Here is a 54916-nt window from a genome sequence, read left to right as displayed (position 1 = left end):
CTGCCGGACCCGGACACCCCGGTTCTGGGTCGACTCTATTCGAGTGAGTTCTATGCCCTTGTCGCGCAGGCGCTTTCGCCGAATGGGCTCGTTGTGGTCCAGGCGGGCAGCCCGTTCTCCACGCCGACCGCATTCTGGCGCACGGTGTCGACGATGCGTTCGGCGGGATACGCCGTCACGCCCTACCACGTGCATGTGCCGACGTTCGGTGACTGGGGTTTCGCGTTGGCACATCCCGCGCAGGCCGGCACGGCCGCCCCGGTACCCACCATGCCCGCCGACGCACCGCCGCTGCGCTACCTCAGTCCGCAAGTGCTGCAAGCCGCGACGGTGTTCTCCGACGACATCGCGCCGCGTCCGCTGGAACCGTCCACGCTGGACAACCCGCGCATCGTCGAAGACATGCGGCACGGATACGACTAATCAGTCCTCGTCGAGGGCGGCCATTACCTCGTCGGACAGATCGACGTTGGTCCAGACGTTCTGCACGTCGTCGCTGTCCTCGAGGGCGTCGACCAACTTGAACACCTTGCGGGCGCCGTCGACGTCGACCGGCACACTGACCGACGGCTGGAAGCTGGCCTCGGCCGAGTCGTAGTCGATGCCGGCGTCCTGCAGTGCGGTGCGCACCGCGACCAGGTCGGTCGGCTCGGAGATGATCTCGAAGCTCTCGCCCAGGTCGTTGACGTCCTCGGCGCCCGCCTCCAGCACGGCCGTCAGCACGTCGTCCTCGGACAGGCCGTTCTTCTCGAGCGTGACGACGCCCTTGCGAGTGAACAGGTACGACACCGAGCCCGGGTCGGCCATGGTGCCGCCGTTGCGGGTCACCGCCACCCGGACCTCGCCGGCCGCGCGGTTGCGGTTGTCGGTGAGGCATTCGATCAGCACGGCCACGCCGTTGGGGCCGTAGCCCTCGTACATGATCGTCTGGTAGTCGGCGCCACCGGCTTCCTCGCCGGCGCCGCGCTTGCGGGCCCGTTCGATGTTGTCGTTGGGCACCGAGGTCTTCTTCGCCTTCTGGATGGCGTCGTAGAGGGTCGGGTTGCCGGCCGGGTCACCACCGCCGGTGCGGGCGGCGACCTCGATATTTTTGATCAGCCGGGCGAACTCCTTGCCACGGCGCGCGTCTTTGACGGCCTTCTGGTGCTTGGTGGTGGCCCACTTGGAATGGCCGCTCATCGGTGTGTTCTACCTCTTCTGTTACGTAAAGTTCGCCGACAAGTCTACGTGGACGGCCGGGGCGGCTTTGCCTGCCACTGTGCATCCAGTGCGCGCTGACGCGGACTCGGCGGTTTCGCCGGGGGCGATTCGGGCGAACCTAACCGGGTGAATCAGCCGAAAGAGCCCGAGGACGCCAGACAGTCCACCGAAGAGCAGCGCCTGCAGCAGGAGCAACTCGAGCATCAGCACGACGACCCGGACGCGCCGGGTTTGCGGCAGTCCCAGCGCAACGTCCCGAACGAGAGCACGCGCTAGCTGCCGCCGCGCACGATATCGACGAACAGCTGGTGGATGCGCCGGTCCCCCGTCATCTCCGGATGAAATGCCGTCGCCAGCTTCTGGCCCTGCCGGACCGCGACGACGTGTCCGGCGGCCTTGGCCAGCACCTGCACGCCGTCGCCGACCCGCTCGACCCACGGCGCCCGGATGAACACCGCCCGCACCGGGCCGCTTAGACCCGCGAACTCGACATCGCCCTCGAACGAATCGACCTGACGCCCGAAAGCGTTGCGCCGCACCGTCATATCAATCGCGCGTAGCGGCAGCGCCTGGCGCCCGTTGGCGCCCGCATCGAGGATCTCGCTGGCCAGCATGATCATGCCGGCGCACGCGCCGTAGGCCGGAAGCCCGTCGGCCAGCCGCGCCCGCAGCGGCTCGAGCAGGTCGAGGTCTGCCAGCAGGTGGCTCATCGTGGTGGATTCACCGCCCGGGATGACCAGCCCGTCGATCGACTCGATCTCGTCACGGCGGCGCACCGGAAGCGAGTCCGCCCCGGCATCGCGCAGCGCCGCCAGGTGCTCGCGAGTGTCGCCCTGCAGCGCCAAAACGCCGATCTTCGGGCGGCTCACGACTGGTGTCCCCGCTTGAAGCGGGTCAGCCCCTCCTGCATGACCGCCGCGACCATATCGCCGGACTGGGTGAAGATCTTGCCCTGACACAGCGAGCGACCGCCGCTGGCCGACGGCGAGGACTGGTCGTAGAGCAGCCACTCATCGGCCCGGAACGCCCGCATGAACCACATGGCGTGGTCCAGCGATGCCACCTGCAGCTGCTCGCGCACGTCGAGGTGGGTGACCTGGGCCGAACCCAGCAACGTCAGGTCGCTCATGTAGGCGAGCGCGCAGATGTGCAGCACCGGGTCGTCCGGCAGCGGATCACGGTGACGAAACCACACCTGCTGCTGAGATGCTTTGCCGGGCAACAACTCCAAGCGATCGCGCGGCACGATGCAGACGTCCCACTCCTCGAACTGCTTGAACCCGGCATCGTCGAAGACCTTGATCGAATCCAGCCCGGGCAACCCGTCGGGCGGCGGCGCGGCCGGCATCGGATCCTGGTGATGAATGCCTTCCTGATCGGTCTGGAAGGACGCCCCCATGCTGAAGATGATTTCCCCGTGCTGGATGGCGTTGACCCGCCGGGTGGCGAACGAACCGCCGTCGCGGGTGCGCTCGACGATGAACACGGTGGGCGCTAACGCATCTCCGGGCCGCAGGAAGTAGCCGTGCAGGGAGTGCACCCGGTAGCGCGGGTCGACGGTGCGTACCGCCGAAACCAGCGACTGGCCGGCGACGTGTCCGCCAAACGTGCGCTGCAGGAAGCCGGACTCCGGGCTGAACACGCTGCCGCGGTAGATGTTGACCTCAAGTTGCTCGAGATCGAGGATCTGTTCGATCGCCACAGCCGATTATTACCAGCCGCGCTCGGCCAGGCGATGCGGCTGCGCGATCTGCTCGACGTTGATGCCCACCATCGCCTCGCCCAGGCCGCGCGAAACCTTGGCCAGCACGTCGGGATCGTCGAAAAACGTGGTGGCCTTGACGATCGCGGCGGCACGCTGCGCCGGATCGCCGGATTTGAAGATGCCCGACCCGACGAACACGCCCTCGGCTCCGAGTTGCATCATCATCGCCGCGTCGGCGGGAGTCGCGATGCCACCGGCGGTGAACAATGTGACCGGCAGCTTGCCCGCCCGCGCCACCTCGACGACGAGATCGTAGGGCGCTTGCAATTCCTTTGCGGCAACGAACAATTCGTCCTCGGACAAGGACATCAGGCGGCGGATCTCGCCGCCGATGGCGCGCATGTGCGTGGTCGCGTTCGACACGTCACCGGTGCCGGCCTCACCCTTGGACCGGATCATGGCCGCGCCCTCGTTGATACGACGCAGCGCCTCACCCAGATTGGTCGCGCCGCACACGAAAGGCACGGTGAACTTCCACTTGTCGATGTGGTGGGTGTAGTCGGCGGGTGTGAGCACCTCGGATTCGTCGACGTAGTCCACGCCGAGGCTCTGCAGAATCTGCGCCTCGACGAAATGCCCGATACGCGCCTTGGCCATCACCGGGATCGTGACCGCGGAGATGATGCCCTCGATCATGTCGGGGTCGCTCATCCGTGAGACGCCGCCCTGGGCGCGGATGTCGGCGGGCACTCGCTCCAGCGCCATGACCGCGACGGCGCCGGCGCCTTCCGCGATTCGGGCCTGCTCGGGGGTGACGACGTCCATGATGACGCCGCCCTTGAGCATCTCGGCCATACCGCGCTTGACGCGCGCCGTTCCGGTCTGGTTGGCCTGGCTCGACTGTGCGCCGCTGTCCACTAGCCCCTTCTCTCCTCGAACCATCGCGCCTCCACTCTAGTGGTGAGTGACAACCGAGTTTTCCCGCCGTTTGTGCGATGGGTTCGACATATGTCGAACAGGCGGGTGCGGCGACCGCAACATTGTGCTAAATATTGCGACAGCTATTTGCGCAGGCCGTAACAGCTGGTGCGAATCAACGGGGCGGGACCCCTGGTCACACCGGCCGTCGCGGTTGGCCGAGAAGAGGTCCCGGATGTTGCCGGATTTCGTGCTGTTGCCGCCGGAGATTAATTCCGCGCGCATCTATGCCGGACCGCGCTCGGGAACGATCTGGGCGGCGGCGGCTGCCTGGGAGGCGTTGGCCGCTCAGCTGGCCTCGGCGGCGAGTTCCTTCCAGACCACGGTCTCGACGCTGACCGGCGGGGCGTGGCAGGGGCCGGCGTCGATGACGATGGCCACGGCGGCAGCCCCGTATGTGCGGTGGCTGACCGGCACGTCGGCCAAGGCGGAGCTGCTGGCCCTGCAGGCTCGGCTGTCGGCGGGCGCCTTCGAAACGGCGTTCACCGCCACCGTGCCCCCCGAGGTCGTCGCGGCCAACCGCGCCCTGCTGATGACGTTGATCGCGACGAACATCCTGGGTCAGAACACCGCGGCGATCGCCGCGACCGAGGCCGAGTACACCGAATTTTGGGCCCAGGACGTGGCGGCCATGACCGGTTACGACGCCAGTACCACGGCCGCCGAGGCCGGCTGGACTCCGTTCGAAGAGCCGCCGCTGACGCTGACCGGCCTGCCCACCCCGACCTTCACCTCGTTCACCGAGGAGCTGATCAACTCGGTGGTCAATTCGCTGGCACAGCAGTTGATGAACCCGATGTCGCAGATGCAGATGCTCTCCACGCCCGCCCAGTTCGCGATGCAGCCCATGCAAATGGCCATGGGTCAGCTGATGTCCGGCGCCAATCCGCTGATGAGCGCGGCCGCCAGTGTCCCGGCGCTCGATCCGGTGCTGGCGTCCGCGGCCAGTCCGGCGGTGGGTGGAACCGGTGCGGCCCAGCTCACCAGCATGGTCTCCGCGAGCGCGGGCCGAGCCGCCACGATCGGGCCGTTGTCGGTGCCGGCAACCTGGGCCAATGCCACGCCGGCGACACCACAGGTCCCCGCGGCGGCCGGGACGGCTGGGGTGGCCAGCGCCCCGGTAACCCCGATATCGGCGAGCGTGGGCAGCGCGCCGTCGCTGCCCACGATGAATGTGCCGGGGCGATTGATGAGTGCCGTCACACCAGCGGTCGCCGCATCCCGCACGGCGCCCCGTCCGGTGCTGGACTAGTCAGGGACTGCCCCGATGTCATTCGTGATCACCGACCCCGACGCGATGGCGACAGCGGCCGACGAGCTGCAGGGCATCGGCGCGGAACTGGCGGCGACGAACGCGTCCATGGCAGTCCCGACCGCGGGAGTGCTTGCGCCGGGCACGGATTCGGTGTCGGTACGCACCGCCGCATTCCTGGACGCGCAGGCCGCGCAATACCAGGCCCTCAGCGCGCAAGCGGAGCTCTTCCACAACCAGTTCGTGCAGACCCTGATCACCGCGAAGAACGCCTACGCCGAAACCGAACTGTCCAACGCGGCGGCCATGCAGCCGGCGGCACAGCAGAAGATCGCGCTGATCATGGGCGGGACCGGCAGACCAACGCCCGACCTGCAGTATATGACGTCGATCGAGCAGGCGTATCTGGCCCAGAACTATTCCGGGTACACGCTGGTGAGTCTGCAGACCCCCGAACAGTTTTGGCCGGTGACCGGCATCAACGACATGACCTTCGGCAGGTCGGTGTACACCGGTTTCGCGACGCTGAACAGTGCCATCCTGACGCAAACCACCCAGGGCAACAAGGTCGTCGTCGTTGGCTATTCGCAGAGTGCCACGATCGCCAGCCTGGAAATGCGCTATCTGCAAGCACTTCCGGCAGCGTTGCGGCCTGATTCAAACCTGCTGAACTTCGTGTTGCTGGCCGACCCGAACAATCCCATGGGTGGCGTTCTGACGCACTGGATTCCGGGCTTCGGTACATTCAACTGGCCCACGCCGCTGACGACGTCCTATGCGACTTCGATTTTCACGCTGCAATACGACGCGATCGCCGACTTCCCGGCGCACCCGTTGTGGCTGCCGTCGGACATCAACGCGCTGTTCGGCTTCCTGAATCTGCACTCCACGATGCCCTTCCTGCCCGCGACACAGGTCGCCAACGCCATCCAAAGCCAGATCGGCAACCTGAGTTTCTACTTCATGCCGACCACGCAGTTGCCGCTGCTGGATCCGTTGCGCATGTTCGTTCCGATCCTCGGAAATCCGTTGGCGGACTTGCTCCAACCGTTCCTCAAGCCGATCGTCGACCTGGGCTACGCGCCGGGGTTCCTGCCGGCATTCAACCCGCTCAGCGTCGCCGGCTACGTCGGCCAGGGCGCCACGGCAGGCATCACGAACCCGCTGATTTCCGCCTTGCCGCCGCTGGCCTCCAACGCTGCCGCGAGCGGATTCTAGCTCAGCGGATCGACTGCAGCTGGGGCGATCGGCCCGGTGTATCGTTGTCGGCCAAGGTAATTGCCTCGGCAAGCAGTTCGGCCAGCTGGCGCGGGTACACGGTCTGGCCCGCAGCCACCAGTTCGGCGATGTCGTTGGCGTCGCACCAGCGGTGGCAATGGATATAGCGGCGTTCCAGCTCGGTCCGGCCCGTGCACACCGGCTCGAAGCGCCGAGCGCGGCGCACGAAGAAGAACTCTTCGCTATCGATCAGCGTGCCGTTGAACTCGAAGACCTCGTCGCGCCGCCAGATCGGCCCGACCATCTCGGCCGCTTCAAGGATTAAGCCGGTCTCTTCGGCCAACTCTCGCACGGCGGCCTCGGCCAACCGTTCCCCCGGCCGGACCTCACCGCCCACCGTGAACCACCACCGCGGCGCCGCTTCCTCGATCGCCGGATCCGAACCGCACAGCAACAGCACCGCGCCGGCCTCGTCGAGTAGCACCACCCGCGCCGAGGTGCGGTGTTTGGGCACCCCGTGCGGGGTCTGCGCCAGCGCGTGTGGTCGCTCGACGATCTCGAAATAGCTTGGCAGCGCAGCTGTTCCACCGAGCCGAAGGGCACGAACCGGGCCCCGCGCCCCTAGCGCCAGGGTGTCGCGGACCGCGTCGTTGTGGAAGCGGCGGGCCAGCAGCAGCCGGGCTTCGGCGTCGGCCAACTCGGCGATCAGGCCGGCCGGCAGGGCCGCGGGATCGACCATCGCCAGTGCCGCCGACAGTTCGTTTTCGGCGTTCTCCCGCGATTGCCGGGGTGCCCGCTCGGCGGCGTCGGCCAACGCGGCCAGCCGCCGGCCTTCGGGGCTATTTGAGGAGCCACCGTAGGCGTCGATCGCGACGGCACGCGCGACCACCGCGCGGCGCGCCAGCGCGCTGTCGAGGGCTTGCCAGGACAGGTCGTAACGGATGTTCAGACGGTTCAGCCGCTGCGCTGTCTGCAGCGCCCAGACGCCGATCGCCGCAAGAACGGCGATCAGCACGACCAGCAGGGCGATCACGACGAGCGGCCAGGCCATCAACCCGCCACCTGAACCTTGACGCCCGAGCCGGCGACCGTCTCGTAGACTCGCATGATCTGGCTGGCCACCACCGACCAGTCGTAGCGGGAAACCACTTCGCACGCCGCGGCCACGTAACGCTCACGCAGCGCGTCGTTTTCGAGCATCTCGATCAGCCCGTCGGCCAGCCCCGCGGCGTCGCCGACCGGCACCAGCCGCCCGGCGTCACCGTCGTGTAGCACGCGCCGGAAGGCATCCAGATCGCTGGCCACCACCGGCGTGCCCGCGGCCATCGCCTCCACCAGCACGATGCCGAAACTCTCGCCGCCGATGTTTGGCGCGCAATAGACGTCCGCACTGCGCATCGCCGACGCCTTTCCGGCGTCGTCAACCTGGCCAAGAAAGCGCATGTGCTTGCCCAAATCGCCTGCCTTTATCCGCAATTCGTCTTCATCACCGTGCCCGACGACCAGCACCTGCAGATCGCCGAAGCGTTCCACCACCCGCGGCAGCGCCTCGAGCAGCACCTCCATGCCCTTGCGCGGCTCGTCGAATCGGCCCAAGAACAACACGGTCTTGCCCGGCCGCGGATACCCATCCAGCGGCGGCGCGCAGGCAAGCGCGGCGACGTCGACCCCGTTGGGGATCTCCACCGCGTCGGAGCCGAGTGCCTCCATCTGCCAGCGCCGGGCCAGATCGGACACCGCGATGCGGCCGACGATCTTCTCGTGCCAGGGCCGCAGCACGCCCTGAAAGACGGACAGCGTCAGGGATTTGGTGGTTGAGGTGTGAAAGGTGGCCACGATCGGCCCCTCGGCGATGCGCAGCGCCCACATCGACAGGCTGGGGGCATTCGGTTCGTGCAGATGCAGCACGTCGAAGTCGCCCTCGGCCAGCCAGCGCCGAACCCGGCCGTGGACCGCGGGGCTGAACTGCAGCCGCGCCACCGACCCGTTGTAGGGAATCGGGATCGCCTTGCCGGCCGAGACGACGTACTCGGGCAGTCTGACGTGTGGCGACGCGGGAGCCAGCACGCTGACGTAGTGGCCCCGCTCGCGCAGCACCTCGGCCAGCTGCAGCACATGCGATTGCACCCCACCCGGCACGTCGAACGAGTAGGGACAGACCATCCCGATTCGCATCAGGCTTCCTTCAGCCGGGCACGTCTGTCGTCGGAAAGATCGGCCAGCCACTGCGGCTGCAGCATGTGCCAATCCTCGGGATGGGCGGCGATGTTTATGGTGAATCGATCGGCCAGCGCCTGGGTGATGGTGCGGACATCCCCGCTGGAACAGTCCAGCGGCGGAAATATCTCGACGGGCCAGGCGTCGGGCTCATTCCAGCAGTGGGCCGGGCACAGCGCCGCCCCTGTTGCGATCGCGAGCTTGGCCGGTCCGGCCGGCATCCGGGTGGGCTCGCCGAAGAAGTCGACCTCGACGCCGGTGCGGGTGAGGTCGCGCTCGGCCATCAGGCAAACCACCCGGTTGGCCCGCAGCCGTTCGCACAACACCTCGAAGGCCGGGCGCTCACCGCCGGACAGCGGCAGCACTTCGAAGCCGAGACTTTCCCGGTAGGCGATGAAACGCCGGTACAGCGACTCGGGTTTGAGTCGCTCCGCGACCGTGGTGAAGGTGCCGCGCGTCTGCGCCAGCCACAGCCCGGCCATGTCCCAGTTCCCGCTGTGCGGCAGCGCAAGCACCACACCCCTGCCGGCCGCCAGCGCCGCGTCGATATTGTCGGCTCCCACAAACGTCTCATCGACCCGGCGGGCCAGCGCACGGTAATCCATCGACGGCAGCCGGAAGGCCTCGCGCCAGTAGCGCGCATAGGACTCCAGCGACGCCCGCATCAGGCTGTCCGGCACCTGGGCCGGCGGCACGCCGATGACCCGGGCCAGGTTCTTGCGCAGCTGGTCGGGACCGCCGTTGCGGGCAGCGTAACGCGCTCCGGTGTCGAATATGTTGCGCGCGGCGAACTCTGGGACCGCGCGCACCGCCAGCCAGCCGGTGGCGTACGCCCAGTCGCTTGCCGTCCTGGTGAACGCCTCGCGCGGCGCCGTGAGCGCTTTCAAGCCGGGCGGGGTGGAGATCACGGCGCGCTCGTTTCGCCGCTGGGTTGCGCGGGCGGCAGAGGTTCGGCCGCGCCGGGCGAGGTTCGCACCGCGTACAAGCGCTGCACGCAGGTGACCACGCTAGCTCCGGCCAGCACCCACATCGCCACCGGCAGCGCCGGCGGCCAAGCGACGAACGGAAAGTCCGACACACCCGCGCCGACCAGCACGATAATCAGCCGTTCCGGTCGTTCGATGATCCCGCCGTCGCCGCGCAGACCGCTGGCTTCGGCCCGGGCCTTGATGTAGGAGATCACCTGCGAGGTGACCAGGCAGATCAACGTCGCCGCCGCCAGCGGTTTGTCATGTAGCCCGAAGACGATCCACCACAGCAGCCCGCTGAACACGGCGCCGTCGCTGACGCGGTCGCACGACGCGTCCAGCACCGCGCCGAATCGGGTGCCCCCGCCGCGCTCGCGGGCCATTGCCCCGTCGGCCATGTCGAAGAGCACGGCGAACCAGACCACACAGGCGCCGGCGAACAGCTTGCCCATCGGGAACAACGTCAGCGCCCCCGCCACGGCGACGACGGTGCCCAAGATCGTGACGGCGTCCGGCGTCAGGCCCACCCGCAGCAGCGCCCTGGCCGTCGGGGTGGTGAGCCGGGCAAACGCGGCCCGGGACAGGAAGGGCGCCTTACTCATTGCTGTTTAGCCCACTCCGTCGCCAGCAACTGACGCGTCTCGCGCAGCAATTGCGGGATCACCTTCGCACCGCCGACGATCGTGATGAAGTTCGCGTCGCCGCCCCAGCGCGGCACCACGTGCACGTGCAGGTGTTCGGCCAGCGACCCGCCCGCCGAGGTTCCCAGGTTCAGACCGACGTTGAAGCCGTGCGGCCGCGAAACATTCTTGATCACCCGAATCGCCTTCTGGATGAAGGCCATTAGCTCCGCGCTCTCGGCGTCGGTGAGGTCCTCGATTTCGGACAGCTTGCGGTAGGGCACCACCATCAGGTGCCCGGGGTTGTACGGGTAGAGGTTGAGCACGGCATAGACGAGTTCGCCGCGTGCGACCACCAGACCTTCTTCGTCGGGCAGTTGCGGAATGTCGGTGAACGGCTCCTCGGGTTTGCCGTTGTCCCGCTTGGCCGGCGCCTCGGCCAGATACGTCATCCGGTACGGCGTCCACAATCGCTGCAGGTGGTCGCGCTCACCGACACCCCTGTCGAGAATCGTGTCGTCGCTGTCCTGCTCACTCACCGCCGGCTACCTTCACCAGTCCTTGTGTGGGAGCGGCATTCTCGCGGTCGGCAATCCACTCGACGATGGTATCGATCGCGGCGTCAACCGGCACGCCGTTGATCTGGGTGCGGTCGCCGAAGCGGAAGCTGACCGCCCCGCCCTCGACGTCGCGGTCACCGGCCAGCAACATGAACGGCACGCGCTGATTGGTGTGGTTGACGATCTTCTTGGCCATCCGGTCGTCGCTGCCGTCCACCTCGACCCGCACACCACGCGAGCGCAGTTGCGCGGCAACCTCTTCCAGGTAGGCAGCGTGTTCGTCGGCGACCGGGATGCCGACCACCTGAACCGGCGCCAGCCACGCCGGGAAGGCCCCGGCGTAGTGCTCGGTGAGAATGCCGAAGAACCGCTCGATCGACCCGAACAGCGCGCGGTGGATCAGCACCGGCCGCTGCCGGGATCCGTCGGAGGCGGTGTATTCCAGCTCGAATCGGTCCGGCATGTTGAAGTCGAGCTGAATGGTCGACATCTGCCAGCTGCGGCCCAACGCGTCCTTGACCTGCACGGAGATCTTCGGGCCGTAGAACGCGGCGCCACCGGGGTCGGGAACGAAATGCAACCCGGAGGCCACGGCCACTTCGCGCAGCACTTCGGTGGCCTCGTCCCACATCTCGTCGGAGCCGGAGTACTTCTCCGGGTCCTTGGTGGACAGCTCCAGGTAGAAGTCGTCGAGCCCGTAGTCGGCCAGCAGGTCGAGCACGAAGCGCAGCAGCGAGGTCAGCTCGTCACGCATCTGCTCTCGTGTGCAGTAGATGTGCGCGTCGTCCTGGGTCATGCCGCGCACCCGGGTCAGCCCGTGCACCACGCCGGACTTCTCGTAGCGGTACACACTGCCGAACTCGAAGAGCCGCAACGGGAGCTCGCGGTAGGAGCGTCCGCGGGAGCGATAGATCAGGTGGTGCATCGGGCAGTTCATCGGCTTGAGGTAGTAGTCCTGCCCCGGCTTGCGTACCGAGCCGTCCGCGTTGAACTCCGCGTCCAGGTGCATCGGCGGGTACATGCCGTCGGCGTACCACTCGAGGTGGCCCGAGGTGATGTACAGCTGCTCTTTGGTGATGTGCGGGGTGTTGACGAACTGGTAGCCGGCCGCGATGTGCTTGCGCCGCGAGTACTCCTCCAGCTCGCGCCGGATGATGCCGCCCTTGGGGTGGAAAACCGCCAGCCCGGAACCGATTTCGTCGGGGAAGCTGAACAGGTCGAGCTCGACGCCGAGCTTGCGATGGTCGCGCCGCTGCGCCTCCTCGAGCAGCTCCAGGTGCTTGTCGAGGGCCTCCTGTGACTCCCACGCGGTGCCGTAGATGCGTTGCAGGCTGGCGTTGCTCTGGTCGCCACGCCAGTAGGCGGCCGAGCTGCGGGTGAGCTTGAACGCCGGGATGTGTTTGGTGGTGGGGATGTGCGGTCCGCGGCACAGGTCACCCCAGACCCGTTCGCGGGTACGGGGATTGAGGTTGTCGTAGGCGGTGAGTTCGTCGCCGCCGACCTCCATGACGTCTGGGTCGCCGGACTTGTCGTCGACGAGTTCGAGCTTGTAGGGCTCGTTGGCCAGTTCCTTGCGCGCCGCGTCCTTGGATTCGTAGACCCGCCGGTCGAACAGCTGCCCGTCCTTGACGATCTGGCGCATCTTCTTTTCGAGCTTTTCCAGGTCTTCGGGGGTGAACGGCTCCGCCACGTCGAAGTCGTAGTAGAAGCCGTCCGCGATGGGCGGCCCGATGCCTAGTTTGGCCTGCGGGAACAGGTTCTGGACGGCCTGGGCCAGCACGTGTGCGGCCGAGTGCCGGATGACGCTGCGGCCCTCGTCGGTGTTGGCCGCGACCGGGATCACCTCGGCGTCGGCCTCGGGCACCCAACTCAGGTCGCGCAGCTTGCCGTCGGCGTCACGCACCACCACGATCGCGTCGGGCGTGCCCCGGCGTGGCAACCCCGCCTCCCCGACCGCGGCGGCCGCCGTAGTCCCGGCAGGAACCCGGATCGGGGCTTGCGGCGATCCCAAGCCCGGCGCGGCGGGGTGCAGCGGGTCGCCGCCATCGGGTCCCGGGACGGACGCTGCGGGGACGCTCATCTGCGGTGCTCTCCAAGTTTTCTGCGGGAAGTGATCGGCGATTAATTCAGAGCCATGCTATCGGGGCGGACCTCGCAGAACCCACGGCGCTAACTGCGGTGGGGCCCCGCCGCTATCGCGACACTGAAACCACGCACCCGACACGCCGAGGCAGGTGTGCGTGGTTTCAGTCTCGGCGCACCTGGTCCGCGCACCGTCAGGGCTGGCCGGGCTTGAGTTTCAAGAACAACGCCTCGGCTTCGGCCAGCAACGTGCCACCGTCGGTCAACTTGCCCGACACGAAGATTTTTCTGCCGTCCACCTTGTCGATGCCGGCGTCGAACTGCAGCTCCTTTTCGATCGGCACGATGTGGCGGTAGTCGATCTTCAGGTAAGCGGTGCGCTGGCGGGGGCTCCCGGTGAGCACCGACGTCGTCAGGCCGAGCACCGTGTCGAACAGCATGCCCAGCGATCCGCCATGCACCGCGCCGTTGCGACCCAGGTGGAATCGCGCGAAGCGCGCCCAGCCCGCCATCCGGCCATCCTCGGTCTTGTGCGCCCCGATCGGCACGGTCAGGATGTTGCCGCGCAGCGGCAGGTCCATCCGGCGGCCCGACGGCGACGCCCATTCGTCGGCGTCGTACGGGCTCAGCAGCGCGGACAGCTTTTCCAGCGTGTCCGCGGCCTCAGTGATGACCTCGTCAGGCGCGTCGACGGCACGGGCGTGATCTTGCAGCTTGCGCACCGCGTCGATGAACCGGCCGTAGTCGGGGCCGCCCTTGGTCGTCGGTTCGGGTGGGTTGAATCCCCCGCCGGGGTGTTTCTGATGCTCGCCGGGCACCAGAACACCGTATGCGAGCCGCGAGACCGCAACTACCGACGGGTTCACTCGCCAAACGCGTCGTGGAATACAGTTTCGCGGCTAGGAAGCGGCGGCCGCCATGGTCTCGAACTCCTCGTCGGACAGCGTGATCTCGGCGGCGGCCACGTTCTCCTCCAGGTGCGCCACCTTCGAGGTGCCCGGGATCGGCAGCATCACCGGAGAGCGCTTCAGCAGCCAGGCCAGGGCCAGCTGCGACGGCGACGCGTGGTGGTCGGCGGCGATACGCTGCAGCGGGCCGTCGGCAGCGGCCAGCGGCCCGGCCGCCAGCGGGAAGTACGGGATGAAGCCGATCCCCTGCTCGGTCGCGAAGTCCAACAGCGGTTCGGCACGGCGAACCGTCAGGTTGTACATGTTCTGCACCGACACGATCTCGGTGATCTGCAGCGCCTCTTTGAGCTGGTCGACGCTGACCTCGGACAGGCCGATGTGGCGGATCTTGCCTTCGTCCTTGAGCTTCGCCAGCTCGCCGACCTGATCGGCCAACGGCCACTTGGGGTCGACGCGGTGCAGCTGCAGCAGATCGATGGTCTCCACACCCAGCCGGCGCAGGCTCATCTCGGTCTCCTGGCGCAGGTAGGCCGGGAAGCCCATCTCGACCCACACATCCGGACCGGTGCGCAGAAACCCGGCCTTGGTGGCGATCACGATGTCGGTGTAGGGGTACAGCGCCTCGCGGATGATCTCCTCGGAGATGTAGGGGCCGTAGGAGTCCGCGGTGTCGATCAGGTCCACGCCGAGTTCGACGGCGCGACGCAACACCCGAACGCACTCGTCACGATCAGCCGGCGGACCCCACACGCCCTTACCGACGATGCGCATCGCCCCGAACCCGAGGCGGTTGACGGTCAGATCGCCGCCGAGCGTGAACGTTCCGGACGCAGCGGCAACAGTTTTGGAGTTTTGTGTGGTCACGGTTACGACCGTACGCTCGGGCGGGTGGACTTAGCCGCACTCGAGGAACTTCCGCTGACATACCCGGAGGTCGGTGCCACCGCGGCCGGTGACCAGCCCGCCGGATACCACCATCAACACGTCCAGCGTCAGATCGGAGCCGGCCGGCCGCGTTTCGAGCAGGCCGCCGACGCAGTGATGCACTGGGGTATTCAGCGCGGGTCGGGGCTGCGGGTACAGGCCTCCTCCGAGGTCGTTGTGCGCGACGCGGTGGTGGTGGTGAAGCTGGGCTTTCTGCCCGCCCCGTGCCGAGTCGTCTATGTGGTCGACGAGCCCGACATCCGCGGGTTCGGCTACGGCACCCTGCCCGGCCACCCGGAGTGCGGCGAGGAACGCTTCGTGGTGCGCCGGGACCCGGCCACCGACGCGGTCTTCGCCGAGGTGTCGGCGTTCTCGCGGCCGGCGACCTGGTGGAGTAGGGCGGGCGGACCGGTGGTGAAGCTCGGCCAGCGCCTGATCGCGCAGCGCTACCTGCGTGCCGTCTGACCGCTAGCGCCCCAGCCGGCCAGCAGTCGTTGCGCGCCTTCGCACATGGCGTCGATGACCTCGGCCACCGACGCGTCGTCGCGAATCATGCCGACCCCCTGACCGGCGTCGACCGGCGCGATGCTGCGGTCGTCGGCGTCGATCGCGGCGGCCAGCTCGTCGCAGGCCGGCGCGTCGAGCGCGTCCTCGTTGCCCGTCCAGCGCGCGACGAAGTCGTTGCTCAGCACCCGCGCCGGGAACCGCGCCGGCCATGGCAGACCCTTGGCCACGTCGAAGGCCCGGGTGACCGCGGTGTCGGTGGAGCGGGCCGCTATCAGGGCCTCGCGGCTGCCGTTGCCGGTCAACGCCTCCGGACACGCCGCCAGGCGGGTGCCCACCCAGGCACCGCTGGCCCCGGCGGCCAGCACGGCGGCCAGGCTGCGCGCCGAGGCGATGCCGCCGCCGGCGAGCACCGGCACCGACACGGCGTCCAGCACGTCGTCCAACAGCGGCAGCGTGCCGAGCTTGGTATCGCCGTGCCCGCCGCCCTCCAAGCCGCGCGCGACCAGGATGTCCACGCCCGCATCCACCGCCTGACGCGCGCCCAGGCCGTCGTAAACCTGTGTGACAGTGGCGATTCCGGCGTCATGCGCCTTGCCGACCCACGACCAGTCGGTCCCGAAACTGACCGAGAGCAGGACGGGCCGCGCGGCCAGGGCATCGTCGAGCAGTCCCGCTTCGGTGCGCATTACCCAGTCCACCAGGCCGATGCCGAATCGGCCGTCGACGTGTTGCAGCTGGTCGGCCAGCAACTGCCGATTCGCGACACTGCCCATGCCGACCATGCCCAGACCGCCGGCGGCGCTGACCGCGGCGGCCAGCCGACCACCTGCGACACCGCCCATCGGGGCGTTGACGATCGGCACCCGCAGGCCGAGCTCGGATGACCAGGGCGTGGCTAGCATCGGCGTCAGTGTGCCGCGCCGGGCTGGCTTTTCAGCACGGTCAGGATCACCACCGAATCCTCGACTGCGTGTAGGGCATGGCGCTGCGGCGGGATCGCGACATAGTCACCGGTTTTACCGTCCCAGGAGTCGCTGCCGGCCGTCAGACGCACATGACCCTGCAGCACCTGCAGCGTCGCCTCGCCGGGGCTGTCGTGTTCGGACAGGTCGTGGTCGGCGAGCAGCGCCAGCACGGTCTGCCTCAGTTCATGGCTGTGACCGCCGTGGATGGTGTGCGCGGCCCGCCCGCTGTGCGACTGCCGGGCTTCGGCCAGCTTTTCGGTGGCCATGCTGGTCAGCGAGATCGATTCCATTGGTACGTCCCCTCGTGCGGCGGTGGGCTGACGATCGGCCTTCGGGTATCACGCGGTCAATAGCAGTATCCCCGCCACGATCAACGCCACGGCCTTGACCACCTCCAAGGCGATGTAGGCGTAGTGGGCGCGGGAGCGGGGGGCGTCCAGCCCGGCCAGCACCTGGTCGGAGCGGCGGGTCAGCCGGGGCCGCACCGCGACCAATTGGACCGCCAGCGTTGCGAACGCGACAGCGAACGCGATGCCGATCCGCATCGGCATCGGCCCGTCCACCACGACCGCCAGGATGATGATCGCGAACGCGACCTCGACGGTGTTGAGCGCGCGAAAGACCAGGCGCCCAATGCCGAGCCCGATCTGCAACGTGACGTTGGGCGCCCGGAATTTCAGCGGAGCTTCCAGGAACGAGATGGCCAGCACCATGCCCAGCCAGACGAAGGTGAACGCGACGGCGACCGCCATTTCGGTGTTCACGGTCAGGCCTCCTGCAACTCGAGGTGTGCGACACACAGATCGGGTTCGACGAACGCATCCAGACGATCGACGGCGACCGGCGCCCCCCAGGTTTCCAGCGCTCCCTGCATGAGCCCTAGGTGCACGCCACAGACGACGGCGGTTCGGTTTTCGGCCAGCTCCAGGAATGGGCAGTGCCGCAGACCGATCTGGTGATCGCCGTCGCCGCGCTGCTCCGGCGCGAAGCCGAGCTCATCGAGCACGTCGACCAGGTGGCCGATGGCCTGCTGCGGCCCGCGCGCAGCTGCGCTCGCCGACTCCAGCTGGCGCCCCCACGCTCGACCGGCGGCCAGCGCCTTGGCCGCGGAATCCTTGTCGGTCGCCAACGCCGTCGTCAGGATTTCGGCGAGCAGCCGGTAGTGGCGTATCCCGCCGCGATCCATCTGCCGGACGGCGCGGAACATCAACGGCGGCCGCCCCGGACCCTTGCGGCCCGGCTCAACCTGTTCCACCCGGTCGTCACCGACCAGGCTGTCGAGGTGGAAGCGAACGGTGTTGGGATGCACACCCAGCCGATCGGCGATCGCGACGATGGTCATCGGCTCCCGGGACGTTCGCAAAATCCGCAGCACCTCACGGCGACGGCCGGCGGACTCCGCGGACTTTCCGATAACGTACGTCATGCGATAGAGTTTACACAATCAAGATTGTGAAAACTAGGAAGAACGGGGAAAAGCCATGGCTCCCATGTCAAGTCGCGCCGACGACAGCGTTGCGGGCCACTGGTTGCTGGCGCGGCTCGGTAAGCGAGTCCTTCGCCCCGGCGGTGTCGGGCTCACCCGCACGATGCTCGCCGGCGCCGACCTAACCGACGCCGACGTCCTCGAGCTCGCCCCCGGTCTCGGCCGCACCGCCGCCGAAATTCTCACCCGGGCGCCACGGTCGTATGTCGGCGCCGAACAGGACCCCGACGCTGCCGAAGCGGTACGTGACGTCATCGCCGGATCCGGGACGGTCCGGGTCGCCGACGCCGCGGACACCGGATTGCCCGACGCCAGTCGCGATGTCGTGATCGGCGAGGCGATGCTGACGATGCAGGGCGATGCCACCAAGCACGCCATCGTCGCGGAGGCCGCGCGCGTGCTGCGACCGCGCGGTCGTTACGCGATCCACGAACTCGCACTCACCCCCGACACCGTCTCCGAGGAGATCAGTACGGAGATCCGGCAGGCCCTCGCCCGCTCGATCAAGGTGAACGCCCGCCCGCTGACGATCGCCGAATGGTCGCGGTTGCTGTCCGACCACGGACTGGTCATCGACCGGGTCGTGACGGCACCGATGGCGCTGCTGCAACCACGACGGGTGATCGCGGACGAGGGGCTGATCGGTGCGCTGCGCTTTGCCAGGAACTTGCTGCTCAATCCCGACGCACGCAAGCGAGTGTTGGCGATGCGCAACACGTTTCGCAAACACCGCGAACGACTGACCGCCGTCGCGATCATCGCGCGTAAGCCGGATTAGCGGGCGTGGCTGTGCGCGACGCCGGACGCCGTCTCCACGCGGTGTTTGATGCCGAGCAGCAAACCCCGCGTGCCGAAGGCCACTATTGGCCTGGCCAGTTCCATGGCGAACACCGCGCCCGGCCGGCGTAGCCCGATCCTGACGCGGGAAAGGAGCCGCACCCGGTCTTCCCAGTGCGGCTGAACGTGGAACGACCACACCACATCCGAGACCGGATTCGATGTCGTGGCATGGAGCACCAGGTACTTTTCGGGCACGATCTCAGTGACGCCGAACGTCACTCCGTCGGGCTGACCCAGCCAGCCTTCGGGAGCCAGGCGAACGGTGTCTCCCACCGCGAGCTGTTGCCACTCCGGGTGCACTCGATCGGTGTGGTGGTAACCGAGACCGATCGCGTTCATCGCGCCCTCGCAGCCATAGAAGCCGGCGCGGTCCTGGCCCATCTGCAGCAGCCATGGCCAGACCGCTGCCGTGGGGGCATCGATGTAGATCGCTTCGGTGGACTGGATGGCGGGATCGGCGACCAATCTGTCGCCGGGCAGCAGCATCCGGCATTCCGCTTTGGTTGTGCCCCAGTTGCGGTAATAGCGTCGGGCGCCGTACAGGAACGCCAGCAGCGCCGCTGCTTTGGTGATCGGTCCGATCAGATGCGTCATGGGGTTTCCACCGATCTTGTGCGAATGGTTCGCCCTACTGGTCGATCTGACCACGTGTGCTTGCGTACCGGTAGGGACCGAAGTCCCCTTTGCGCGACGTCAGCGCATGCCCAGGGCGGATTCGAGTTCGGCGAGGCATTGCTCCGTCAGCGGTATCAGCGTGTCGATATCCGAGACGACATCACGACCGGCCGCGTAGCCGAACCCGATGCGGTCGGAGTACGAGCAGGTCGTGACGTTGAGCGCCATCCCGTCGTAAACGGTCGACACCGGATAGATCTCCTCGATATGCGCGCCGTTCCAATACATTTCAACCCGAGGACCAGGCACGTGCGAAATCGGGAGGTTGAACCCCGTCCGTATCTTCGGCGTGAACGGCAGTAGCGGAGAAATGACAGTGGCGGCGATGCTGCCCGCATTCGTCAGTAGTGATGCCGCCGATCCCCGTTTCGCGACCCATCGTTTACCCTCCGACATCGACCGGTGAATCAGTCGCAATCGCGCGACCGGGTCATCCAAGTTTGTTCCCAACGGGCATAGCCAAAGCCCAAACATGTTGCCGTGCTGGTCATTTGATGGATCAACATTGCGATCGCGCACCGTGATCGGACAGACACCAACCAATGACTGTTCGGGTATTTCACCGCGGTTACCCAGCCAGAGCCGCACAACTCCGGCGACCATGGCGGTTACCACGTCGTTGGCGCTGACCCCCGCCGCCTCCTGCACCGCCTGGATACGATCCTTGGCCCAGCTGCCCGCGCAGACCGCCCGCTCGTTCCCGAGCCGGCCGTTGAACCGGGTGTAGGGCGCCCCGAAGGGCCACCCGGTCGTGTAACCGACGAGGCCGTCCATCAGCGTCGAAAGCTCTCCGGTGACGACTCGTTCGATCAGACCGAGGCCCGATGTCGTGGTGTCGACCAGCGTCCGTAGCGGCGCGGTCAGACGAGACACCAGTCCCGGCGACGCGTGCGGGGACGAGGATCCGTCGCGGTGATCGGCGTAGAAGGGCGGCATCGACCGCCGCTTCGGGTCGCTGCTCAAGGCATCGGCGATCATCCGAAGACCGGCCACACCGTCGATCAGGGTGTGATGCACCTTGATGTAGAACGCGAATCGACGATCCTCGAGACCATCGATCAGATAGGACATCCACATCGGACGGGACCGGTCGAGGCGTTCTTCATCCAGCTCGCCGATCAGTCGCCAGAACGCGTCGTAACCCCCAGAGACGGTGCGGCGCAAGCAGTGTCGGCTCACATCGAGCCGCTCGCTGTCGCGCCACACCCAGATGCCCGCGGTGTCGATACCATGATGCGGGTATCTGCGAAGCCGGGGATCTATCGATCCGTTCGCGGCGAGTGTTTCCCGATACAGTTCGTCGACATAGCCGGGTCCGGCATCCGCGGGTGGTGACAGGATCAGCACGGCGCCGGCATGCATAGGGCTCGACACCAATTCGGCGGCCATCATCGCCACATCCAGCGGATCCAGCGGATGCATGTCAACCTCCGCAACTAGGCAGGGCGGTCGCGCTGCGTGGCTGTTCCGTCCAGCAGGCCGGACTGCAGCAATGCCTCCCACACAAACCGCTGCACGGGTTGTGAGCGGAAGAATCCGGTGTGACCGCCGCGGTACCAGACGATCTCCGGTTTACCCCAGTGCTGCCAGAGGCGGGTCACCTGCTTGCGGGGATGCACCACGCGGTCGGCGATGCCGGCGTAGATGAAGCGACCCCTGGCGGGCACCAAAGGAGTGAGCGACAACGGCGAGACCATGCGCCCAATGGGTTCGGCCAACTCCATCGTCTGCCGGCGAGGGTCGTCGTGGCTGAGACCCGAATGGCGCCACAACAATTCGACCAGGTCTGCAACGGGCACACCGAGGATCGCGCAGGTGAGGCCCTTGTCGAGGCTGGCCACCAGCGACGCGATGTAGCCGCCGAGCGAAAGGCTGTTCAACCCGATCAGCGATTCGGGCTCCTGCAAGCGAATCCAGGACAACAGCCGCCGGATATCCCATACCGCCTGAGCCGTCGCATGCACGTCGTCGAGCACATCCTCCCCCGGAAACACCGCCCCCTTGGGCAAGCCGCGCGATCGGGGCCCGTGCATCGGAAGAACCGGCATCACCACGTTGAGTCCGAGTTCATCGTGCAGTTTCCACGCCCGGAACAGAGCGAGATCCAATGCAGCACGCCCCATTTCGGTGCCGTGGATACATACCAGCCAAGGGCGTGGCTGCGGATGGCGCAGCAGCAGCGCGTACTCGCGATTGTTCGCCGTGTAGCTCATCCATCGTTGCGCACCCGGTTCACCCGAACGCGGTGCGTACCCACTGTCGAAGAAGATGCGCTGAAATGAGCGCCTGCGCCCCTTCACCCGTCGGATCTCGACGTCGGAAAGCACTGGTGGCTGACCGAAGAACCCTCGCGGCTTATCCAGCCACCCCTTGTCCCCGTAGAACTGGACCGCGTCGATCACCTCGCGGGTGATCCGCTCGAACACATCGGGCCGGCTGATCGGGCGGCGCGCCTTCAGACCCACCAAGACGACCTCGTCGCGAAAGGCTTGTGCCGTCAGCGCGATGGTGGGCCGCGCGATCGGGAGTTCGTCCGACGCACGACCGAGGTAGTCGCGCCACGACCGGGTGACGTACTGGCCGGTATGCACGAAAGGGGTGATGGCCTCCGCCAAGGCAGCACCGGGCACGCTTCGATGAGAAGCGGCCGGCTGCTGTGCGTCGTCGCCGGTCGGCGTAGGCATGACGGCACGCTAACACCGTCTGAGCTCCGTCCGTTAGGGACCTAGGGCCCGTTGCGGATCCCGAAAGTCCAGCTGAGACAAAGGACTTTAGTCACTCGTGCTGACCCCCGAAACGTCGTACCGTCGTGGGCGTCCGCAAGACTTTGTTTCGAGTAGGAGTGGGACCATGACAGAGGCACCGGCAAAACCCGAGCCGCGCTGGGCCGAACTATCTGACGACGTGCTCGAGTCGGTCGAAAACGGCCGCAAGCAAGCCATCGAGGCGGTACGCAAGTTCGTCGATCAGATCAGCCCTGTGCTTCCGGAGCAGTCGCGACGCAAAACCGTTGTCGACGCCGCACTGGACTTGGCAGAGGAATTGACCACCGCACGAATCGAATTCTTCCGCAGTGTGGTGCACAGCGCCGCGGAGGCCACGAGTAAGTAGCGGTCGGATAAGGCGTTGGCCGGGCGGTTGCGATCCAACTGCCCGGCCAACCGCGTTCTCGGCCGGGTATCGCCGCCCACCTGACCCAACCACACCACGGGACTTAAGGCCCTCATCAGGGGGCTAATGGCTCTGGCGGGGTCGCGGTCGTCCTTCATACGTTGACCAGCAGTAAACAAAGACACAACAGCGAAGGTGCGACATGCGATCCGAACGTCTCAAGGGGCTGGTCAAGGCGCAAGGCCCGTTCGCCTCGGTGTATTTCGACGACTCGCACGACACGGCAGGCGCGGTCGAGCAACTCGAAGCGACGTGGCACGAAATCCGCAAACACCTTGAAAACATCGGTGCGGGAACCGAACTCATCGGCACACTCGAGGAAGCGGTGCTCAACCACCGCCCCGCGGTGGGGCGGCGCGGCAGGGCGGTGATCGCGACCAGCGACCAGGTGCTGATCGACGAACAACTCAGCAGCCCACCCCCGAGCACGGTGGTTCGCTTCTCGGATTACCCCTACGTCGTGCCGCTGATCGAAGGCGAGATGCGGCAACCGGTTTACGTGTTCGCCGCGGTCGACCACACCGGCGCCGACATCAGCCTCTACGACGGCACCACCGTCACATCCTCTCGCGTCGAAGGCGCCGGATACCCGGTACACAAGCCCGCCACTGCCGGCTGGAATGGCTATGGCGATTTCCAACACACCACCGATGAAGCTGTTCGGATGAACTGCCGCGCCGTCGCCGAAAAGTTGACCCGGCTGGTGGACGACGCCAACGCCGAGGTGATATTCGTCAGCGGCGCGGTTCCGGCGCGCGCAGATCTGCTCGCCGAGTTGCCGGAACGAATTGCGCAACGGGTCTCGCAGTTGCACGGCGGGGCCCACAAAGGCCGCGCCGACGAAGAAGAGGTCCACGAGGCGACCGCGGCGGAGTTCGCTCGGCGTCACGGTCTCGAAATGACGGACATCGCAAGCCGATTCGAAGCCGAGATCGGGCGCGGATCCGGCTTGGCAGCTCAGGGACTCGCCGACGTGTGCGCGGCACTGCGAGACGGCGACATCGACACACTGATCATCGGCGAACTGGACGATACCGTCGTGGTCACCGGCCGAGCGCTCACCACGATCGCGCCCGATGCCGACGCGTTATCCGAACTGGGGGAGCCGGTGGAGCGCATCGCACGGGCCGACGAGGCGTTGCCGTTCAGCGCAATCGCGGTCGGCGCCTCGTTGGTCCGGGCCGACGGCCGGATCGCACCCAACGACGGAATCGCCGCGTTGTTGCGCTATGCCGCGACCGACCGCCTTGCCGGCCGGCGACCCTAGGATCGGGCGGATCACCATGATAGACAAGGAAATCCGAGTGGCCGTCGGGCCAGCCTCCGTGGCTGGCCAGCTCACCATTCCCCCGCACCCCAAGGGTGTCATCGTGTTCGCGCATGGCAGCGGGAGTAGCAGGCACAGCCCCCGCAATCGCTATGTCGCCGAAGTACTCAACACGGCAGGGTTCGCCACGGTGCTTTTCGACCTGCTGACACCCGAAGAAGAACGCAACCGGTCCAACGTCTTCGACATCGGGTTGCTCGCGCACCGGTTGATCCACGTCACGACCTGGCTGGCCGCGCAGCCCGACACCGCGTCATTGCCGGTGGGGTACTTCGGTGCCAGCACCGGAGCGGGCGCCGCCCTGGCCGCGGCCGCGCATCCCGGTATCAAGGTCGCCGCGGTGGTGTCGCGGGGCGGGCGGCCCGATCTGGCGGACGGGTTGCTACGCAAAGTGGAGGCGCCGACCCTGCTGATCGTCGGTGGGCACGACGAGACGGTCCTCCTGCTGAACCGGAAGGCGCAGGCCGCGATCCGCGCCAAGTGCGAAGTCGCCGTCGTTCCCGGTGCCACTCACCTGTTCGAGGAACCAGGCACACTCGAGCAGGTCGCGACGCTGGCCCGCGACTGGTTCCTCAATCACCTCGATCCGGCGGCGCCCTGAAGTTTTTGAAAGCGGCGGTCCCGGTAAGGGTAGGAGGAGTCCGGGACCGCCGCGGCATTCGGTGACGGGCCCGGCTTAGTGGTGCAGGCCCGTAACCGGCTCGTGGGTGCTGGCCTGAATATCGGTTGACGTCACGGCCAGCAGCTGATTCGCCAAGTCGGACAACGCGCGCGCAATGGCGAGTTCGTCACCGATCCGGGCCACCGGCTCGTCCGCCGGATCGAGCCGTGCCAGCCCAATCCCGACGAACTTCCTACCCGCCAACGACAGTCGTGCCTTGGCCCGGGTCCGCTCTTCGTGTTCTTCGATCAGCACGTCGACGCGGCAACTCTTCTTCGTGTCGTCACTGTCTTTCGTCATCAGCAGTCGTCCTGTCCGCCCAGCTGGCACCTCGTTGATCGATGTATAGATGACCATCACCGGTCGGGCGGGAAGTAGGGGCGGAAGTCCCGAGTCGCAAGGTAGTTTGTAGTCTTGCGCCGGCCTTGCTGCTGCCCCTTTCGCCCGGGTCGACGAATGAATCGACAGACAAGAAATGTTGAACTTAATCGACATTATTATTGGTTTTAATCGACAATTTCCCTGGCATATATCGATGCACCCCTAGGGTATGTGCCGTGTCCGACCCCTCGGCCTACAGCGGGTACGCGCATGCCTCGCGCGGCCGTCGGGCGTCGCATCACTCGGGAGACGACCGCGAGAAGGCCATTCTCGCCACCGCCGAGCGGCTCTTGGAAGAGCGGCCATTAGCCGACTTCTCCGTCGACGATCTGGCGAAAGGCGCCGGCATCTCTCGGCCCACCTTCTACTTTTATTTCCAGTCCAAAAATGCGGTGCTGTTGTCGTTGCTGGACCAGATGAACACCAAGGCGCATGCGGCGCTCAAGTCGCTGCGCGCCAAGCTGACCGGCGATCCGGCCACGCTGTGGCGCGACCGCATCGAGGCGTTCTTCGAAGTCTCGGGATCGCACCCGGCGGTCGCCGTGGCCGGCGCCTCGGCCAAGTCCACCAACCCCGAAGTCCGGGGGTTGTGGTCGACGTTGATGCAGACGTGGATCTCGTTCACCACTAACGCGATCAAGGCCGAACGTGAGCGCGGTGCGGCGCCGGACACCATCTCGGCCGAGGATCTGTCCATCGCGCTCAACATGTTGAGCGAGCGCGTGATGGCCGCGACATTCACCTCCGAGGAACCGTCGATCCGAGAAGACCGGGTGATCGACACGCTGGTGCACATCTGGCTGGCCAGCATCTACGAAGACGGCCTCACCGCGGCCGGCGACGCCGCCTGGCGCCATGAGGTCGCCCGGCTGCGATCCGACTAACCCCGAAGGTCACAAGTTCATATCTGCCGGCGACACTCGACGGTTACGCGCAGGATTGCCGGGACGGCCAGCTTAGCCTTGCAAAGGTCTGAACTGGATCAAGGAGTGCACTCGTGACCGAATTGGACCGGCGGCGGTTCTTGGTCGCGGTGGCGGCAACCGTTGCGGTGACCGGGATCTCGTGGTCGTCCGCCGACGGCCCCAAGGAGACGGTCGCGCGCGCCGACGTTCTGGGATCCGCGCCGAACCCGGTGACCCCGCCGCCGCCCAAGTTGCTGCCCCCGCCCGGCCCGGCCTCGCGGGTGACGCTGCCCGGCGGCGCGGTGCTCAGCAAGCTTCCCGGCAACGGAGATCTGTTGGCCTGGACGGTCGATGACGGGGTCGACACCGATGTGGTGCGGCTCTACACCCAGTTCGCCAAGGACACCGGCGTGCGGCTCACTTATTTCGTCACCGGCGTTTTCAAGTCCTGGACGGAGAACGCACCGCTGCTGCGGCCGCTCGTCGAATCCGGACAGATTCAGCTGGCCAACCACACCTGGACACACCCGGACTTGACGAAGCTGTCGCCCAAGCAGATTGCCGACGAGCTCAAGAGCACCGACGTGTTCCTGCGCGATACCTATGGCGTGGACGCCGCACCGTACTTCCGGCCGCCCTACGGCCATCACAGCGCCGTGGTCGACGCGGTGGCCGCCGACCTCGGCTACCAGGTACCCACGCTGTGGAATGGCGACTTGCGGGATTCCGCCTTGCTTTCCGACGACCAGGTCGTCAAGATGGCCAACCAGTACTTCACACCGCAGACCATCGTGATCGGCCATCTCAACCACGCACCGGTCACCCGAGTGTACGGGCAGCTGGTGGAGATCATCCGGGCCCGCAAGTTACGCACCGTCACCCTCAACGACGTTTTCCTGCGTCCGGAAATCCCTTACCAGACACCGAGGTTCGCTAGCTAACCGCTCGTATCAGCCGGCCTGCTGCTCCTTCCCGACCGGGCACGCAATTTGCCCGCCTCTGAGCGACAACACCTGACGCCTCACAACACGCTCAGCACACCCGCGCCGAGTAACCCCATCGTGACGACCGTGCCCGTGGCGGTCGCGATCGCCTTCCATCCGAAACTGCGGGCGACCATCGCCACACCGGGGATGCTGATCGCGGGAAGCGTGATCAGGAGTGCACCCAGCGGCCCCGACGAAACGCCCAGCAGCGCCAGGCTCTGCAGGATCGGTATCTCCCCCGCCGTCGGAATGACAAGCAGTGTGCCGATAACCGCCGCGAGCACCACGATCAGCAGACCGTGGTGCGACGGTTGCGTCAACGTCACCAGCCAGCCCCGGCACGCCCCGACGACCAGCACCATGATCGCGTATTCAGGCAACAGGACCAGGCACAGGCACAGCAGGGAGCGCACGAATCTGCTTGCAGGCCCGGCAGATTCATCGTCATGAGGTGTGATCACCTCGGCCGCGGGTGGTCCGGAGCCCCGCGCGCCGGTGACCAAACCCACCGACACGGCCACGCAGATCACCGTCGCGATACCGACGACCGCCCGCGTCACCGTCCATTGCCAGGGAGCGACGAAGAACAGGAAGACGAGCACCGCGGGATTCAGTAATGGGTTCCCCAGCCAGTAGGCGATAGCGGCGGCGCGCGTCACGCCGGTGCGCCGCAACGTGACAGCGACCGGCGCGGCGCAGCACGTGCACATCATCGACGGCATGCTCGCGACTCCCCCGGCCAGTGCACTCGAGATCAGCCCGCGCCGGTTCAACAACCGCGGCAGCCACGCCCGCGGCACCAGCGCCTGAACCGACGCGCTGATCAGCAGCGCCACCACCAGTGCCGGCCAGATCGCGGCGAAGTACGCGTGGAAGAAGGTCGTGGCCGCATGCCACGTCGGAGCGTCCCCGGCGCGCACCCCACCGACCGTGAGGATGTTGGAGCCCGACCAGTGATGAGTCCGCTGCGCCTTCAACGCTTTGGCAAGGTATGGCGTCCACTTCGCCCAGAGCAGCCCCACCACGAACACAGCCACCGTGACCAAGACACCCATCGCGATGCCCGCGCGGCCCTGGATCTGGCGCGGCACCCAGGCCCGTTCAGACATCTTGTGCCGCTTGAGCTTTCGCCCACCGGTAGTCGGCCTTGCCGGACGGCGATCGTTGCAGGCGGTCGCGGAAGACAATCGCCTTGGGCAGCTTGTAGCGGGCGATGTGGCGGGCCGCCTCGGCGAGGATGCTGTCGGCCATTTCTTGCTGCGAGGCCTGTTCACCGTCGGCCAGCGCGACGATCGCGACGACCTCGTGTCCCCATCGGGTGCTGGGCCGGCCGGTCACGACCACGTCGTACACCGACGGGTGCTCGGCGATCGCGGCTTCGACCTCTTCGGCGAAGATCTTCTCGCCGCCGGAGTTGATCGTCACCGAATCGCGGCCCAGCAGCTCGATCTCGCCGTCGGCGAACCAGCGGGCCCGATCCCCGGGAACCGAATGCCGGATGCCGTCGATCACCGGGAAGGTCCGGGCGGTCTTCTCCGGGTCGCCGAGGTAGCCCAGCGGTATCAGGCCCTGCTGGGCCAGCCAGCCGATTTCGTCGTCGCCGGGCGACAGAATCCGGGTCATGTCCTCGTTGACCACCACCGCGCCCGGGTTCGGGGCGAACCGGCCGCTGCCGCCCTGCTGCCGGCTGGACACCTGCCCCATCTGGTTCCCGGACTCCGACGATCCTCCCGCGTCCAGGATCGTCAACTGCGGCAGCAGATCGAGGAATCGCTGCTTGAGCGGAGCGCTGAGCGCCGCACCGCCGGTGACCAGGATCAGCAACCCGGACAGGTCGTAGTCCCCGGACTCGAGCGCGTCGATCAGCGGCCGCCCGAAGGCGTCGCCGACGAACGACAGCGACATCACGCGTCCGGCGCTGGCCAGCGCCCACGCTTCGGCCGGATCGAAATGGGTGGTCGTCGGGGCCATCACGAACGGCCGCCCGCTGCACAGGTTGATGAACGCCGCCCACTGTGCCGCGCCGTGCATCAATGGCGCGCACGTCATCGACCCGGGCCCGCCGGGACGCGAGCGTTCGACGATGTCGTCGAGGCTGGTCACCGGGTCGCCACCGAACGGCGGTCGCCCGCCCATGGCGTTCATGTAGATGTCGTGCTGGCGCCACAGCACCGCCTTGGGCATCCCGGTGGTGCCGCCGGTGTAGAGGACGTAGAGGTCGTCGGGTGACAACGTGAGGTCCAGCGGCTCGTCGGACATCGAGGCCAGCAGTTCCTCGTACCGCACCGCGGAGGGCAACGGATCGTTCCCGGACTCGTCGTCGACGTGGATCAACCGCATCGACGGCAGTCGATCCATTGCCTCGGCAAGGGTCGGCGCGAACCGCGCCTGGTACATGACCGCGTCCGCGCCGGCATTGCCCAGCAGATAGACCAATTCGTCGGCGACGTAGCGATAGTTGACATTGAACGGGGCCACCCGCGCCTTATACGCCCCGAGCATGCCCTCCAGGTACTCGTTGCCGTTGGCCAGGTACAGGCCGAGATGGCTCTGACCGGATTCGTGCGGCGCCAGCTCGTGGCGTTCCCGGCGCACGCCCAGTCCCCAGGAGTTCAGCGCCCGGGCGAGCCGACGGGCCCGTTCGTCAGTTTGCGAGTAAGTGAATCGTCGGTGACCAAATACAATGCAGTCGCGATCGGGATTGGCGGCAGCCACAGCCGAGAACACTTGGGCGAGATTGAATTCCACTAACTCTCCTCACGCCGCGCGGTCCGGCGAGAGTCACGCTACAACAGCGTTTCGCGGCGGATGTCACGCACTGGAAATAGCAACGGGTTTAGTCTCGGCATCGTGTACGGAGCTATGCGGGCCGGATACTGCAGGTTCGTCGCCCTCGGCGACAGCCAAACCGAAGGTCTTTGGGACGGTGACGAAACTACCGGCCTCTTAGGCTTTGCCGATCGACTCGCCGTCATGCTCGATACCCTCTACCCCGGGTTGCAGTACGCCAACCTCGCGGTCCGCGGCAAAAAGCTCGGCGACGTCCTCACGGAGCAAATTCCACCCGCCCTGGCGATGAAGCCGGATTTGATCACCATCTGCGCCGGGATGAACGACGTCATCCAGCCTGGACGACAATTCCCGCGGGCGCTGGCCGAGCTGGACTACGTTTATGCCGCGCTGGCCAGATCGGGCGCGACGGTGGTCACGACGACCTTCCCGAACGTCGCTCAATTCCTGCCGTTCGGCCGCATCGTGTCCAAACGGCTGGCCCGGATGAACAACGCGATCACCGTCGCCGCCGGCCGCTACGGATTCAAGCTGATCGACCTGTACAACGCGGCCTCGATGCGCGATTGGGACACCTGGAGTTACGACCGCGTGCACGCGTCCCCCAAGGGTCATATCCTGTTCGCCGCTGCGGCCGCCGAGGCCCTCAATTTGCCTGACAGCAGCCATGATTGGGCCGCAGCGCACCCCAATCCCACGCAGTTGTCCATCGCCGACGGCGCCTACGGCAAGCTGCGCTGGACGCAAGACAATTTCTTTCCCTGGTTGTGGCGACGGATGCGCGGCCTGTCCGCGGCCGACGGCCGATTCCCCAAACGCCCCGAGCTGGAACCGGTCAGCGGGCCGCCCGACGCCGCGCTCAGGGGTGACATTGCGGCACAGGGCGGACGTCAGTCAGGCATCCTTGAGCCATGAACGTCGAGGCTTTGCTGCAGTCCATCCCGCCGCTCGCGGTCTACCTCGTGGTCGGGGGTGTGGTCGGAGTGGAAAGCCTGGGTGTCCCGCTTCCGGGAGAAATCGTTCTGGTCAGCGCGGCGCTGATGTCGTCGCACCACGACCTTGCCGTCAACCCGATCGGGGTGGGGGTCGCCGCCGTGATCGGTGCGGTGATCGGCGACTCGATCGGCTACTCGATCGGGCGCCGGTTCGGCATGGGCCTTTTCGACAGGCTGGGCCAGCGCTTCCCGAGGCACTTCGGCCCGGGCCACGTCATGCTCGCCGAGCGGTTGTTCGACCGCTGGGGAATCCGGGCGGTGTTCTTCGGGCGCTTTATCGCCTTGCTACGGATCTTTGCGGGGCCGCTGGCCGGCGCGCTGAAAATGCACTACAAGCGCTTTCTGGCCGCCAACGTGTCCGGCGCCATCTGCTGGGCGGGTGGCACGACCGCGCTGGTCTACTTCGCGGGCATGGCCGCCGAACGATGGCTGGAGCGGTTCTCCTGGATCGCCCTTGTCATCGCGATCATCGTCGGCCTGATCGCCGCAATCCTGCTGCGCGAACGCACATCCCGCGCGATCGCCGAACTCGAGGCCGAACACGCGCAAAAGAGCGGAACCACGGCCGCCGACGCTGCTTGATGGCGCGCGAGCTAGCCGGTCGCCTCGCCCAGCTCGAGCACCGACGGCGGCCGGTGTTGCTCGATCAACACAACGGCCATCTTCTGCGCGCGCCGAGCGGCTTCCAGATCGCCCACGGCCGCCAGAATGATGGCCCCTTTCATCAGGATGTGCCATGACGAGGCGAAGTCCTCGACATCGGTGAGCCCGGCGGCCAGCGCCCGGCGCCGCACGATGTCGCGGACGTGGTCGATGTGCGCGATGCAGGCCTGCCCGGCGGGGTGATCGGCGCCCAGCTCGAGCAGCACGTTGATGAACGAGCAGCCTTCTAAGCCGTCGCGAAGATGAAACCACTCGTGCATCACGTCGAAGATCGCCAGCAGCTGTTCCTCGGGCGTCGTGCCGAGCTGCTCCGACTGCGCCTCGATCAGCCCGTGCGTCCAGATCTGTTCGCGGCGCTCCAGCACGGCCAGCACGAGGTCGTTCTTCGTCGCGAAATGCCGGTACAACGTCGCCTTGGCGACACCGGCGCACTCGATCACCTCATCGGTGCCGACCGCACGAATCCCACGCCGGCTGAACAGCTCATATGCCGCATGCAAGATCCGTTCACGGGCAGACGGAGCGGCCGGCACGATGTCGGAATTTTCCATATTTAGGCTTACGATACTCTTAACCATCACATGTAGACAGACCGCTCTGTCTCGTTATACAAAGGAGATCCGCGCACTTCGCGGAAAGTCTGTCTTCAGACACTAGGACGGACATCCATCGCGGCGCCGGCGGCGCCCGTCGATTAGGAGTCCCCATGAAGACAACTGCAGATCATGCTCCCCCCACGTCGGGCCCGCGGCTGATGCTCAGCACCCGACTGGTCTACGAGCTTGGCGACCCACACAGCACGCTGCGGGCGACCACCGATCGCCGCGGCGCGGCCGTAATCATCTACGCGGGCGGCGAGATCGACGCCTGCAACGAGCAAACCTGGCGCCATCTGGTCAACGAAGCAGCCGGCGTCGTCGCGGCTCCCGGCCCCCTGATCGTCGACATCACCGGGCTGGATTTCATGGCCTGCTGCGCGGTCGAGGTACTGGCCGATGCGGCAGCAGCCCTGCATCGGCGCGGAATCGAATTGCGGCTGGTCAGCCCGCAGCGGATCGTTTCCCGAGTCGTCGACGCGTGCGGGCTCAGCGGCATGTTGCCCGTTTACCCGACGGTGGACTCAGCGCTGGCTCGTTAACGCCCGGGGGCTGGATGCATCACCTACCCAGCTTTGGCGTGGAGGAGGAATTTCTCCTCGTCGACCCGGAAACGGGCGAACCGGCCCCTTCCAACAGCGAGGTGGCCGCGCAGGCCCAACGTCGGGGCATCGCGCTGCAGCTGGAATTGAGCAGCTGCCAGGTCGAAACCACGTCCGGCGTGGCCGCGAGCAGCGCCGAACTGCATGCGGAACTCGCCCAGCTGCGGCGCACGGCGGCGCAGGCGGCCGAGGCCAGTGGAGTACGGCTACTGGCCCTGGGGCTCCCTCCGGTCACACCCCACGAGTTCCCGCTCACCGACACCGAGCGTTATCGGCGGATCGGGGAGGAGTTCGGGATGATCGCGCACGAGCAAGGCATCTGCGGGTGCCACGTGCACGTCGAGGTGCCCAGCCGGGCAGCCGCCATCAAGGTCAGTAACTGGTTACGACCGTGGCTGCCGTCTTTGCTTGCGCTGTCGGCGAATTCGGCGCTGTACCGCAATTCCGACACCGGCTATGCCAGCTGGCGCAGCATCCTGTGGCGACGCTGGCCGGCCGCCGGGCCGCCGCCCTTCTTCGCCTCACCCGAGCAGTACGACCGCACCGTGCGGATGCTGCTCGACAGCGCAGTGATCCTGGATCCCAAGATGATCTATTGGGACGTGCGCCCGTCGGCGAACTTCCCGACGGTCGAGGTGCGGGTGGCCGATGTACCGGCGACGGTCGAGGAAACGGTGCTGCTGGCCACGCTGATCCGGGCCGCGGTGATGACGGCGCTGAACGTGGCCGGCCGCGGCGACGACGGCGGCCGATTGCCACCGGCGGCGATGCGGGCGGCGTATTGGAAGGCCGCCCACGACGGGCTGTCGGGACACCTGCTCGACCCGGCGAACCAGCACCGTGCGGTGCCGGCCCGTCAGCAGCTCGATGCCCTGGTGCAACGGGTGCGTCCGGCGCTCGACGAACTCGGCGAATACGACCGCGCCGTCGCCGAACTCGACCGCATCCTGGCGCAGGGCAACGGGGCGATGCGGCAACGCAAGATCTGGCAACAGCGCGGCGACATGATGGACGTCATCGACCACGCCGCCGCTGCCACCGCGGGCTGACGGGCCTACACAGCCAACAGGCGATACAGCCCGATCAGCCCTACCACCACGATCGTGGAGCGCAATGCGTTCGGCGACAGGCGGCGGCCGTATTTCGCGCCGACCAATCCGCCGACCAGCGAACTCGCGGCGACGATTGCGGCCACCGACCAACTGATGCGCTCCGAGGCCACCAACGTATAGCCCACCGCCGCAACAATATTCACGACGAGGGCCAACAGGTTCTTCGCCGCGTTCATGCGCTGCATCGAATCCGGCAACAGCGCGCCCATCACGCCGACCAGCAAGATGCCTTGCGCGGCGGTGAAGTAGCCGCCGTAGACACCGACGGCAAACGTGCCGAACACCAGCAGCGCCATCCGCGCCGGCGAGACGTGTTCGGCCGAACGCCCTTGGGCCTGCGCCCTGCGGCGCGCCCAGGATTGAATCCGCGGTCCGGCCACCACCAGCAGCAGGGCCAGCACCAGCAGCGCCGGCACCACTTCGATGAACACCTGCTCGGGCAGGTGCAGCAGCAAGTACGCGCCCAGCGCGGCACCGGCCAGCGACGCCGGGATCTGCCAACGCAATCGATCCCACTGGCCATCGAGCTCGGCGCGGTAACCCCAGGTGGCCGAGACGCCGCCGGCGACCAGACCGACAGCGTTCGACATCGTGGAGGTGACCGGCGGATAGCCGAGGGCGACGAGGGTTGGGAACGTGACCAATGTCCCCGATCCGACGAGCGCGTTGATTGCGCCGGCGGCGAACCCGGCCAGGCCGATCAACATGACATGCGAAGCCAACACTTTCAAAAACACTAGCCGGACAACGCATTGCGCCGGCAATCGTGCAGCTCGGCGCGTTTCTGTCAGGCCGGAGGCGCTTCGGAGCCGCGGCCCACACCGGTTCGCAGCTTGACCGACGCCGAATACGCGAGGCTTCGGAAATGCAGCACGGGGTCATCGGAGGGTTCGATGCCGTCGGTGACTCGCATCGGGTCGAAAACGACGATGTCGCCGTCGTGTTCGCGCTCGGTATCGAGCCCGGTGATTTCCAGGGTGCCCACGGTGACCGTCTCGGCGCTTCGCCACGGCGCCGACGGATCGACCGTCGAGTCCTGCGGGCCGGCGATCTGCACGCGATAGTCGAACCGGACCGGACCTTGTGCCAGACGCGTATTCAGCTCGTCGGTCAGGAAGTCCGGCGCCGCACCGCGGGCATCAGCGCCCGACAGATAGCTCTCGCCTGCGGCCGGGATCAGATGGTAGCGAACAAATCTGGCGTTCCCGTCGGCACTGATCCACCGGAACGCGTGCAGGCCGTGGTACTCGATGGTGGCGTAGCTGGCCGGCACCTTGTTGGCATCGCGCACCACCGGCAACGCGCCGAGCAGTCGTGGATGGGTGAGGAAGTACTTGGCCATGCGCAGTGGGGTCGTCAGGCTGGGCCGCATCGCCTTGAGCAGATCGACGAAACCCTCCGGCTTGCTGGAGACGAACAGCCGCGCCGTCTGGGTGGACACGTCGGTGGTGGACCCATCGGGCAGGGTGAACTTCACCGCCATCCCGCGCACTCCCGGCGAGCCGTCGGGTTGCTTCGGGTTGCCCGATCCGTTGGAGAACCGAACCAGCGCCGGAACCGTCGACCCGTCGAGGTGCTTTGCCCGGGACAGCGTTGCCCCATCCCGGGTGGCGGTGAATGTACCGCGGTACAGCGTGCCTTTCGCGTGCAATGCCCGAGCGCCGGGTTGGGCGCCCCCGGTACCTCGAATCGCCTCGATCGCATCGTCAGGAGTGACCATGCGCGAATCTTAAGTCGCTACTCGGGAAAGCCGAAGAGTTTGACGACACCGTGATCGCGACCCGCGGTGTAGCCGCCGTCGACGGCGATGGCCTGGCCGCTGACGAATGACCCGTCGAGTGAGAGCAGGAACGCCGCCATGGCCGCGACCTCGTCGGGCCGGCCGAGCCGTTGCAGCGCGTGCTCCTGCGTGATCGAGGCCAGCGGGCCCTCCATTCCCGGCAGGCCGAAAACGCTCTGGGCCATCGGTGTGTCGATGAAGCCGGGACAGATCACGTTCGCCCGAATGCCGCTCGGGCCGTAATCGAGCGCAATGTTCTTGGTGAGCAGCACAACTCCGCCCTTGGCGGCGTTGTAAGAGCTGCCGCCCGCGGTGCCTTCCAATCCCTCGATGCTGGCGACGGTCACGATCGAGCCGCGTTCACCGTCGACCCGGTCCTGCTCGATCATCTTGGCCAGGGCCGCCTTGGCGACCAGGAAGGTGCCGGTGAGGTTGATCCCGATCACCCGGTCCCACTCCGTGCGGTCGAGCAGATGGACCGGGCCGCCGCCGGCAACGCCGGCGGCGTGGAAGACTCCGTCGAGGCGGCCGGGCACCGCGGCGAGCACGGCCTGGATGGCCGTTTCGTCGGTCACGTCGGCCGTGACGAAGTGGAAGTCGGGTCCCAAGTCGGGCGGAGATTCCAGGTCGGCCCCGATCACGGTGCCGCCTTCGGCTATCAGGCGCCGCGCGGTAGCCAGGCCGATGCCCGACGCCGCACCCGTCACGACGAAAGTGCGATGACGGGCGCGATCAACATTGACCATGTGTTGATTCCTTCATCCGAGGGTTTGCCCAGCAATGGTTACATACGTTGTCATCGCGATTCTGCTAGGCCATGACTCCCACTGTCGCACTAACATTTTCCGTGTGGAGTTGCGTCATCTTCGTTATTTCGTAGCGGTCGCTGAGGAGCTGAATTTCGGCCGGGCCGCGAAGCGCTTATGCATTGCCGGACCGTCACTTTCGCAGCAAATCAAGGTCCTCGAGCGAGATCTGCGGGTACGCCTGTTCGATCGCGACCGGCGCTCGGTCACCCTCACAGCAACCGGAGCGGCGTTGCTTCCGTCGGCCCGCACGCTGCTCGATCAGGCAGATCAGTTGCGCCGGTCGGCAATCGGGTTGTCGTTGGCCGAACCCGTGCGGATCGGCTACGCGCACTGGCTTCCCCCGGACCTGACCGATCGGACCTCGGCGGTCGCCAAGGTGCACATCGACACATGGGTGCTGCCGTCGCACGCGCAGGTCGCCCGGGTGGCCGAGGGCGGCATCGATCTGGCGATTTGCGGGGTGCGCTCCTCCGACCTGGACCGGCACGGCCTGAGCACGCATCTCATTGGCGCCGAGCAGCTTTACGCCGTCAGCGTCGGATCGGATTCCTCCCCGGTCGAGGCGTCCGACGCGGTGGTGCTGCTCGACGCCGACTCCGGCAGCTGGTTTTCGTGGAACCGCTACGGGGAGCAGTTCGCCCGGGAGACCGGCGCTCGCACGGTGCGAATCAGCGACGGGGGACTGGCTGCCCCAATGTTTTTCGAGCATGTGCGACGGCTGGGCCGACCGGTGCTCGCCTCCCCCAAGGCGCAAACCGTCGCGTTGCCGGCAGATCTCGTGCAGCGCCCGATCGTCGCACCCGCGCCTTTTTGGACGTGGTCGCTGGTATGGCGGCGCATCGAGAACCGCGAAACCGTGCGTGGGGTGATCGACGCGCTGACGGCCGAAGCCGAAGTGCCCGACCTGGACGAGGCCTGGCTGCCCTTCACCGATCCCTACCGGTCGCGAATCACCTTGGCAACCGCCTAATTACGCGGCTCATGCGGTGAAGCGGTAGCGTCGGTATTTCCCGAGAATCGACTTCCCGGTGGCCGGGGGCCGCACACCCGGCGCGGTTTCCTCGCGCGTCGGGATATGGCGTGCCGGGACGGCGGCTCCTACTCTCCCGAAACTCGTCGCGGACAGGGTGACTACCCTTGGCTTGACTGAACCCGGGGACCCAGGAATTTTTCGATGAGCGGAGAAGCGATGCCACCAGCCGACGTCAACACCGGCACGAGGGAGACGCTCGTCGGCATGGTCGAGCAACACGCGGCACGCCGACCCGACGACGTCGCGATCCACTTCGGCGAGCGGCAGTGGTCGTGGGCACAGTGGGCGTCGCGGATTCGCCAGACGGCCGGGGCGCTGCGGGCCGCGGGTTTGCGGCGCAGCGAGGTGGTGGCATTCCTGGACAAGAATCACCCCGCTTGTCTGGAAACCCTGCTGGCCGCCACGTCGATCGGCGCGGTGGCCACGATCGTCAACTGGCGGGTGATCGGCGACGAGCTGGTCCACGTGCTCAACGACAGCGGCGCGCAGGTGCTTGTCGTCGGCGCCGAGTTGGCGCCGACGGTCGAGGCGATCCGCGCGAAGATCCCCGGCGTGCAGCGTGTCATCGTGGTGGGCGGCACCGAGGACGAATACGAATCCTTGCTCGCCGCAGCGTCACCCGTCGAGGTCGATCCCGAGATCGCCGACACCGATGCCGCGATCACGATCTACAGCTCCGGCACCACAGGTCGCCCGAAGGGTGTTCAGCTGACCCAGCGGGCGCTGGTCAACCACATCATCAATCTGTCGCCGCCGTTTCCGTTCTCCGACGGCGACGCCAACCTCGTTGCCATGCCGCTGTTCCACGTCGGCGGTATCGCCTATGCGTTCTTCGGCATCCGGGCGGGCGCACCGACGTTCCTGACCCGCGAGCCCGAGGCCGCGACGCTGATCGGCGCCGTGAAAGCCGGTGCGACGCATGCGTTTTTGGTGCCGCCGGTGATCGCCAGGTTCCTGGACGCCGGCGAGGCCGCGATCGGCGCGATGTCGGGTCTGCGCTACCTGGTCTACGGAGCGGCCCCGATGCCGGTGCCGCTGCTGCAGCGCGCGCTCGCGGCCTGGCCCGAGATGAACTTCGTGCAGGTGTACGGACAGACCGAGCTGTGCGGCGCGATCACGGCCCTCGACGCCGACGACCACCGCAATTCGGACCGGCCCGAACTACTCATGTCGGCCGGAAAAGCCGCTCAGGGCAACGAGATTCGCATCGTCGATCCGGAGTCTGGTGAGCAGCTGCCACACGGCGAGTCCGGTGAGGTCTGGGTGCGCAGCGATCAGCGCATGATCGGCTACCTGAATCGGCCCGAAGCCACCGCCGACACCATCACCGCCGACGACTGGCTGCGCACCGGTGACATCGGACGCCTCGACGCCGACGGCTACCTGTTCATCGAGGACCGGCTCAAGGACATGATCATCACCGGCGGCGAGAACGTGTACGGGCCCGAGGTGGAAAGCGTGCTGCTCGAGCATCCCGGGATCGCCGACGCCGCGATCATCGGCGTACCCGACGACCAGTGGGGCGAGTCCGTCAAGGCGATCGTCGTCGCCCCCGGACTGGAACCCGCCGAGATCATCGAGTTCTGCCGCCAGCGCATGGCCGGTTACAAGTGCCCGCGGACGGTCGATTTCGCCGACGAGCTGCCCCGCAACGCCAGTGGCAAGATTCTGAAAAACCAGCTCCGCGAACCATATTGGAAGGATCGCGCCCGCAAGGTATGACGCCGGCTGCACGATCCATCACGAAAGGGCGATATGAGCAGACCGTTCGAATCCGTCAACACCGGTGTCGCCGCTCATATCGGCCGGTATGCCGACGCGGTACGCGTCCCCGCGGGCTCTGAGGTCATCTACACCTCCGGCACGCCCGGACTGCGTCCCGACGGAACACTGCCCAAGAACTTCACCGAAGAAGCCACCCAGGCGTGGCGCAACGTCGAGGAAGCGCTGAGCCGGGCCGGGGCGAGATTGTCCGACATCGTCAGCGTGCGGCAGTGGCTGACCGACGCGGCGGACATTCCGGCCTACGCGGCGGTGCGCTCGTCGGTGATCAGACACGAACCCGTGTTCATGCTCGCGGTGGTCCCGGCGCTGGTCTGGCCCGATATCCGGGTCGAAGTCGAAGTCACCGCAGTCCGCCGTCCCGCGATGTTATAGCCTGCTGTTCGACCCGATATCGATTCTCCGCGAATGCAATCAGGGGCGACATGGGCGAGGTAGTCGACGCGAAGCGACGGGACGGCGCGATCGCGGTGCTGGGTGGGCCCACGACGGTGATCGATATCGCGGGCCGCAGGATCGTGATGGACCCGACCTTCGACCCGCCGGGTCCCTATGACTACCTGACCAAGCTGACCGGTCCGGCAGTCAGCGCCGCGGACCTGGGGCAGGTCGATGTGGTGCTGATCAGCCACGACCAGCACAAGGACAACCTCGACGACGCGGGCCGCCGGATGGCAGAGGCCGCGCCGCTGATCGTCACCAATCCCGGGGCCGCCGGGCGCTTCGGGCCGCCGGCGGTCGGGCTGAAGCCGTGGCAGTCGTATTACTTGCCGGGTGGGCCCGGACGCGTTGCGGCCCAAGCCGTTCCGGCCGTGCACGGTCCGGCCGACGGGATGCGCGACATGGAGGGCAACGTCAACTGCGAGGTCACGGGTTTCGTGCTGTACGGGCCCGGGTTGCCCACCATCTATCTCAGCGGGGACAACGCCTCGATGAGCGTGGTCGCCGAGGTGGCCGATCGCATCGGCGAGATCGACGTCGCGGTGCTGTTCGCCGGCGCCGCGACCGTGCCGGCCAAGGAGCGCGGGCGTCCGCTGACGCTGACCTCGGCGCGCGCGGCCGCTGCCGCCGAGGTGCTCGGGGTCAAGGTGGTGATCCCGGCCCACGTCGACGGCTGGGCCCACTTCAGCGAGGGGCCGAGCGAATTGGCCGCGGCATTCGACCACGCGGGCATCAAGCGGGTGCTGCACACGGCCCCGCACGGCGAGTGGATCGACCTGAAGATCGACTGAAACTCTAAAGGCGTCCCTCGGTCCGCAACTCCGGATGCACCCAGTCCGGCGAGCGTCGCTCCTTGAACGCTCGGACGCCTTCGCGCGCCTCCGCGTCCATCAGGCTGCTGGTCATCCCGATGCGGTCATAAAGGCCCAGATAGTTGTCGATGCTGGATTTGATGACGTTGCGGGCGCGCGGCGCGGTCCGGCAGCTTTGCGCCAGCAGGTCGCGGGCGGTGGCCCGCAGATCGTCGTGCGGCACCACCCGGGTCACCAGGCCCCAGTCGAGCGCTTCCCGGGCGGTGAGCACCCGGCCGGTGAACATCAGGTCGCGGGTGCGGACCGGCCCGACCAGACGCAGCAGCATCTGGCTGTAGTAGGTGTCGGCGTAGCCACGGAACAGTTCGGGCACCCGGAAGGTCGCCCGCTCGCTCACCACGGACAGGTCGCTGCACAGCGCGATCTGCATGCCGCCGCCCTGGCATAGCCCGTTGACGGCGGCGACGATCGGCTTGGCGGAGGTCCGCACGGCGTCAAACGGCGTGACGTCCATGCCCAGCGCGGCGCCGAAGGTGATCCAATCGTCGACGCCGCCGCCCCCGGTCATGTCACCGCCGGGCGCGAACACGTCCCCGGTGCCGGTGATCAGCAACCCGGCCAGCCCCGGGTCCGAATTGACAAGGCCTACGGCGTAACGGATTCCGAAGTACATCGCGGGCGTCAACGCGTTGCGCGCCTCAGGACGATCGATCGTGCATACCGCGATCGGTCCCTGGCGCTCGAACGACAGATACGGGGTGCCCAGCCAATCCCCGTCCGGGGGCCGGGGCGTGCTCTGCGATGTCGGGGTCTGCGCCACGGGCTCCTCCTGGATCGCGCTACTGAAACTCTTACAGTATGCGCGAGGGCGCTAGACGAACGGCAGCGTGGCGATCTCGGTGGTCTCGGACATGCTCATGACCAGGTTGCGATGCCGGTCCTGCAGCGCGGTCGAGGCGTCTCCGACGGCCCGGTCACATTGGGGGCAGCGCGTGCTGAACTGCGGCTGATCCTGCTCGTCGGGCCAGAATCGGCGCGGCCCGACCTGGACCCCGGGGTCGAAGACGACCTGCTGGTGCGGGGCTTCCTTGAGGATTCTGCCGACGGGATGGCTTTGCGGGCACTCGAGTTTCAGAATGCCGATCCCTTCTTGGTTACTCATCGTCTGCTCCTTTAGGGGTCTGGGTCTGGCGCTCGTGCTCTCTCATTGTTGTCGTGACGCGTTGGGCTGAAACGTGTAGGTCTCGCCATGAGCGAGGTAGACGAATTTCGTGTTCGCCGACGAGGCCGCGGCGGCCTTCTTGAAGTCATCGAGGCCGGAGAGAAACACCGAGAAGTCGTTGTAGTGGATCGGGATCGCGGTGCGCGGTTTGGTGATCTCGACCGCTCGGACGCCCTGCTCCCCCGTCATCGTGACGACCGTGACCAGGAAGGTGGTGCCACCGGTGTGGATCAGTCCGAGGTCGATGTCGGGGTAACGGCGCGGAATGTCCGCGAGGTCGTCGATCACCATCGTGTCCCCGGTGATGTAGAGCCGGTAGAGCTGTTCGCCGTTGCGGCTGAAGTCGAGCAGGTGGCCGTTGACCGGCATCAGCAGCTCGTTGACCCTCTCCTCGGCGGAATGCTTGCCCGGCATCGCGGTGACCGTCAGGGTCGCGTCCCCCTTGTGCACCTCCAGGGATTCCCAGGTGTCCAGCGGATAGCCCCGTTCGAACCCGAGGGCCGCGAGCTTGTCCACCGCGTCGCCCGTCGAGACGATCGGTAGTTGCTTGTCGAGTTCCTGCGCGGCGACGTCATCGAAATGGTCACCGTGGTAGTGCGACAACACGATCAGGTCGATCGGAGGGAGGTCGGCGACCTGGCAGGCAGGCTCGACCTCGCGGCGGGCATAGATGCCGTGGCCCAGGTAGACGTGCTCGCCCTTGTGCAGGAAGGCCGGATCGGTCAGGATCGTGAGCCCGCCGAAGCGGATCAGCGTGGTGGCGTTGCCGATGAAGTAGACATCGCCCTCGTCGAATTCCGCTGTCCCCGTGCTGGTTAGCTCTAAGGAAGTCATGCTGCCCCCTCCGGCCTCCGAGATGACTTGGGATGTCGCAGCTTCAGTCTGGGCCAGATCCCGCGGGCGTGCCAAGGGGTGATGCCGGAGCGCACCGCGGCCATCAGCCTGCCGCCAGCTTCAGCACCTCGGCGTTGTCGCGGTTGGCGACATAAACGGCGCCCGCCGTGTCGACCGCCACGCCCCACGGGCTGTTGAGGCCGGTGAACGGCAGGACCGTCGGCGTGTTCGACCCGGCCGCCAGCTTGAGAACCCTATTGTTGCCGCCGTCGGCGACATAGACGGCGCCGGCCGTGTCGACCGCCACGCCCCACGCGTTGTTGAGGCCGGTGAACGGCAGGACCGTCGGCGCGTTCGACCCGGACGCGAGCTTGAGGACCTTATTGCCGTCGACGACGTAGACGTTGCCGGCGGCGTCTACCGCTACGCCCTTCGGGTCGGTGAGGCCGGTGAACGGCAGTACGGTTTGGGTGGTCGACCCGGCAGCTAGCTTCACCACTCGATTGTTGTGATAGTCGGTGACGAAGACATCGCCCGCGGTGTCGACCGCAACGCTTCCAGGGGCGACGCCGGAAAACGGCAGCACGGTCTGGGTGTTGGATCCTGGCGCCAACTTCAACACTCGGCCGGTTTTGTTATCGACGACGTACGTGTTGCCGGCGGTGTCGACCGCCACGCTCTCGGGGAAGCCGAGGCCGGTGAACCGCAGCTCGGTTTGGGTGTTCTTCCCGGCCGCCAACCTGAGCACCCCGTTGCGGTTGTCGCCGGCTGTGTTGTTGACGACATAGACATTGCCGGCGGTGTCCACCGCCACCGCCCACGGATCGTCAAGCCCGGTGAACGGCAGCACCGTTTGTCGGCACGCCGGCGCCGTTGACCGCCCCGGCGAAAGCTTCACGACTCTGTTGTTTCCGCCGTCGACCACATACACAGTTCCGGCGGCGTCCACCGCCGCGCTCTGGGGCCCGGTGAGGCCGGTGAACGGCAATACCGTCGGGTTGCACGATCCGGCCGCCAGCGTCACCGCCGCATTATTGAAATAGTCTGTGACAGTAAGCCTTCCAGCGGTGTCCACCGCCACCCCGACGGGGCCTTGAAGGCCATCAAACGGCAGTACTGCCTGGGTATTCGCCCCCGCCGCCAACGTCACCACCCGTTTTCTGCCGAAGTCGGCGACGTAGACGGTGCCGGCGCCGTCCACCGTGATACCGCGCGGGAGCGCGAGGTGGGTGAACGGCAGCACCGTATGAGTGGTCGACCCGGGCGGCAACTTGACCACCCGATTATTGAGGTAGTCGCTGACGTAGACGGCGCCGGCGCCGTCCACAGCCACGCCATCCGGGCCGTTGAGGCCGGCGAATGGCAGCACCGTCTGGGTGTTCGATCCGGCCGCCAGCTTGACCACCCTGTTGTTGTGGTCGTCAGTGACGTAGACGGTGCCGGCGCCGTCCACAGCGACGCCGTCGGGGTAGTTGAGGCCGGCGAAGGCTAGCACCGTCGGGCTGTTCGACCCGGGGGCCAGCTTGACCACCCGCTTGTTGCCGCTGTCGGCGACATAGACCGCGCCGTTGCTGTCCACCGCGACACCGGCGGGGTGGCTGAGACCGCCCAACGGCAGCACGGCTTGTTGCGGCGCGGGCGTCGAGGACGGCGACCAGTGACACGCTGTGACGCCGCTGGCGGCAACGGCGAGTGCGACGATCACGGCGTTTCGGCGTTGTCGCCACGCCCGCGGCCGCGGTCGCATGCTACTTCTGTCCCGGGTAGGGCACCGCGTTGATCACCGCGCCGCCGTTGAGCGGGGGTCCCAGCAGAACGGTCGTCGTTCCAGCGGCGGGGTCGTACTCGAGCAGCGACTGGGCGGGTCCGCAGCCGGCGACCATGGCTTTGAGGTCGAGGTTCCCGCCGTGGACGCCGATGACGTAGATGCTGTGGCCCGGGTCGACATTGGGTACCGACACCTTGGAGACCGTGCCATCGGGGTTGAGCTTGCCGAGGTAGATAGCGCCGCAACCGCCCAGGAACTGCACGTAGGTGCCGGCCGGCAGTTGCCATGCGTCCACGTCGCCGTTGTCGTGTGACGACTTGTCCGTTATCGGCGCGGTGAGCGCAGTCGGTGCCGAACCGTCGACTGGCACCAGCCACAGCTGTTCGGGGTGGTTGGGGACGTCGCAGCTGGCGAGGACGGTTTTCGCGTCGTTGTCCCACCACCGCACCGGTGAGCAGCTGGTGTCTCCGGCGACGGGCAGCGCCTTTCCGACCGTTCCGTCGTTGCCCATCAGCGCGAGACCGGAGCGGGTACCCAGCACCAGCTGCGTGCCATCCGGTGTCGAGATGTACTGACCCCTGAAGGCGCCCGCGAGCTTGTCCGTCGGATAGGTCAGCTGCGGATTGCCGGCAAGGTCGACCCGCATCAGCTTTCCGTTGTCCACCGTCAGCAGCACCGCCTTGCCGGCTGGGCGGCTGTAGCGGGCGGCGACAGACGAGCTGTTAACGGTGAAGGTGGTGCGAGTGCCGTTGTGCAGGTCGACCTGGCTGATGACCGTCGATGATCCGGGACCCGTGGCTTCGAAAAGGGCGTGACTGCCATCGCCCGACCAGTCGACCAATCGGGCGTCGGCGGTCGGCGGGAAGGTGGTGATCGGGTAGCGACCGCCGGCCGGGTCGACGAGGTAGAGCGTGACGGGGACCGTGTCGGGCGCCGGCGATCCCGAGGGCCGTTGTGCCCCGGGGGGCACCTCCACGGCCGGACTCCACATGGCGAGCATCCAGCCCGGACCGACTTGCGACCAGGGCACGTCGCCGATCGAGCCCTCGACGCCGTGAGCCGCCATCTGTGTGGCCGCGATCGACGTTGACGTCGCGGGGGTTCCGGGTGCGGGGTGCGATGCGGTCGCATGGTTCGACGAGCACCCAGCCGCCAGTACCGCGGCCAGCGCGACGAGGCCGGCGTGGCGTCGCCAGGACCTTCCCGGGATCGCGGCAACGGCGGCAACGGCGCCTGGGGCGTCATGGCCGTCGGTGCAGTGGCGCCAACCTGTGATCATTTCGGTTCCTTTCCCGCGAGCTGTAGCGCGGCTGCTCTGGCAATAATGGCAACGCTGCAGCAGATACCTTGCGGGATTCTTGCGCCATTCTTGGGTGCGCCGCCGCCTTGGGCTTCGGCACAGGCGGGTCAAGGGGCGCTCACAACGATGACCGCGGATTTTCTCGATATTTGCCTGCGCTGCAATGTGTTTGACGTGCCGCGGCGTCGCAAGGGCCCAGCGGGCGCGACAATGGCCCAACCCGCAGCGAACCGGCATGGCCGCGGCGATGATCGCGACCTGCCCGTCCGCCAGACCGAAACGCGACATCGTCATCACGGGGCCGGCAGCTTGAGAATGCGAACGGAGAGGTCGCTGAGGTACACGTCGCCCAAGCTGTCGACCGCCAGCCCGCAGGGGCCGTAGAGGCCCGTGAACGGTAGGACGGTTGGGCTACTCGCGCCCGCACCCAACTTCAACACGCGGTTGGCATTCTGGTCGGTGACGTAGACGTTGCCTCGAGTGTCGACCGCCACGGCGGTGGGTCGCTTGAGGTCGGTGAACGGCAGCATCGTTGGGCTATCGGCGCCAGGCGCCAGCTTCATTACTCGCTGGCCGCCCTCGTCGGCCACGTAGACATTGCCGCCGGTGTCCACCGTCAGGGCGCGTGGGTGAATGTGGTTGAACGGCAACTCCGTCGGACTCGTCGCCCCGGGCGCGAGCCGCAATATCCGGTTGTTGCCCGCGTCGCCGACGTAGACGTTGCCCGCGGCATCCGCCGCGACCCCGGCGATTCGATTGAGGTCGGTGAACGGCAGCACGGTGGGGTGCGAGGACCTCGGTGCAAGTTTCAGTACCCGGTTCTGCGAAACGTCGGTGACGTAGAGGTTGCCCGCCGCGTCGGTGGCAGCATCAACGGGTCGGCCGAGGTCGGTGAACACCAGCTGTGGTTTATCCGCGCCAGGCGCCATCTGCCAAACCTGGCCATAAAAGTCGAGGACGTACAAGTTGTCCGCGGCATCCACCGTAATGCCGGCGAGCATGATGACGTTGTGATTGTCGAACGGCAACACAACTTGAGACGAATGGGGCACTTGACGGCCCGCGCTCAGCGACGTCGCGGCGGTCGGGGTGCCCGGGATGGTTGCAGAACAACCCGCCGTAGCGACCCCGGCCGCTACCGCCAGGGCGATAAATGCACTGCGTTTCATGACGGGTCCTTGGGTTGCGTAGCCGGTCGCATAAAGGCTGCGACAAACACCTTGCGCGATTCTTGTGCGCGCCGCCGAGGCCGCGCTTCTCGAGCGGCAGGTGCGCGGTGCAGGCCTGCTCCACTCAGCGCGAGGTCGAAGCCGACATGCGAGGAGCGCGAAGGTGCACGCGGAGCCGAAGTTCCACCTGGTCTTGGCGACGAGACTGCTCAGCGCATCCACTCGCCGTGAGCTATAGCTGCCGGCCTTCTATTTCCAATTCCTAAGCGCCGCTTTGGCTTCAGCAACCCGCTGGCCGTCGATTTCGCCATTCAGGCAGGAGGCAGTCACCGCGAAAATCGGCCTTCCCGGTCGACACAACCGCAACCGGACAAGAACCGGATAAATCGAACCAATCTAGATTGCACACACGGTGTCCGTGCAAGTCAGAGGGGTGGTCCCGGCTGGGATCGAACCAGCGACCTTCCGCGTGTGAAGCGGACGCTCTTCCACTGAGCCACGGGACCGGCGCCGAGAGGCGAACGAGGGAGAAGACTAGCACGGAACGGGGGGTGGCCAGTAAGTGCCAGGTCGCCCTATACCCTAGAGCGACAACGTGCCAAGAGATTTGTGCACGCCCGCTTAGGTGGACTATCGTCGTCCTTCGCACCGGGCGACGATCTCGCTCGTTGCGCGCGGATGTAGCGCAGTTGGTAGCGCATCACCTTGCCAAGGTGAGGGTCGCGGGTTCGAATCCCGTCATCCGCTCGAAGGTGCAAGAGGCATCAATCCCAGCGGTGGAGTGGCCGAGTGGTGAGGCAACGGCCTGCAAAGCCGTGCACACGGGTTCGATTCCCGTCTCCACCTCCAAATTTTTCTCCCAGCGCGATTAGCTCAGCGGGAGAGCGCTTCCCTGACACGGAAGAGGTCACTGGTTCAATCCCAGTATCGCGCACCATTATTACTGCAGCTCAAAGCATGTTTTGCTTCTTGAGCAACCCGCATGCACGCAATTAGCACCAACGGCGCGTACCTATGTGCATCCGACGCCAGGCGTTGCGCAGTCGATCTTTCGTTTTTTTCGAATTATGATGGTCGGATGGACGTTCTCATCGACCACACTGTCCTGCCACCAGATTCCGCCAAGGGTGGGGAGTTGCAGGAGCTGGCTGACGTCTTAGGTGAGCAGACGGAGATGTTTCTGGTCACTTCGGATGGCCGCAAGTTCAAACTCAGCCATGAGCTATTGAATGTGCTAGCTCACGCCAGCAATGCTCTCGCCGACGGACGGGCCGTCACCCTAGAGCCGCATCGTTCGGTGCTATCGACACAAGAAGCAGCCGACTTACTCGGCGTGTCTCGACCCACGCTGGTGCGCCTGCTGCAATCCGGTGAGATTACGTATACGAAACCCGGCCGCCACCGAAGGGTGCGATTGGAGGATGTGCTGGCGTACCAGCAGCGGATACGCAAGTCTCGACGCAACGACCTGGCGGCGATGGGCGCCGAAGCGGCGAAAGATGATGCGTACAGCGTAGTCAACGGCTTCACGGAGACCCGCTGAGTGTGGCCAGGATACGAGTCTTACTCGATGCCTGTGTGTTGCTGCCGTATCAGCTAGCTGACTTTCTACTTTGGTTGGCTGATGCTGAGATGTATGAGCCGTTGTGGTCTGAGGAGATTCTGAACGAGGTTGAACGAAATCTCATCGCAAAGTTCAATGTCGAGCCGGAGAAGGCGTCGCGACGGTTAAACCGGATGCGGTCGGCGTTTCCAAATGCGATGGTCGAAGGCTACGAAGACCTTGTGGCCGCGATGACGAACGATCCAAAGGATCGCCATGTGGCAGCAGCGGCAGTACGCGGCGGAGCCGCGATCATAGTGACTGCCAACATCCGGGATTTTCCACCAGAATCATTGGAGCAGTACGATATTGAAGCGGTTCATCCCGACGATTTCCTGCAGGATCAACTCGATCTCGATCCGACGGTGACGCTAGCTTGCCTCAGGCAGCAACGCACGGCATATAGCCTGCCGCAGTTGACAGTTACCGAGTTCTACCTCAGCCTAGGGCGGACAGTACCGCAATTCGTCTCGCGCGCAACGCAGGCGGAGAAGGATCAGTCGGATCCGAGCATTCCGCCATTGGAGATAAAATCAGCAGAAGAGGCACGACAGGCGTTCTTTCCGCAAGGTAACCCCGAACCAACCGACCCACTAGGAGCGGCAACCCTATGGTGGACTGCGCTCCTGGGAAAGGAAGATCCCGAATGCGAAGAAGCCCTAAAGCATCTGACGTGGAATCCTCTAGTGTGGGGCAACTTTGACTCTGCGCTTCAGTGGCTATCGCAGGCAGGGATCTTGCAATTCGTCGAGCGATGCCCGGGTGACGACGCAATCCGGTACGTCAAATTTATGCCCGATGCTGAGCACTCAATGCGGGCGTTCGACGACTACCTGTTGGAGCATGCTTACGTTTTGACTATGGTCCTATGCCCTGACGGCTGGTGGCGTGCATGGGGTCTATCGGAGAACTATTTTCCTACCTCAGCGGACGTGAGAGGCGGGACGGGTTAGCGGAGGCTCCGAAAGTCCGGCAACGACGAAGTTCGCGATCGACATCCAGATCCACGATGCGGCTAAGCATCTGCGGGAGTTCATGCCGCAGCACCCTGACAATTCTGCGACTTCGGCAGCGGCACAATCAATTACCTCACCGAGTTGATCGCGTTGCCCGTCGCGAGCGAATAGACACTCATCGTTTGCACCTTTCGACCCTGAGCGAGACGCGAGTCCTGCCCCAGGCCCAGAAGGCATGCGCGCATTGCAATGCCCTCGCTGCAACGCAGTCCAGAGAACGTCCCCCAAGGCGCGCGTGTTTACGAATGCTGGCAGTGAAAAGCCACCCACGAACGCTGGGCAGAGCCCGCTCGTTCAGTGACGCCTCAGCCCGCGGCCCGCGTGAAGGCATCCACCGCGACGAGCAAAGTGCGGCGCCACTCTTGCAGACACGTGCAGTCTGTTTCGGTGTCGCTATCGACATTCAACTGTGGGGAATACGGCAAAAGGCTTATGCGCGTAGCGAAGCGCACGTCGGTCTAGCACCTTCTAATCAGCGAACGAAATTCGGAACTCGACCCGCAGTCACCGAAAGATGTTGTATTAGACCCGCACCGATTTCGGGACTTCTTGAACTCACCGCGAGCGGGCGCTGGCCGGGTTTGGCGCCGAGCAGGCGTTAGCCGACCCAGACGGTTTTGGTGTTGCAGAATTCGCGGATGCCCAGGCCGGCGAGTTCGCGGCCGTAACCGGAACGCTTGACGCCGCCGAAGCCGAGTTCGGGGTAGGACACCGTCATGCCGTTGATGAACACCTGCCCGGCCTCGATGTCGTCGATGAAGCGCTGTTGCTCGGCCTCGTCGTTGGTCCAGGCGTTGGAGCCCAGGCCGAAGGTGGTGGCGTTGGCGATCTCGATGGCCTCGTCGATGTCGGCGGCGCGGTACATCGAGGCGACCGGACCGAACACCTCCTCGGTGTAGAGGGCCATGTCCTTGGTGATCTCGGTGATCACCGTCGGCGGGTAGAACCAGCCCGGCCCGTCGGGCACCGTTCCGCCGCACCGGATTGTGGCGCCGGCCGCGACGGCGCCGTCGACCTGCTTGGCGATTTCGTCGCGGCCCGACTCGGTGGCCAGCGGGCCCACGTCGGTGTCGGGGTCGGTGGGGTCGCCAACCGTGAGCGCGGCCATGCGCTCGGTGAACTTGTCGACGAAGGCGTCGTAGATGTCGGTGTGGATGATGAACCGCTTGGCCGCGATGCAGGACTGCCCGTTGTTTTGCACCCGGGCGGTGACCGCGGTCTTGGCGGCCTCGTCGAGGTTGGCCGAGGGCATCACGATGAACGGGTCGCTGCCGCCGAGCTCGAGCACGGTGGGCTTGATCTCGTCGCCGGCGATGGCGCCGACGGACTGGCCGGCCGGCTCGCTGCCGGTCAGCGTGGCCGCCGCCACCCGGGGGTCGCGCAGGATGCGTTCGACGGCGCTCGAGGACACCAGCAGCGTCTGGAAACAGCCCTCGGGGAAACCGCCGCGCGCGATGACATCGGACAGATACAGCGCCGACTGTGGCACGTTCGACGCGTGCTTGAGCAGGCCCACATTGCCGGCCATCAGCGCCGGCGCAGCGAAGCGCACCGCCTGCCACAGCGGGAAGTTCCACGGCATCACCGCCAACACCACCCCCAGCGGCTGCCACCGGGTGTAGGCCTTTTTCGCGCCGACCGCCTTGGCGTCGGCCGGTTCGTCGGCCAGCAGCTGCTCGGCATTATCGGCGTAGTAGCGAAAGCCCTTGGCGCACTTGATGACTTCAGCCTTGGCCGAATTGAGGGTCTTGCCCATCTCCAGGGTCACCATCGCCGCCACCTCGTCGGCCTCGGCTTCCAGCAGGTCTGCGGTGGCGTTCGCCCACTCGGCACGCTGGGCGAAAGTGGTGCTGTGCCGATAATCGAGGAACCGGGCGTGCGCACGCGCGATCGCGGCATCGACTTCATCGTCTGTCGCGGCGGTAAAAGTCTTCACGGTCTCACCGGTGGCCGGGTTGATAGTCGCAATCGACACGCTGACATCCTTCGCTTCCGAGGGTTGGTAAATGGTGCTTCGTGGGCCTTGGGGTAGCCCAGTAAGAACTTCGGCGTCGCGTGGGCGCGAACGTCCTCAAAAACCGACTACATAGATCACTTCGGCGGATAGCCGGGTGGCGGGTAGGCCCCGCGGAGGATCCACGCGAACCAGTCTGTGCCGAACTCGAGCTCATCACTGGCGTCGTAGTCGGGGCTGGGGTCCAGTGGAATATCGGGCGTTGCGGTGGGTGCGGCAGCCAGCACCGTCGTATCTGGTGACTGCTTAGGAGTTACCGACGGTCGCTGCGGCTGACCATAGACGGCCACCAGCACAGTCCGGTCGGGGCTATTCTCAGACCACACGCCGATTTGGGTGTTGGCGCAGTTGGACATGATCGCGTAGTAGGCCGGGTTGTAGTACCACTGATTGATGAGCTCCATACCGCTGATTGCGACTGCTGGGTTGATAGCGACCGTTTCAGATACCTGACCATGGAATCCCGCTGCGGCGGAACGGCTTTCGGGCGTCGAGCCGTCAGAACCGATGTCTCCGCCCAGGCTACGGTTGTTCAGCAGATCGTGAGCATGCCACTCGGCCGCGAGCTGAAGCTGCAAATTGATGGCGACGTCATTCGTACAACCCGCTTGGTGCTGGACGGTGTAGACGTTTGCGACAACACCATCGTTGAGGCGCTTGTTGTCAGCCTGCGCGGCAGGGATCGTAAGGGCGGTAAGGCCGGCGATAGCAACCACGACGGACGGCGCCTGGCCTCCTAAGCGTAAGGGGTTCAACATTTTTAGCCTTCTCTCGGGGTTACGGCAGCGTTGGGCGATAGTGTGCGGCCGAATTGCGTAGTTGCCAGATCAGTGCCGGACATAGCTCGTTGACGGCTTGGGCGATGAGGTATGACGCCTGATATTCGTCCGACGTCCCGAGGTCTGTCTTGATGTCTGCGATGAGATCGCCATACGGACGTCCCGCGCGGGTCTTGTCGCAGATGCCCTGGCCGTAAGCCAAGGCATCGGCAGCACCGGCAAAGTGATAGCCCGGGCGCACGGTGACGTTCAGTAGATACGCGACAGCGTCTCCCCGCGCGGACGGCGCGTAGAGTGCCGCGGTGAGCGACAGCCCACCGAGCAACAGCATCAACGCGCATGAACTCCGTTGCCGCATATCGATTCCGATCTAGATCGGGTCAAACGAGGAGATCAACCATCGGCCCTCCGACTTGTCGAGAGTTACTCGCACCCGGGACGCTGTGTTCGTAGGAGGATCGGTGCCCTCGACGATGGTCTGGTTGACAAACATCAGTACGACAGCATGGTTCGGCGACGCCGACACCGCAGCGGCCGCCGGCACCGAGGCCGTTGCCGAGATCCTCTTTTGCTTGCTCCCCGGTATCACGACTTCATGGGTCAGCGAACTATAGGAGTCTTTGAGCGATCCGGTCAGCCGGTCGCGCGCCGCACCAAGATCTTTCTCCACCGTATCGGGACGATAAGACAACATGGCGACAGCGCCATCACTGGCGGCTCGTACGGATTCGCTAGCAGCAAGCCGGGATTCGCGGGCCGACCAGTCATACCACTTCAAATAGCCGGCACCCATGGCCATGATCAACGCCAGGACGGGCAGGATCCCATACGTGAGCGCGCGACGCCATTGCATGCCCCTGCGACGTTTGTCGCGACCGCTATCGTCTTCAGGCTCGCTATCCACACCAGATGCGGCTTCGACGCCATCGGCGTCGGCAACATCTTCGCCAGATTCGACCGCTTCGCATTCATCAGCTTTGCCAGTGTCCTCGTCGCTACTGTCACGTTGGGACCGCCGACGCAGTGCGACCCGGCTCATGGCACGAACTCCACGTTCGACACCTTCACGCCGTCAGCCGTCTTTTGGACAGCGATTCGCATCCGCCAGGCGCGCGGCTGTTGCTCTGGGACTCCGGCAATCGAGGTGCTGACAGTCACGGCCACGAGTACCTGCGCCGAATTGCCCACCTCGGATTCCACGGCAGCGTCGGTGATTACACCTTGCGACTTGGACTGTGCTTGCTTGACAACCTCGATGAAAGGCTGCGACCTTCGCGTGAAGTCCTCCCTAAATGTGCCGGTCGCCGAATCCGTAATCCGTTGCACGTCAGCTTCGGCTTGGGTGTAGTTAATCGTGGTCAGATTCAGTGCGCCTTGGCGAGCAATCTGCAGAAAAACGTTGCGCTGCAACTGGTCTTGATGCGACTGGAACGCGCGGTACCCCAGCCAGCCGCACAATCCTGCGCACGTCACGACCAGCGCAAGGGACACCGCCAGCCCACGCCGACCGGCCCTGCGCCCCTTATCGGTACCGATAACAACGTGGACATCCGGCGCCTCAGGTCCGTCAGACTCGCTTTCGTCATCCAGCGGTTCGGCTGCCGGTTCGTCTAGCTCTTCGGCGGCGGAATCAACATCGATTGCCATGTTCGCTCCTTCGGGGCTGTTTGAGATAGGTCGGATTGCGTGTACAAATGCCCATCCGGACCGGTGTAAGTGCCCGTGGCTGGGTCGTACTCGGCTGCCGCGATCGGTGGCGCTGGATTGCCGGCTGGCGGCGCGTTCTGCATGGGAGCAGACCCCGGGGGCAGTTGTGGAACGTCTTGGCCGGACAAGGTGGCGTTGGGGTCGCCCTTCCAGTTGTAGCCGTCGTTCAACGGCACATAGTGCTCATCGCTCTCGCACATCTTCACGGTGGGAGCTCGTTTACCCGGAACCGTCAAGCACGGATAGTTGCGGGCGCCCCGGACGTTGAAAGGTGAATCCTGCGGCACCCGGCAATAAAGATCACCAGGAGCCCGGTTCGGGTGGTCTTCAAATGAGGGCACTCGTTGCTGCTGCGGTGGCAGAAATCCGGTGTTGCACACCGGCGGAAGGTTGAGATTGAGCTTGAAGTCCAAGAACAGGCCCTTGTAGTCCTGTTTCGTATTGCGGTTGGCGATCATCATGCCTTGGATATTCGCGACGGCCTGCGGAAACAACACAAGCAACTGTTCGAGCGCAGGCTGATAGGTGACGGCGACACCGCCTACGCTGACCAGGTTTGCCAGCAGCAACGGCAGTGTGGGCTGAAGGCGCTGAATGAGCTGGCGAGCTTCATCAGCGCTCGCCCCACCGTTGCGCAGGATCCCGGCCAGAGACTGATCGCTGGACCGCACCTGGTCAGTAATGTTGGCCAAGTGCGCTGCCCAGGCACGAATCGCATCAGCCGAATCAGCCTGCGAGTCCAGCACCGGCCCCGATCGGTCGATCAGGGCCGTCAATGGGTCAAGGTTCTTGTCGGCGTCGACGGCTAGCTGGGTGGAGCCGCTCACTAAGCGGGAGAGCTCAGGACCCAAACCACCTATGGCAGTGTAGCTTTCGTCAATTGCGGTCTTGAGGTTGTCGCGGGGTATCGCCGCCAGCCCACGATTGGTGGCGTCCAGCAGTGAATCGATATCCGGGGGGACGGACACCGCGGTTTCAGGTATCAAGTCGCCGTTCTTCAAAGGCATGGCATTGCCGTTTCGCGGCAGCAAACTAACGTACTGCTCACCAAGAGCTGACTGGCTGTGAACTTCGGCCCGTAGGTCGGACGGAATCTTGACGTCGGATCTCAACGAAAGCACCGCCTTGACACCGCTATCCGTCAGCCGGACGCTCTCGACATGGCCGACCTCTGTCCCCCGATAGGACACGTTGGCACTGGGGTACAAGCCGGCGGCACGCGGAAGCTCAAGGGTTACGGTGTAGCGGCCAATCCCGAAAAGCATTGCCGGCGCATTGATGTAGCGGAAAACCATCACGGTTCCCGCGGCGACTGCAATTGTCGCAAACAGTGCCAGTTGAATCTTGATGCGCCTGTCCAGGTTCATGTTAGGGCCCTTGATCCCGGTGGTAGGGAACCACTAGCGGGTTACCGGCGGTGACGGGACTGGGTAACTGACCGATCGTTCGACCCCACAGCATTTCAAGCTGGGTCAGGTTACCTTCCCATCTGGTACCGGTGAAAAGTGCCGTGTCGAGCCGGCTCAGGGTCAAGTCGATGATCATGGTGATGT

At 65.9% G+C, this 54916-nt stretch carries 59 protein-coding genes, 4 tRNA genes and 1 pseudogene (2 of these 64 running past the window's edge); 24 read left to right on the top strand and 40 right to left on the bottom strand.

Annotated elements, in window-relative coordinates:
- On the top strand, window positions 1-423 hold the 3' portion of the coding sequence (locus tag ACAG21_RS23785) for a polyamine aminopropyltransferase (protein WP_370498715.1). Its footprint begins 1179 nt before the window's first position; only the last 423 of its 1602 coding nucleotides appear in the window; its start codon lies off the left edge, out of view; its stop codon occupies window positions 421-423.
- On the opposite strand, the gene ACAG21_RS23780 is transcribed toward ACAG21_RS23785, so the two are convergent.
- Window positions 424-1179, bottom strand: coding sequence for a YebC/PmpR family DNA-binding transcriptional regulator (locus ACAG21_RS23780; protein ID WP_370498714.1), 756 nt, complete (start codon window positions 1177-1179; stop codon window positions 424-426). It abuts the gene before it with no gap.
- A gap of 147 nt (window positions 1180-1326) precedes the next feature.
- On the opposite strand from ACAG21_RS23780, the gene ACAG21_RS23775 reads away from it, so the two are divergent.
- Window positions 1327-1476 (top strand): hypothetical protein, encoded by a 150-nt coding sequence (locus ACAG21_RS23775; RefSeq protein WP_370498713.1) that lies wholly within the window; start codon window positions 1327-1329, stop codon window positions 1474-1476.
- Here ACAG21_RS23775 and pdxT read toward each other — a convergent pair.
- From pdxT to pdxS, 3 genes are read right to left on the bottom strand one after another with little or no spacing between them, the layout of a single operon-like run.
- Window positions 1473-2069: a pyridoxal 5'-phosphate synthase glutaminase subunit PdxT gene (pdxT, locus tag ACAG21_RS23770; protein WP_370498712.1), complete on the bottom strand. Its 597-nt coding sequence runs from the start codon at window positions 2067-2069 to the stop codon at window positions 1473-1475. The genes ACAG21_RS23775 and pdxT overlap by 4 nt on opposite strands.
- Window positions 2066-2902: an acyl-CoA thioesterase II gene (gene tesB, locus ACAG21_RS23765; RefSeq protein WP_370498711.1), complete on the bottom strand. Its 837-nt coding sequence runs from the start codon at window positions 2900-2902 to the stop codon at window positions 2066-2068. The genes pdxT and tesB overlap by 4 nt, the downstream gene beginning before the upstream one ends.
- A gap of 9 nt (window positions 2903-2911) precedes the next feature.
- A complete protein-coding gene (gene pdxS, locus ACAG21_RS23760) occupies window positions 2912-3847 on the bottom strand; it encodes a pyridoxal 5'-phosphate synthase lyase subunit PdxS (protein ID WP_370498710.1) in 936 nt (311 codons plus the stop codon).
- 211 nt (window positions 3848-4058) lie between these two features.
- Between pdxS and ACAG21_RS23755 the strand changes: the two genes are divergently transcribed.
- Window positions 4059-5135: a PPE family protein gene (locus tag ACAG21_RS23755; protein ID WP_370498709.1), complete on the top strand. Its 1077-nt coding sequence runs from the start codon at window positions 4059-4061 to the stop codon at window positions 5133-5135.
- A 15-nt stretch (window positions 5136-5150) separates the two neighbouring features.
- The gene (locus ACAG21_RS23750; RefSeq protein WP_370498708.1) at window positions 5151-6353 is read left to right on the top strand and encodes a PE-PPE domain-containing protein; all 1203 of its coding nucleotides are present in this window, start codon (window positions 5151-5153) and stop codon (window positions 6351-6353) included.
- Window position 6354: 1 nt separating this feature from the next.
- Here the strand turns inward: ACAG21_RS23750 and ACAG21_RS23745 are convergent, their stop codons facing one another.
- From ACAG21_RS23745 to ACAG21_RS23710, 8 genes are all read right to left on the bottom strand, one after another.
- Window positions 6355-7404 (bottom strand): NUDIX domain-containing protein, encoded by a 1050-nt coding sequence (locus tag ACAG21_RS23745; protein ID WP_370498707.1) that lies wholly within the window; start codon window positions 7402-7404, stop codon window positions 6355-6357.
- Window positions 7404-8528, bottom strand: coding sequence for a glycosyltransferase family 4 protein (locus ACAG21_RS23740; RefSeq protein ID WP_370498706.1), 1125 nt, complete (start codon window positions 8526-8528; stop codon window positions 7404-7406). Before ACAG21_RS23740 ends, ACAG21_RS23745 begins: the two co-directional genes overlap by 1 nt.
- Window positions 8528-9478 (bottom strand): phosphatidylinositol mannoside acyltransferase, encoded by a 951-nt coding sequence (locus tag ACAG21_RS23735; RefSeq protein ID WP_370498705.1) that lies wholly within the window; start codon window positions 9476-9478, stop codon window positions 8528-8530. Before ACAG21_RS23735 ends, ACAG21_RS23740 begins: the two co-directional genes overlap by 1 nt.
- Window positions 9475-10140 (bottom strand): phosphatidylinositol phosphate synthase, encoded by a 666-nt coding sequence (gene pgsA / locus ACAG21_RS23730; protein WP_370498704.1) that lies wholly within the window; start codon window positions 10138-10140, stop codon window positions 9475-9477. The genes ACAG21_RS23735 and pgsA overlap by 4 nt, the downstream gene beginning before the upstream one ends.
- On the bottom strand, window positions 10137-10697 hold the full coding sequence (locus tag ACAG21_RS23725) for an HIT domain-containing protein (RefSeq protein WP_370498703.1): 561 nt from the start codon (window positions 10695-10697) through the stop codon (window positions 10137-10139). The genes pgsA and ACAG21_RS23725 overlap by 4 nt, the downstream gene beginning before the upstream one ends.
- Window positions 10690-12798 (bottom strand): threonine--tRNA ligase, encoded by a 2109-nt coding sequence (gene thrS / locus ACAG21_RS23720; protein ID WP_370498702.1) that lies wholly within the window; start codon window positions 12796-12798, stop codon window positions 10690-10692. The genes ACAG21_RS23725 and thrS overlap by 8 nt, the downstream gene beginning before the upstream one ends.
- A gap of 196 nt (window positions 12799-12994) precedes the next feature.
- Window positions 12995-13621 carry a PaaI family thioesterase gene (locus ACAG21_RS23715; RefSeq protein ID WP_370498739.1) on the bottom strand — a complete coding sequence of 209 codons (627 nt, stop codon included), beginning with the start codon at window positions 13619-13621 and terminating at the stop codon, window positions 12995-12997.
- Between the two features lie 78 nt (window positions 13622-13699).
- Complete coding sequence (locus tag ACAG21_RS23710) at window positions 13700-14572, bottom strand: aldo/keto reductase (RefSeq protein ID WP_370498701.1); 873 nt, start codon at window positions 14570-14572, stop codon at window positions 13700-13702.
- Window positions 14573-14596: 24 nt separating this feature from the next.
- On the opposite strand from ACAG21_RS23710, the gene ACAG21_RS23705 reads away from it, so the two are divergent.
- Window positions 14597-15097, top strand: coding sequence for a DUF1990 family protein (locus ACAG21_RS23705; protein ID WP_370498700.1), 501 nt, complete (start codon window positions 14597-14599; stop codon window positions 15095-15097).
- Here ACAG21_RS23705 and ACAG21_RS23700 read toward each other — a convergent pair.
- The 4 genes from ACAG21_RS23700 to ACAG21_RS23685 are packed head-to-tail and all read right to left on the bottom strand — an operon-like array spanning window position 15079 to window position 17530.
- Complete coding sequence (locus tag ACAG21_RS23700) at window positions 15079-16041, bottom strand: NAD(P)H-dependent flavin oxidoreductase (protein ID WP_370498699.1); 963 nt, start codon at window positions 16039-16041, stop codon at window positions 15079-15081. The genes ACAG21_RS23705 and ACAG21_RS23700 overlap by 19 nt on opposite strands.
- 5 nt (window positions 16042-16046) lie before the next feature.
- Window positions 16047-16394, bottom strand: a complete 348-nt coding sequence (locus ACAG21_RS23695) for a cupin domain-containing protein (RefSeq protein WP_370498698.1) — start codon at window positions 16392-16394, stop codon at window positions 16047-16049.
- Window positions 16395-16442: 48 nt separating this feature from the next.
- The gene (locus tag ACAG21_RS23690) at window positions 16443-16856 is read right to left on the bottom strand and encodes a hypothetical protein (protein ID WP_370498738.1); all 414 of its coding nucleotides are present in this window, start codon (window positions 16854-16856) and stop codon (window positions 16443-16445) included.
- Window positions 16857-16870: 14 nt separating this feature from the next.
- Window positions 16871-17530: a helix-turn-helix transcriptional regulator gene (locus tag ACAG21_RS23685; RefSeq protein WP_370498697.1), complete on the bottom strand. Its 660-nt coding sequence runs from the start codon at window positions 17528-17530 to the stop codon at window positions 16871-16873.
- 55 nt (window positions 17531-17585) lie between these two features.
- On the opposite strand from ACAG21_RS23685, the gene ACAG21_RS23680 reads away from it, so the two are divergent.
- Window positions 17586-18368 (top strand): methyltransferase domain-containing protein, encoded by a 783-nt coding sequence (locus ACAG21_RS23680; protein ID WP_370498696.1) that lies wholly within the window; start codon window positions 17586-17588, stop codon window positions 18366-18368.
- Here the strand turns inward: ACAG21_RS23680 and ACAG21_RS23675 are convergent.
- From ACAG21_RS23675 to ACAG21_RS23665, 3 genes are all read right to left on the bottom strand, one after another.
- Window positions 18365-19024: an SRPBCC family protein gene (locus ACAG21_RS23675; RefSeq protein WP_370498695.1), complete on the bottom strand. Its 660-nt coding sequence runs from the start codon at window positions 19022-19024 to the stop codon at window positions 18365-18367. The genes ACAG21_RS23680 and ACAG21_RS23675 overlap by 4 nt on opposite strands.
- 99 nt (window positions 19025-19123) lie before the next feature.
- Complete coding sequence (locus tag ACAG21_RS23670) at window positions 19124-20527, bottom strand: wax ester/triacylglycerol synthase family O-acyltransferase (protein ID WP_370498694.1); 1404 nt, start codon at window positions 20525-20527, stop codon at window positions 19124-19126.
- 14 nt (window positions 20528-20541) lie between these two features.
- Window positions 20542-21789: an alpha/beta hydrolase family protein gene (locus ACAG21_RS23665; RefSeq protein ID WP_370498693.1), complete on the bottom strand. Its 1248-nt coding sequence runs from the start codon at window positions 21787-21789 to the stop codon at window positions 20542-20544.
- Window positions 21790-21955: 166 nt separating this feature from the next.
- Between ACAG21_RS23665 and ACAG21_RS23660 the strand changes: the two genes are divergently transcribed.
- From ACAG21_RS23660 to ACAG21_RS23650, 3 genes and pseudogenes are all read left to right on the top strand, one after another.
- Window positions 21956-22216, top strand: coding sequence for a hypothetical protein (locus ACAG21_RS23660; protein WP_370498692.1), 261 nt, complete (start codon window positions 21956-21958; stop codon window positions 22214-22216).
- Between the two features lie 202 nt (window positions 22217-22418).
- Window positions 22419-23543, top strand: a complete 1125-nt coding sequence (locus ACAG21_RS23655; RefSeq protein ID WP_370498691.1) for a hypothetical protein — start codon at window positions 22419-22421, stop codon at window positions 23541-23543.
- A 22-nt stretch (window positions 23544-23565) separates the two neighbouring features.
- Window positions 23566-24204: pseudogene (locus ACAG21_RS23650) on the top strand (dienelactone hydrolase family protein); the annotation flags it as partial.
- A gap of 75 nt (window positions 24205-24279) precedes the next feature.
- Here ACAG21_RS23650 and ACAG21_RS23645 read toward each other — a convergent pair.
- Window positions 24280-24564 carry a DUF1876 domain-containing protein gene (locus ACAG21_RS23645; protein ID WP_370498690.1) on the bottom strand — a complete coding sequence of 95 codons (285 nt, stop codon included), beginning with the start codon at window positions 24562-24564 and terminating at the stop codon, window positions 24280-24282.
- Window positions 24565-24821: 257 nt separating this feature from the next.
- Here ACAG21_RS23645 and ACAG21_RS23640 point away from each other — a divergent pair, with 257 nt between their 5' ends.
- Both ACAG21_RS23640 and ACAG21_RS23635 read left to right on the top strand, forming a co-directional pair.
- Window positions 24822-25529, top strand: a complete 708-nt coding sequence (locus ACAG21_RS23640) for a TetR/AcrR family transcriptional regulator (RefSeq protein ID WP_370498689.1) — start codon at window positions 24822-24824, stop codon at window positions 25527-25529.
- Between the two features lie 122 nt (window positions 25530-25651).
- Window positions 25652-26491, top strand: a complete 840-nt coding sequence (locus tag ACAG21_RS23635; protein ID WP_370498737.1) for a polysaccharide deacetylase family protein — start codon at window positions 25652-25654, stop codon at window positions 26489-26491.
- Window positions 26492-26571: 80 nt separating this feature from the next.
- Here the strand turns inward: ACAG21_RS23635 and ACAG21_RS23630 are convergent, their stop codons facing one another.
- The gene (locus ACAG21_RS23630) at window positions 26572-27645 is read right to left on the bottom strand and encodes a permease (protein ID WP_370498688.1); all 1074 of its coding nucleotides are present in this window, start codon (window positions 27643-27645) and stop codon (window positions 26572-26574) included.
- The gene (locus ACAG21_RS23625) at window positions 27638-29284 is read right to left on the bottom strand and encodes an acyl-CoA synthetase (protein WP_370498687.1); all 1647 of its coding nucleotides are present in this window, start codon (window positions 29282-29284) and stop codon (window positions 27638-27640) included. The genes ACAG21_RS23630 and ACAG21_RS23625 overlap by 8 nt, the downstream gene beginning before the upstream one ends.
- A gap of 102 nt (window positions 29285-29386) precedes the next feature.
- Here ACAG21_RS23625 and ACAG21_RS23620 point away from each other — a divergent pair, with 102 nt between their 5' ends.
- A complete protein-coding gene (locus ACAG21_RS23620) occupies window positions 29387-30241 on the top strand; it encodes an SGNH/GDSL hydrolase family protein (protein ID WP_370498686.1) in 855 nt (284 codons plus the stop codon).
- On the top strand, window positions 30238-30903 hold the full coding sequence (locus tag ACAG21_RS23615) for a DedA family protein (protein ID WP_370498685.1): 666 nt from the start codon (window positions 30238-30240) through the stop codon (window positions 30901-30903). The genes ACAG21_RS23620 and ACAG21_RS23615 overlap by 4 nt, the downstream gene beginning before the upstream one ends.
- Window positions 30904-30914: 11 nt before the next feature.
- On the opposite strand, the gene ACAG21_RS23610 is transcribed toward ACAG21_RS23615, so the two are convergent.
- Window positions 30915-31535 (bottom strand): TetR/AcrR family transcriptional regulator, encoded by a 621-nt coding sequence (locus tag ACAG21_RS23610; RefSeq protein ID WP_370498684.1) that lies wholly within the window; start codon window positions 31533-31535, stop codon window positions 30915-30917.
- A 155-nt stretch (window positions 31536-31690) separates the two neighbouring features.
- On the opposite strand from ACAG21_RS23610, the gene ACAG21_RS23605 reads away from it, so the two are divergent.
- Window positions 31691-32122 carry an anti-sigma factor antagonist gene (locus ACAG21_RS23605; protein WP_370498683.1) on the top strand — a complete coding sequence of 144 codons (432 nt, stop codon included), beginning with the start codon at window positions 31691-31693 and terminating at the stop codon, window positions 32120-32122.
- A gap of 14 nt (window positions 32123-32136) precedes the next feature.
- Window positions 32137-33231 (top strand): glutamate--cysteine ligase, encoded by a 1095-nt coding sequence (locus ACAG21_RS23600; RefSeq protein WP_370498682.1) that lies wholly within the window; start codon window positions 32137-32139, stop codon window positions 33229-33231.
- 5 nt (window positions 33232-33236) lie between these two features.
- On the opposite strand, the gene ACAG21_RS23595 is transcribed toward ACAG21_RS23600, so the two are convergent.
- The 3 genes from ACAG21_RS23595 to ACAG21_RS23585 all read right to left on the bottom strand — a co-directional run bounded on the left by ACAG21_RS23595 (window position 33237) and on the right by ACAG21_RS23585 (window position 35820).
- Entirely contained in the window at window positions 33237-34001 is a 765-nt protein-coding gene (locus tag ACAG21_RS23595) for a sulfite exporter TauE/SafE family protein (protein WP_370498736.1), read from the bottom strand.
- Between the two features lie 80 nt (window positions 34002-34081).
- The gene (locus ACAG21_RS23590) at window positions 34082-35014 is read right to left on the bottom strand and encodes a catalase family peroxidase (protein WP_370498681.1); all 933 of its coding nucleotides are present in this window, start codon (window positions 35012-35014) and stop codon (window positions 34082-34084) included.
- Window positions 35015-35031: 17 nt separating this feature from the next.
- On the bottom strand, window positions 35032-35820 hold the full coding sequence (locus tag ACAG21_RS23585) for an SDR family NAD(P)-dependent oxidoreductase (RefSeq protein ID WP_370498680.1): 789 nt from the start codon (window positions 35818-35820) through the stop codon (window positions 35032-35034).
- A 103-nt stretch (window positions 35821-35923) separates the two neighbouring features.
- Here ACAG21_RS23585 and ACAG21_RS23580 point away from each other — a divergent pair, with 103 nt between their 5' ends.
- The 4 genes from ACAG21_RS23580 (at window position 35924) to ACAG21_RS23565 (ending at window position 39930) form a co-directional block, all read left to right on the top strand.
- Window positions 35924-36853 carry a LysR family transcriptional regulator gene (locus tag ACAG21_RS23580; protein ID WP_370498679.1) on the top strand — a complete coding sequence of 310 codons (930 nt, stop codon included), beginning with the start codon at window positions 35924-35926 and terminating at the stop codon, window positions 36851-36853.
- A 219-nt stretch (window positions 36854-37072) separates the two neighbouring features.
- The gene (locus ACAG21_RS23575) at window positions 37073-38638 is read left to right on the top strand and encodes a long-chain-fatty-acid--CoA ligase (RefSeq protein WP_370498735.1); all 1566 of its coding nucleotides are present in this window, start codon (window positions 37073-37075) and stop codon (window positions 38636-38638) included.
- Between the two features lie 33 nt (window positions 38639-38671).
- A complete protein-coding gene (locus ACAG21_RS23570) occupies window positions 38672-39073 on the top strand; it encodes a RidA family protein (RefSeq protein WP_370498678.1) in 402 nt (133 codons plus the stop codon).
- Between the two features lie 50 nt (window positions 39074-39123).
- A complete protein-coding gene (locus ACAG21_RS23565; protein WP_370498677.1) occupies window positions 39124-39930 on the top strand; it encodes an MBL fold metallo-hydrolase in 807 nt (268 codons plus the stop codon).
- Between the two features lie 4 nt (window positions 39931-39934).
- Here the strand turns inward: ACAG21_RS23565 and ACAG21_RS23560 are convergent, their stop codons facing one another.
- The 7 genes from ACAG21_RS23560 to ACAG21_RS23530 form a co-directional block, all read right to left on the bottom strand.
- A complete protein-coding gene (locus ACAG21_RS23560) occupies window positions 39935-40771 on the bottom strand; it encodes an enoyl-CoA hydratase/isomerase family protein (RefSeq protein ID WP_370498676.1) in 837 nt (278 codons plus the stop codon).
- Window positions 40772-40822: 51 nt separating this feature from the next.
- Complete coding sequence (locus ACAG21_RS23555) at window positions 40823-41113, bottom strand: hypothetical protein (RefSeq protein WP_370498675.1); 291 nt, start codon at window positions 41111-41113, stop codon at window positions 40823-40825.
- A gap of 42 nt (window positions 41114-41155) precedes the next feature.
- A complete protein-coding gene (locus tag ACAG21_RS23550) occupies window positions 41156-42007 on the bottom strand; it encodes an MBL fold metallo-hydrolase (protein WP_370498674.1) in 852 nt (283 codons plus the stop codon).
- 103 nt (window positions 42008-42110) lie between these two features.
- Entirely contained in the window at window positions 42111-43754 is a 1644-nt protein-coding gene (locus ACAG21_RS23545) for an NHL repeat-containing protein (protein WP_370498673.1), read from the bottom strand.
- Between the two features lies 1 nt (window position 43755).
- Window positions 43756-45054 (bottom strand): hypothetical protein, encoded by a 1299-nt coding sequence (locus ACAG21_RS23540; protein WP_370498672.1) that lies wholly within the window; start codon window positions 45052-45054, stop codon window positions 43756-43758.
- 314 nt (window positions 45055-45368) lie between these two features.
- Window positions 45369-46244 (bottom strand): NHL repeat-containing protein, encoded by an 876-nt coding sequence (locus tag ACAG21_RS23535; RefSeq protein ID WP_370498671.1) that lies wholly within the window; start codon window positions 46242-46244, stop codon window positions 45369-45371.
- A 434-nt stretch (window positions 46245-46678) separates the two neighbouring features.
- Window positions 46679-46750, bottom strand: a tRNA-Val gene (locus tag ACAG21_RS23530).
- A gap of 168 nt (window positions 46751-46918) precedes the next feature.
- Here ACAG21_RS23530 and ACAG21_RS23525 point away from each other — a divergent pair.
- From ACAG21_RS23525 to ACAG21_RS23505, 5 genes are all read left to right on the top strand, one after another.
- A tRNA-Gly gene (locus ACAG21_RS23525) sits at window positions 46919-46991 on the top strand.
- A 28-nt stretch (window positions 46992-47019) separates the two neighbouring features.
- Window positions 47020-47093 (top strand) — tRNA-Cys (locus ACAG21_RS23520).
- A gap of 13 nt (window positions 47094-47106) precedes the next feature.
- Window positions 47107-47181 (top strand) — tRNA-Val (locus tag ACAG21_RS23515).
- Between the two features lie 141 nt (window positions 47182-47322).
- Entirely contained in the window at window positions 47323-47787 is a 465-nt protein-coding gene (locus ACAG21_RS23510; protein WP_370498670.1) for a helix-turn-helix domain-containing protein, read from the top strand.
- Between the two features lie 2 nt (window positions 47788-47789).
- Window positions 47790-48800: a PIN domain-containing protein gene (locus ACAG21_RS23505; RefSeq protein WP_370498669.1), complete on the top strand. Its 1011-nt coding sequence runs from the start codon at window positions 47790-47792 to the stop codon at window positions 48798-48800.
- 661 nt (window positions 48801-49461) lie between these two features.
- Here ACAG21_RS23505 and ACAG21_RS23500 read toward each other — a convergent pair.
- The 7 genes from ACAG21_RS23500 to ACAG21_RS23470 form a co-directional block, all read right to left on the bottom strand.
- Window positions 49462-50838: an NADP-dependent succinic semialdehyde dehydrogenase gene (locus ACAG21_RS23500; protein WP_370498668.1), complete on the bottom strand. Its 1377-nt coding sequence runs from the start codon at window positions 50836-50838 to the stop codon at window positions 49462-49464.
- 116 nt (window positions 50839-50954) lie between these two features.
- Window positions 50955-51635 carry a CAP domain-containing protein gene (locus tag ACAG21_RS23495; RefSeq protein WP_370498667.1) on the bottom strand — a complete coding sequence of 227 codons (681 nt, stop codon included), beginning with the start codon at window positions 51633-51635 and terminating at the stop codon, window positions 50955-50957.
- A gap of 19 nt (window positions 51636-51654) precedes the next feature.
- Complete coding sequence (locus ACAG21_RS23490) at window positions 51655-51987, bottom strand: DUF732 domain-containing protein (RefSeq protein ID WP_370498666.1); 333 nt, start codon at window positions 51985-51987, stop codon at window positions 51655-51657.
- 39 nt (window positions 51988-52026) lie between these two features.
- Complete coding sequence (locus tag ACAG21_RS23485; protein WP_370498665.1) at window positions 52027-52695, bottom strand: hypothetical protein; 669 nt, start codon at window positions 52693-52695, stop codon at window positions 52027-52029.
- Window positions 52692-53303: a mammalian cell entry protein gene (locus ACAG21_RS23480; RefSeq protein ID WP_370498664.1), complete on the bottom strand. Its 612-nt coding sequence runs from the start codon at window positions 53301-53303 to the stop codon at window positions 52692-52694. Before ACAG21_RS23480 ends, ACAG21_RS23485 begins: the two co-directional genes overlap by 4 nt.
- Complete coding sequence (locus ACAG21_RS23475) at window positions 53267-54730, bottom strand: MCE family protein (RefSeq protein WP_370498663.1); 1464 nt, start codon at window positions 54728-54730, stop codon at window positions 53267-53269. The genes ACAG21_RS23480 and ACAG21_RS23475 overlap by 37 nt, the downstream gene beginning before the upstream one ends.
- A 1-nt stretch (window position 54731) precedes the next feature.
- A protein-coding gene (locus tag ACAG21_RS23470; protein WP_370498662.1) for an MCE family protein crosses the window boundary here: on the bottom strand, window positions 54732-54916 show its 3' portion. Its footprint extends 955 nt past the window's final position; only the last 185 of its 1140 coding nucleotides appear in the window; its start codon lies beyond the right edge, outside the window; the stop codon is at window positions 54732-54734.

It is taken from the genome of Mycobacterium sp. pR1184, from assembly GCF_041287235.1.
Lineage (GTDB): Bacteria > Actinomycetota > Actinomycetes > Mycobacteriales > Mycobacteriaceae > Mycobacterium.
The sequence above is the reverse complement of the archived record's forward strand: the minus strand, read 5'-3'. Positions and strand labels throughout refer to the sequence as shown.

Excerpts from the sequence above, each read along its gene's own strand:
- ACAG21_RS23780 (WP_370498714.1), bottom strand. The coding sequence starts at position 1,179 with ATGAGCGGCCATTCCAAGTGGGCCACCACCAAGCACCAGAAGGCCGTC.
- pdxS (WP_370498710.1), bottom strand. The coding sequence starts at position 3,847 with ATGGTTCGAGGAGAGAAGGGGCTAGTGGACAGCGGCGCACAGTCGAGC.
- ACAG21_RS23755 (WP_370498709.1), top strand. The coding sequence starts at position 4,059 with ATGTTGCCGGATTTCGTGCTGTTGCCGCCGGAGATTAATTCCGCGCGC.
- ACAG21_RS23750 (WP_370498708.1), top strand. The coding sequence starts at position 5,151 with ATGTCATTCGTGATCACCGACCCCGACGCGATGGCGACAGCGGCCGAC.
- ACAG21_RS23745 (WP_370498707.1), bottom strand. The coding sequence starts at position 7,404 with ATGGCCTGGCCGCTCGTCGTGATCGCCCTGCTGGTCGTGCTGATCGCC.
- ACAG21_RS23740 (WP_370498706.1), bottom strand. The coding sequence starts at position 8,528 with ATGCGAATCGGGATGGTCTGTCCCTACTCGTTCGACGTGCCGGGTGGG.
- pgsA (WP_370498704.1), bottom strand. The coding sequence starts at position 10,140 with ATGAGTAAGGCGCCCTTCCTGTCCCGGGCCGCGTTTGCCCGGCTCACC.
- thrS (WP_370498702.1), bottom strand. The coding sequence starts at position 12,798 with ATGAGCGTCCCCGCAGCGTCCGTCCCGGGACCCGATGGCGGCGACCCG.
- ACAG21_RS23700 (WP_370498699.1), bottom strand. The coding sequence starts at position 16,041 with ATGCTAGCCACGCCCTGGTCATCCGAGCTCGGCCTGCGGGTGCCGATC.
- ACAG21_RS23695 (WP_370498698.1), bottom strand. The coding sequence starts at position 16,394 with ATGGAATCGATCTCGCTGACCAGCATGGCCACCGAAAAGCTGGCCGAA.
- ACAG21_RS23690 (WP_370498738.1), bottom strand. The coding sequence starts at position 16,856 with ATGGCGGTCGCCGTCGCGTTCACCTTCGTCTGGCTGGGCATGGTGCTG.
- ACAG21_RS23685 (WP_370498697.1), bottom strand. The coding sequence starts at position 17,530 with ATGACGTACGTTATCGGAAAGTCCGCGGAGTCCGCCGGCCGTCGCCGT.
- ACAG21_RS23680 (WP_370498696.1), top strand. The coding sequence starts at position 17,586 with ATGGCTCCCATGTCAAGTCGCGCCGACGACAGCGTTGCGGGCCACTGG.
- ACAG21_RS23675 (WP_370498695.1), bottom strand. The coding sequence starts at position 19,024 with ATGACGCATCTGATCGGACCGATCACCAAAGCAGCGGCGCTGCTGGCG.
- ACAG21_RS23670 (WP_370498694.1), bottom strand. The coding sequence starts at position 20,527 with ATGCATCCGCTGGATCCGCTGGATGTGGCGATGATGGCCGCCGAATTG.
- ACAG21_RS23665 (WP_370498693.1), bottom strand. The coding sequence starts at position 21,789 with ATGCCTACGCCGACCGGCGACGACGCACAGCAGCCGGCCGCTTCTCAT.
- ACAG21_RS23660 (WP_370498692.1), top strand. The coding sequence starts at position 21,956 with ATGACAGAGGCACCGGCAAAACCCGAGCCGCGCTGGGCCGAACTATCT.
- ACAG21_RS23655 (WP_370498691.1), top strand. The coding sequence starts at position 22,419 with ATGCGATCCGAACGTCTCAAGGGGCTGGTCAAGGCGCAAGGCCCGTTC.
- ACAG21_RS23645 (WP_370498690.1), bottom strand. The coding sequence starts at position 24,564 with ATGACGAAAGACAGTGACGACACGAAGAAGAGTTGCCGCGTCGACGTG.
- ACAG21_RS23630 (WP_370498688.1), bottom strand. The coding sequence starts at position 27,645 with ATGTCTGAACGGGCCTGGGTGCCGCGCCAGATCCAGGGCCGCGCGGGC.
- ACAG21_RS23615 (WP_370498685.1), top strand. The coding sequence starts at position 30,238 with ATGAACGTCGAGGCTTTGCTGCAGTCCATCCCGCCGCTCGCGGTCTAC.
- ACAG21_RS23610 (WP_370498684.1), bottom strand. The coding sequence starts at position 31,535 with ATGGAAAATTCCGACATCGTGCCGGCCGCTCCGTCTGCCCGTGAACGG.
- ACAG21_RS23605 (WP_370498683.1), top strand. The coding sequence starts at position 31,691 with ATGAAGACAACTGCAGATCATGCTCCCCCCACGTCGGGCCCGCGGCTG.
- ACAG21_RS23600 (WP_370498682.1), top strand. The coding sequence starts at position 32,137 with ATGCATCACCTACCCAGCTTTGGCGTGGAGGAGGAATTTCTCCTCGTC.
- ACAG21_RS23595 (WP_370498736.1), bottom strand. The coding sequence starts at position 34,001 with ATGTTGATCGGCCTGGCCGGGTTCGCCGCCGGCGCAATCAACGCGCTC.
- ACAG21_RS23590 (WP_370498681.1), bottom strand. The coding sequence starts at position 35,014 with ATGGTCACTCCTGACGATGCGATCGAGGCGATTCGAGGTACCGGGGGC.
- ACAG21_RS23585 (WP_370498680.1), bottom strand. The coding sequence starts at position 35,820 with ATGGTCAATGTTGATCGCGCCCGTCATCGCACTTTCGTCGTGACGGGT.
- ACAG21_RS23575 (WP_370498735.1), top strand. The coding sequence starts at position 37,073 with ATGCCACCAGCCGACGTCAACACCGGCACGAGGGAGACGCTCGTCGGC.
- ACAG21_RS23570 (WP_370498678.1), top strand. The coding sequence starts at position 38,672 with ATGAGCAGACCGTTCGAATCCGTCAACACCGGTGTCGCCGCTCATATC.
- ACAG21_RS23565 (WP_370498677.1), top strand. The coding sequence starts at position 39,124 with ATGGGCGAGGTAGTCGACGCGAAGCGACGGGACGGCGCGATCGCGGTG.
- ACAG21_RS23555 (WP_370498675.1), bottom strand. The coding sequence starts at position 41,113 with ATGAGTAACCAAGAAGGGATCGGCATTCTGAAACTCGAGTGCCCGCAA.
- ACAG21_RS23550 (WP_370498674.1), bottom strand. The coding sequence starts at position 42,007 with ATGACTTCCTTAGAGCTAACCAGCACGGGGACAGCGGAATTCGACGAG.
- ACAG21_RS23545 (WP_370498673.1), bottom strand. The coding sequence starts at position 43,754 with ATGCGACCGCGGCCGCGGGCGTGGCGACAACGCCGAAACGCCGTGATC.
- ACAG21_RS23540 (WP_370498672.1), bottom strand. The coding sequence starts at position 45,054 with ATGATCACAGGTTGGCGCCACTGCACCGACGGCCATGACGCCCCAGGC.
- ACAG21_RS23535 (WP_370498671.1), bottom strand. The coding sequence starts at position 46,244 with ATGAAACGCAGTGCATTTATCGCCCTGGCGGTAGCGGCCGGGGTCGCT.
- ACAG21_RS23510 (WP_370498670.1), top strand. The coding sequence starts at position 47,323 with ATGGACGTTCTCATCGACCACACTGTCCTGCCACCAGATTCCGCCAAG.
- ACAG21_RS23495 (WP_370498667.1), bottom strand. The coding sequence starts at position 51,635 with ATGTTGAACCCCTTACGCTTAGGAGGCCAGGCGCCGTCCGTCGTGGTT.
- ACAG21_RS23490 (WP_370498666.1), bottom strand. The coding sequence starts at position 51,987 with ATGCTGTTGCTCGGTGGGCTGTCGCTCACCGCGGCACTCTACGCGCCG.
- ACAG21_RS23485 (WP_370498665.1), bottom strand. The coding sequence starts at position 52,695 with ATGAGCCGGGTCGCACTGCGTCGGCGGTCCCAACGTGACAGTAGCGAC.
- ACAG21_RS23480 (WP_370498664.1), bottom strand. The coding sequence starts at position 53,303 with ATGGCAATCGATGTTGATTCCGCCGCCGAAGAGCTAGACGAACCGGCA.
- ACAG21_RS23475 (WP_370498663.1), bottom strand. The coding sequence starts at position 54,730 with ATGAACCTGGACAGGCGCATCAAGATTCAACTGGCACTGTTTGCGACA.